A 56,600-nucleotide genomic window follows, 5' to 3' on the forward strand; every position below is an offset into this window, starting at 1 on the left:
GCCCCTTTTTTCAACAAGACCCCGCCCTACACCGTGCGGGGTCCCCCCACTCCTCACCCCGCGGCCCCCCCCCCCGCCTCGCCCGGCCACGGTGCCGACCAGCAAGCCGATGGGCGCGGCGATAATGGCAACCAGAATGACGACGTAGAGTGTCCAGCGCGAGCCGAAGATGATGCGCGAATAGATATCGCGGCCGAGATCGTCGGTGCCGAACCAGTGCGCCGCACTCGGCGCCAGGAGCCGCGAGCCCTTGAGGTCGCCGAATGTCGGCGAATAGGGCGCCAGCACATCGGCGAATGCCGCGACCACCAGCAGGGCGACGATGATGAGCAGGCCGGCAAACGCCAGCCGGTTGGCGGAAAAGCGCCGCCACGCCACATAGGCGCGGCCGAGCCTCGCCTGCACGCGCGACGCCGGCCGCTCGCTGAGCAGCCAGTCGCGGCGGGTTTGAATCGCTTCCGTGCTCATCCTGCCTTGGTCCTCATCCTGCCTTGGTCCTTGGATCGAGCAGCCGGTAGAGCAGGTCGGAGAATAGATTGATGGCGATGAAGACCGAGCCGATGATGATCGTGCCGCCAAGCACGGCATTCATGTCGGCGTTCTGCAGCGAGTTGGTGATGTAGAGGCCGATGCCCGGCCACGAAAACACTGTCTCGGTCAGCACCGAGCCTTCGAGCAGCCCGGCATAGGACAGAGCGATCACCGTGACCATCGGCACCGCGGCGTTGCGCAGCGCGTGACCCCAGATGATGCGCGTTTCCGACAGGCCCTTGGCGCGCGCTGCGACGATGTATTCCTGGGTGAGTTCGTTCAGCATGAACGAGCGCGTCATGCGGCTGATGTAGGCGAGCGAGAAATAGCCGAGTAGCGAGGCCGGCAGGATGATGTGGCGGAAGGCATCGGCAAATACGTCCCACTGCCGCTGCCAAAGCGCATCCAGCAGGTAAAAGCCGGTAATCGGCGTGAAGGTGTATTCGTAGACGACGTCGAGCCGGCCGGGAAAGGCGACCCATTGCAGCTTGGCGTAGAACAGCACCAGCGCCAGCAGCCCCAGCCAGAAGATCGGCACGGAATAGCCGACAAGGCCGATGATGCGCACGATCTGGTCGATGACGCTGCCGCGCCGCACGGCGGCCAGCACGCCAAGCGGCACGCCGATCACCGAACCGATCAATGTTCCCAACGTCGCCAGTTCGAGCGTCGCCGGAAAGGCGCGGCGGATATCGGTCATCACCGGATTGGTGGTCAGCACCGAGGTGCCGAAATCACCGTTCAGGGCATGTTTGACATAGATGTAGAACTGCTCGACCAGCGGCAGGTCGAGGCCCATCTCGCGGCGCGTTCGTTCGACGACGTTGGCCGGCGCCCGGTCGCCGAGCACCGCCAGCACCGGGTCGATCGGGATCACGCGGCCGATGAAGAAGGTCACCGCGAGCAGACCGAGATAGGTCGTTATCGCGATGACCAGGAACCGGGCGATAGATGAGGCCACGGCAACGGCGCGGGCGCCGCCGCGCCCTGCCGTCACCTCGCTTTCAGCCACACTCATACGGCGCGTCCGCCGGCGTCACTCCCCGGCATCACTCTTTCGAGACGGGGCCGACGAAGTTGGTGTCGAAGCTCGGGCCGAGCGCAAAACCCTTGAGGTTCTTGCGCAGGCCGGCCACTTCCAGCTGCTGGTGGATGATGACGAAGGGGCTGGTATCGAGGATCTTCTTCTCGAGATCCTGGTACATTGCGGCGCGCTTGGCCGCGTCCTTCTCGAGCAGGGCGGCTTCGGTCTGCTTGGTCAAGTCCGGGATGTCCCAGGCGTTGCGCCAGGCCAGCGTCTTGGTCTTGCCTTCATCCGAATTGTCGGGGTTGCTGGCGAAGGTCTGGGCGTTGGAGTTCGGATCGAAATAATCCTGGCCCCACTGGCCGATATAGATGTCGTGGTTGCGGGCGCGGTATTTGGTCAGCGTCTGCTTGCCGTCGCCGGGGATGATCTCCAGCTTGATGCCGGCCTGTCCCAGCGTCTGCTGGATCGATTCCGCCATGCCCGTCGTCGGCTGGCCGGTGCGCACGTCCATGGTGACGCTGAAGCCGTCGGCGAGGCCGGCCTTGGCGAGCAGCTCCTTGGCCTTTGCGACGTCGAGCTTGAACGGATTCTCGTCCAGCTCGCCAAGCACGCCTTTCGGCAGGAAGGTCTGATGGATCTCGCCGATGCCCTTGAGGATGGTCGAGCTCAAGGCGTCGTAGTCGACCAGATATTTGAAAGCCTGGCGAACCTCGGGCTTGGCGAGGTTCGGGTTCTTCTGGTTGAGGCTGATGTAATAGACCGTGCCCTTCGGCGCGCTGGTGGTGGTGAGGTCGGCATTCTTGGCAATGGCATCAAGGTCGTTCGGCTCGAGATTGCGGGCGACGTCGATGTCGCCGGCCTCCAGTGCCAGGCGCTGGCCCGAACTTTCCTTCATGTTGCGATAGATGACGCGGGCAAGCTTGGCCTTGTCGCCGTAGTAATTGTCGTTGCGCTCCAGCACGACGGCCTCGTTGGCGCGCCATTCGCGCAGCTTGAAGGCACCGGAGCCGGCATAGCCGGTCTTCAGCCAGGCATTGCCGAAATCATTGTCCCATTTGTAGTCAGCGCTCGGCGTGACCGCGGCGACATGCTCCTTGACCAGCTTGGCGTCGACGACCGAGGCGACCGTCGCCGACAGGCAGTTCAGCACGAAGCTCGGCGCATAGGCCTTGTCGACGGTGAACTGGAACGTCGTGTCATCAACGGCCTTGGCCTTCTCGGTGATGTTGCCGCCATCGATACCGAACTGGCCGATAATAAAGGCCGGGCTCTTGTCGAGCTTGATGGCGCGCTCGAACGAATAGGCGACGTCCGCCGCTGTGATCGGATTGCCGGAGGCGAATTTGAGGCCGGGCTTGAGCTTGAACGTGTAGGTCAGGCCGTCGTCGGAGACGCTCCAGCTTTCGGCGAGATCGCCTTTGACCTTGGATGTGTCGCTGAGGTCGAGGCGTACCAGAAGATCATAGGTGTTGCCGGTGACCTCTGCGGTCGACAATTCGAATGCTTCGCCCGGATCCATGGTGATGATGTCGTCGATGGCGAAACCCTCGACCAGCGTGTCGGCGGGCGTGACCGCGAAGGCAGGCGCACCGGCCAGAAGCAGCGCGGACATGGCCGCGCCCGCGAGCAAGAAGCGGGAGCGTAGAGCAAACTTTTCCATCATCATTTTAACTGTTCCCTGTTTTTGTTGACCTGAGTTCCCGGCTCAGGGTTGTGGCATTTCTTGCCGCGTCGAACGGTGATCCCCGGACCGTTGTCTTGGCAATTTTTTGTGCGGTTCCGGTTCACCATATCCGGCGGTTTCGAGCGCGGCAACGAGCATTTGCAGAACGGTCGATTGGGCCAGACCGGCGGTGCGAAAATCCGGCTATTTCAGCGCGGTAACCAGGTCGGCGTCGGGAAAGCAGGTAGCGGAACGGCCGTTGCTGGCCTGCCATTTGCCGATCGAGCGGCGCGTCTTGAAGCCAGGCAGGCCGTCGGCGCTGCCGACATCGTAGCCCTTAGCTTCCAGCGCCCGCTGCAGGGCGGCGATGTCGGAGCGGTAGAGCCCGCCGACCGCGCCCCAATTGCCCGAGAAATTGCTGTCGCCATGGGCGATGCGATCGGCGCCATGGCCGATGAACAGGGCATAGAGATCGCTGGTGTTATACTGCTTCAGCACATAGAAATTGGGGGTGACGATGAAGGCCGGGCCGCTACGCCCGGCCGGCATCAAAAGAAAGCCCTCGGCTTTCAGTTCGCTCGCCGGGAACGGTTTACCCGACACACGCCTGATGCCCATATCAGCCCATTGGGAAATCTTCTTGCCCTGGTCCGGACCTTCGAGCGAGCACGAGACGCTGTCCGGCACAGTCACCTCGAAGCCCCAGCCGCGGCCCCTGACCCAGCCATAATGGACGAGATAATTGGCGATCGATGCCAGTATATCGGGCGTCGAATTCCAGATGTCGGTGCGGCCGTCGCCGTCGAAATCGACGGCATGCTTGAGGAACGATGTCGGCATGAACTGCGGCTGGCCAAGCGCGCCTGCCGAAGACGATTTCATCGCGCCGACCGGGGCAAGCCCGCGCTCGACGATCTCGAGCGCAGCCAAGAGCTCGGTGCGGAAGAATTCCTTCTTGGTCGACATGAACGCCTTGGTGCCCAGCACCTCGAAGGCGTCATAAGGCATCTTCGCCGCGCCGAAGCCGCTCTCGCGGCCCCAGATCGCCAGCAGCACTTCGCCAGGCACGCCGTAGCGTTTCTCGATCGCGGCAAGAGTCCTAGCATTGGTCGCCTCGCGGGTGCGGCCGCCGGCGGTCACCGCTCGGACTATCTTTTCAGCGAAATAGGCGCCCGGCGAACCGAACTCGGCCTGATGCTGCTTCTGCGGCGTCGTCGCCTTCTCGCCCGGCTTCACCAGGTCGGGCAGCTTCAGGTTCGGCTTGACGCCTTCGAAGGCGGCATCGAAGGTTTTCCTGGAGATGCCTTTGGCATTGGCTTCGGGCCAGAGGTCGTTGCCAAGCCAGGCGCGGAACTGGTCGTCGATCTTTGCCGCGGAGACCGGGGTGGCGAGGATCAACCCAAGTAGGGCTGCTAGAAACGAGAGGCAGGCTAGTGTGCGAGCTCGGCGTCCTGTCGCGCCCCCCTCTGTCCTGCCGGACATCTCCCCCTCCAGGAGGGAGATTGGCTGTCGCGTCTGTGTTCGCCAATCTTCAACGTCGCAAGTTTGGCGGGCATGTCGAGGCTGCCGATCTCCCCCCTGGAGGGGGAGATGTCCGGCAGGACAGAGGGGGGCGCGACGGAACGCAATCATCTCGGAAGCACTCTCCCCGCAACTCGCCTCAAAACACTGTCCGCGACTTCAGTGCGGCGGCCAGCGTGCCTTCGTCGAGATAATCGAGTTCGCCGCCGACCGGAACACCGTGCGCCAGGCGCGTCACCTTGATGTCGAAGCCGGAAAGCTGGTCGGTGAGGTAGTGCGCGGTGGTCTGGCCCTCGACCGTGGCGTTGACGGCGAGGATCACTTCCTTGACTTCGCCGCCGGCGACGCGATCGACCAGCGAACGGATGTTTAGCTCATCAGGACCAATGCCGTCGAGCGGCGACAGCGTACCGCCGAGCACATGGTAGCGCACGTTCATGGCTGTCGCCCGCTCCAGCGCCCAAAGGTCGGCCACGTCCTCGACGACGATGAGCGTAGTGGGGTCGCGGCGGGGGTCGGTGCAGATCATGCATGGATCTGAGGTATCGACATTGCCGCAGGTCGAGCAGATGCGCACCTTGTCGACCGCCTCGCCCATGGCGGCGGCGAGCGGCGCCAGCAGCTGTTCCTTCTTCTTGATGAGGTGGAGCGCGGCGCGGCGTGCCGAACGCGGACCGAGCCCCGGCACCTTGGCCAGCAGCTGGATCAGGCGTTCGATCTCGGGACCGGCGATTCGCTTCGACATCGCACCGGTTTAGGATTTTTCCGCACGCTTTGGAACAGTTGAGCGGCCAGGGGCTCCGCTCTTCCCTTCTCCCCTTGTGGGAGAAGGGAAGGCCGACGTCGCGGCCAGTGCTGCCGTCCTCAGTTTTCTTCCAGTGGCCGGGTCTGGCCGGCGATCATCGCGCCGATGGCGTCAGTGTTCTCGGGCGTCGCCTCGAACGACATTGTCGGCTCTGCCGGCGCAGCCTGGAAGGAGGTGACAGGCCGCTCGCTCACGGTTCCGCCAAAACGGGCCGCATCCGGCTCCTGCATTGGTTCCTGCAGCGCCACAAGCATCGGCTTCTCCGCCGTCGCCTTCTCCGGGGTCGCCATTCCGGCGGTCACCCTTGTCTGCTTTGCCGGCAGCGATGCAGCGGCGGTCGCATAGGTTGCCTTGGCGAATGTCGGCTTGACCTCGCGAGCCGGCTCCGCTGAGGCGACAAGTATGGCCTGAGCGGCAGGCGCTTGCGGCTTGGCCTGGGCCATGGCGACCACCGGTTCGTCCGGCAGCGGCTGCCAGTTGCGGCCGCGCTTTTCATAAAAGGCATTGCCGCCGGCGACCATGGTGTAGTGCATGTTCGTGTAGGGGAAGCGCAGGCCGGCGGTGTGGAAATACATGGTGTTCTTCAGCTTGGCTTTGCGCTCGCCCTTGAGCACCGCCTCGGCGGCCTCCTCGACGTCGGGCATCGCCTTCGAATTCATCGGCCGTGTCATGACGCCCGGCGCGAACTGGCCGCGCTCGCCAACCACTTCGCAGATGGTGCTGCCGTGCTTGCCGGACCGCAGCCGGTTCATCACCACGGTGCCGACCGCAATCATGCCGTCACGGCTCGAGCGGTTGGACTCGAAGAACATTGCCCGCTCCAGGCATTCCTTCTCCTTCGGCGTGGAATTGTAGGAGCGCGAGCTCAGGAAACTCGGCGTAATGGCATCGGTCAGGCTGGACATGCCGTGCGAGGCGGTCTGACTGCAAGCGGCCAAAAACAGCGGCGAGATAACGACGCCGAGCCGCAACGGCGTCTTCCATCGGGTAGAGATCAACAGGTGTCCCCTCAATTCTGCTGCCAGCCCGCCCCTGGTTGCGGCAAGAATGAGACACTTTCAGGCAAAAAGATGGCTAAAGCGTTATTAAGTGTGGTGAGTTGCCCAATAGACACAGTTGGCGGGCTTCCGAGAACCGGAGCGGAGCGTACGTTTCGTGAGCACCGGAAGCGCAGGAAGCCGCCGTTTGCAGGCCGGCATCACCTGGATATCAACACACCTTAGAACGGCAGCTTCATTCCCGGCGGGATCGGCAGTCCCGCGGTCAGCGCCCTGGTCTTCTCCTGCATGATCTGCTCGACCTTGGTCCTGGCGTCGTTGTGGGCAGCGAGGAGCAGGTCCTCGAGAATCTCGACCTCGTCTTCCTTGAACAGCGACGGGTCGATCTTCAGCGACTTCATCTCGAATTTGCCGGTCAGCGTGACGCTGACCAGGCCGCCGCCGGCCTGCCCGGTGGCTTCCAGCGTGGCGATCTCATCCTGCATGGCCTGGAACTTGGCCTGCATTTCCTTTGCCTTGCCCATCATGCCGAGAAGGTCTTTCATCGCACGATCCTTTGCAGTTGGTGCTGGTTGTTTCAGGTTTCGTCGTCGTCGGCCGGCGGCTCGACCGGCACTTCGGCCTCGTCGGCTTCCGGCGCGTCGGGAATGCGCACGTCGATGATCTTGGCGCCGGGAAAGCGCGCCAGGATGGCGGCGACCGTCGGGTCGCTCTTGGCATCGAGGAAGGCGTTTTCGCGCTTTGTCGATTCCAGCTCGGCCAAGGTCTGGCCGCCCTCGTCCTTCGACAGCGACACCAGCCAGTTGCGGCCCGTCCAGGCGCGCAGCTTGGCGGTCAAATCATTGAGCAACATCTTCGGCGCATCGTCGGTCAGGCTGACGTCGATACGACCGGGCTCGATGCGCACCAGGCGCACGCAACGCTTCACCAGCACCTTGAAGGCCATGTCGCGCTGGGCGTCGGCAAGGGCGACAATGTCGGCCAGCGATTTCACCGGCACCGGCGGCGCCTCGACCGCCGGCTCCGGCGGAGCAACGAAGTTGGTCGGCACGGGCTCGGCCTCGACCAGGCGCATCGTCTCGACCAGGCGCATTGTCTGGGCGCCGCCATTGGCCGTCGGCATCCGCGCCTGCGCCACGGCGCCGGCACCACCGCTTGCAGGCGCATGGTTTGCGGGGCCGGGGCTTGCCGGCGTGCCATTCACGCGCGGCGCAGTGCCCGGCAGGGTACCGCCGTTCTCCAGCGATTTCAGCGCCTCGTCCAGCGTCGGCAGGTCGGCGGCATGGGCCAGCCGGATCAGCACCATCTCGGCGGCGCTGACCGGGTGGTTGGAGGTCTGCACCTCGGGAATACCTTTCAAGAGCATCTGCCACGTCCGCGACAGCACCTTGACCGACAGCATGCTGGCGAATTCGGCGCCGCGCCGGCGCTCGTCCTCGGACAGCGAGGCGTCGTCGATGGCAGCCGGCACGAAACGCAGACGGGTGACCAGATGGTTGAACTCGGCAAGGTCGGTCAGCACCGCGGCAGGATCGGCGCCGGTATCGTACTGGGCACGGAATTCGGCAAGTGCGGCGGCGACGTCGCCCTTCATGACATGTTCGAACAGGTCGACGATGCGGGCACGGTCGGCAAGGCCGAGCATGGCACGCACCGCTTCGGCGCTGACCGCGCCGCCGCCATGGGCGATCGCCTGGTCGAGGATCGACTGCGCATCGCGCATCGAGCCTTCGGCCGCGCGCGCGATCATCGCCAGCGCATCGTCTTCGACTTCGATGCCCTCCAGACCGGCTATCCTGGCAAGGTCGGCCTTGATCATTGCCGCATCGATGCGCCTGAGGTCGAAACGCTGGCAGCGCGACAGGACGGTGATCGGCACCTTGCGGATTTCGGTGGTGGCGAAGATGAACTTGACGTGCGGCGGCGGCTCTTCCAGCGTCTTCAGCAGGCCGTTGAAGGCCTGGTTGGAAAGCATGTGCACTTCGTCGATGATGTAGACCTTGTAGCGCGCCGATACCGGGGCGTAGCGCACACGCTCGATGATGTCCCTGATGTCGTCGATGCCGGTATGCGAGGCGGCGTCCATCTCGATGACGTCGACATGGCGGCCTTCCATGATCGCCTGGCAATGCTCGCCGAGCACGGCAAGGTCGACGGACGGCTGGTCGACGGTCGATGTTTTGTAGTTCAGGGCCCGCGCGAGTATGCGCGCGGTCGTCGTCTTGCCGACGCCACGCACGCCGGTCAGCATCCAGGCCTGGGCGATGCGGCCGGTGGCAAAGGCATTGGTCAACGTGCGGACCATCGGCTCCTGGCCGATCAGTTCGGAGAAATTCGACGGTCGGTATTTGCGCGCCAGCACGCGGTAGGCGGCAGGCTTGTCCAATTTCCCGGCCTCGTTTCCGGCTTCGCTCATTCGCCCGTTAAGCTCCAAGGGCTGCCACTGGAGGCGGCCGATTCCTGCGCATAGTTTCGCCCGCACGGCTTGGCGCCGTCAATGTCGGGGCAAAAGGCGAAGAGGCGGGAGGCTGGAACAATGACCCGTTCCGGGCTCGTTAGGGCTGCTTCCTTCCGGACCTGACCCGGTTGGCGAGTGGACCGTCCACCACCAACCTCCCAGCCTCCATATCGGCAATCCGGCGATGAAATGCAAGTGCGGATGATAGGGCCTTGAGCGACGGCGAAAGCTGAAACCAAAAACCCGCCTCGGCGGGCGGGTCGTTGGTGCGAAATAATCACCATAGCGAGATTAGTAGCATAGCTGCCGGCACAAAGCAAGAACAAAATGTGGCCGCGATCAAAATCGTCGGCCTCGGCGGGGCAGCGCCAACCTGATGCAATTTGCCCGGGCCCTCACTTCTTCGCGCACAATCAGCGCCGCGACGGCCAATGTTGCTTGCTGCCCCTTGCGGCCCTTCGGAAGCCGCTCTAGCGTCGATGGAGGTCAAAAAACGTCAAAAAATGAGGGAAACGCCAATGCTGCCGGGCCTCAAGGCCGGATTCACGCTTGACGCCCAGCTGGAAGCCGACAGCGAACAGCTGATGTGGCTCGGCCTGTGCGAATTGCGCGTCATGAACGACCGCCGGTGGCCATGGCTGCTGCTGGTGCCGCAGCGGCCGGGCATCGAGGAAATCCACGACATGACGCCGCTGGACCAGGCGATGCTGACCTTCGAGACCAACATGGTGGCGCTGGCGCTGAAGCGGGTGACCGGCTGCACCAAGATCAACACCGGCGCACTCGGCAACATCGTGCGCCAGTTGCATGTACACGTCATTGCGCGCTCGGAAGGCGATCCCGGCTGGCCCGGCCCGGTGTGGGGGCACGGCCTGCGCGAGCCCTATCAGCGCTCCGACCTTCGCAAGTTTGCGGAAAAGATCAAGGCAGCGCTATAAGCCTCTCCCGTGTCCACCTTGAACCTTCCCGAGTCTGCATGAGCTTTCGCCTGTTTGACGCGCCCTTGCGCGAGCCGAGCCAGTTCGTCGGCTTCGCCGGCAACATTATCGACCGGCAGTCCGAAAACCGCGCCGACGATTCCGTCGAAAAGGCACTCGCCGATCCCTCGGCGCGGCTTTTGCTGATGCGTGGCGGCCGGCTCTATTTGAAGCTTGCGCAAGGCGCATTCGACCCTTGGTTCGGCGTGGCCGAATGCAGGCCGCTCGAGGCATTGCTCGAAAACGGCGTCCTGCTCGGTTTTTCCGAAAGCGGCCCGGTGCTGGCGGTGCCGGCCGGGGTCGAGCCCGAGCAGCTTCCCGAGACGATCAAGGCGATCGACTATCGCTCGGTCTATATGCAGGGGCTGATCGACGAAGCGGCGGCCGGCGCGCTGGCGCAAGGGGCGGCGCTGCTCGCCTGGCATGCCAGCCATCGCTTCTGCAGCAAATGCGGCACCGAAGCCGAGATGCGGGCGGGCGGTTACAAGCGGCATTGCCCGGCCTGCGGTACGGAGCACTTTCCGCGCACCGACCCGGTGGCGATCATGCTGACGGCAACACGCGAAAAATGCCTGCTCGGCCGCGGCCGGCATTTCGGGCCCGGCATGTATTCGGCGCTCGCCGGTTTCATCGAGCCGGGCGAGACGATCGAGGCGGCGGTGCGCCGCGAAACGCTGGAGGAAGCCGGCATCCGGCTAGGCCGCGTCGTCTACCACGCCAGCCAGCCCTGGCCGTTTCCCTATTCGCTGATGATCGGCTGCTTCGGCGAACCGCTCAACGACGATATCCAGCCCGATCTCAACGAGCTGGAAGATTGCCGCTGGTTCTTTCGCGACGAGGTGCTCTCGATGCTGGCCCGCGAGCATCCGGGCGGCCTGGTGACACCGCCGAAGGGGGCGATCGCCTATAACCTCATCCGCGCCTGGGCCGACAGCGCGTGACACGAAGACATCGCAGGAGCAAACAATGATCCGTCACACCGTCGTGTTCACGCTGAAACACCCGCCGCATTCGCTCGAGGAAAAACGGTTCCTCGCCGACGCCAAGAGGATTCTCACGGCGATAAAGGGCGTCACGCATTTCGAGCAGTTGCGGCAGGTCAGTCCCAAGAACGACTACCGCTTCGGCTTCTCGATGGAGTTCGCCGATCAGCGGGCCTATTCCGGCTACAACGACCATCCCGACCACGTCGCCTTCGTCCGCGACCGCTGGATCCCGGAAGTCGAGGCGTTTATGGAGATCGACTACGTGCCGCTCGGCTGGGGCTGAGACTGGAAAGCGGCGCTCTAAAAATTAATACCCGGCGTCGCGATCCACCACATTTTCCAGCGGTTCGCCGCTCTCGAAAGCATCCATCTGGCGCAGCATGATCGGCGCCAGGTGGACCGGATCGGAAGTTGCCGCCGCATGCGGCGTCACGAACACTTTGGGGTGGCTCCATAGCGGGCTGGTCTTCGGCAGCGGCTCGACCTCGAAAACGTCGAGGCTGGCTTCCTTCAGCGTGCCGTCGTCCAGCGCGCGCAAAATGTCGGCGTCCTTCTGCAGCCTGCCGCGCCCGGCATTGATCAGCACTGAGCCGCCGAGGCCGTTGCGCTTCCGCAGCTCCTTCAGCACGCCGTGGTTGATGATACCGTGCGTCTGCGGCGTCAGCGGCAGCAGCACCACCAGGATGTCGGTGGCGTTTAGGAACGGGATCAGGCCGGCCTCGCCCGCGTAAGTCGAGACACCTTGCATCGGCCGATCGCTGCGCGACCAGCCATTGACGGGAAAGCCGAGCGACAACAGCACCGATGCCGCCGCGCGGCCAAGCGTGCCGAGCCCCATAATGCCGACCGAGATGTCGCTGGCCGGCCGCTGCTGCGGTTCATGCCAGATCTTCTTCTGCTGCTGGGCGCGGTAGAGCATGCCTTGGCGATGGTGGTCGAGCACCCGCCAGACGACGTATTCGGTCATGTACTGGGTCAGGTTGTCGGCCACCACCTTGACGACCGGTACGTCGGGCAAGGTGGGATCGGCGAAGATGTGGTCGACGCCGGCGCCGATCGAGAAGATGGCGCGCAGATTGGGCAGCGACGACAACAGGTTCGGCCGCTGTTTCCACACCACAGCATAGGTAATCGAGGGATCGCCGGCGCCATTCGGCTCGAGCACCACCTCGCGCTCCGCCGACAGCAGTTCGCGCCAGCGCAGCGGATGAATACCGGTGAGGGCAAGCAGGATGCGGCCTTTTTCCATTGTGGATTGTTTTTCCCTTTTTACCAACAGCGTTCGCGTTCCGACGCGCAAGGCGCGGCAGTGTTTTGATTTTGTGCATGATCTCTGGCGAAAATCTACTCGCTGACGATGCCGACCGGCGCCGTTTCGATCTTGAAGGCGGCCGAGATCAACGCCTTTGTGTAGTCGGTCCGCGGGTTGCCGAAAATCTGTTCGGAAGGACCGGCCTCGACGATCCTGCCGTTACGCATGACGATGACTTCGTTGGCGAGCGCGCGGATGACCCTCAGATCGTGGCTGATGAAGAGGTAGGCGAGGTCGTGCTTGGCTTGCAGGCTGCGTAAGAGGTCGACGACCTGCGCCTGCACGCTCATGTCGAGCGCCGAGGTCGGCTCGTCCAGCATGACGAAACGCGGGTTGAGCACCATGGCGCGCGCGATGGCGACGCGCTGGCGCTGGCCGCCGGAGAATTCGTGCGGATAGCGGTTGCGCGTCGCCGGATCGAGGCCGACTTCCTTCAGCACGTCGACGACACGCTCGTCGCGCCCATCAGGAGACAGCTTCGGCTCGTGGATCTTCAACCCTTCCTCGATGATCTCGGCGACCGACATGCGCGGACTGAGCGAACCGAACGGATCCTGGAAGACGATCTGCAACTCGCGCCGCAGCGGCCGCATTTCGTTGAAGGACAGCTGATTGATGCCGCGTCCGTTGAACTGGATGGTCCCGGTCGACGAGATCATCCTGGCCAGCGCCAGGCCGAGCGTCGTCTTGCCTGAGCCGGATTCGCCGACGACGCCAAGCGTCTGGCCGGCCCGCACGGTGACGTCGATGCCGTCGACCGCCTTCACATTGTCGACGGTGCGCCGGAAGAAGCCCTTCTTGATCGGAAACCAGACCTTGACGTCCTTGCCGACCATCACCGGCTTGGCGGCCTGGTTGGCCGCCGGCGGCTTGCCTTTCGGCTCGGCGGCAAGCAGATGCCGCGTGTAGGCGTGCTGCGGATTGGCGAATATCTCCTTGGTCGGGCCGGTCTCGACGATCTTGCCCTTGGTCATCACGCAGACCCGGTCGGCGATCTTCCTGACGATGCCGAGATCGTGGGTGATGAACAGCATCGACATGTTCTTGCGGCTTTTCAGGCCGGCGAGCAGCTCGAGGATCTGCGCCTGGACGGTGACGTCGAGCGCCGTCGTCGGCTCGTCGGCGATCAAAAGTTCAGGCTCGTTGGCCAGCGACATGGCGATCATGACGCGCTGGCGCTGGCCGCCGGAAAGCTGGTGCGGATAGGCGTCGAGCCGCTTCTCCGGCTCGCGGATGCCGACCTCGTGCAGAAGTTCCAGCGTGCGCGCCTTGGCTTTGCGATCCCCCAGGCCCTGATGCAGCTTCAATACCTCGACGATCTGCTGCTCGATCGTATGCAGCGGGTTGAGCGAGGTCATCGGCTCCTGGAAGATCATGGTGATCTTGTTGCCGCGCACGCGGCGCAGGTCTCTCTCGTCGGCGGCAAGCAGGTCGGCGCCGAGGAACAGGATCTTTCCCGACGGGTGGCTGGCGGTCGGATAGGGCAGCAGCTTCAGAACCGACAGCGCGGTGACCGACTTGCCGGAGCCGGATTCGCCGACCAGCGCCACCGTCTCGCCCCTGGCGAGGTCGAAGGAAATATGGTCGACGGCGATCGACTGGTCGCCGCCTTGCGTGAAGGCGACGCTGAGGTCCTGGACCGAAAGGAGAGGGGCGGTCATAGCTCAACTTCCGCGACAACCCTGTCCAAGGCGGAAATTTCCGGTCGTATGATCGATATTTTGGCTGCCATTTGACGTGGGACGAGACGAGTTGGTGCGATGGAATAGGTCTCTTTCAATCTCGTATCCGCGGTCGGAAATTGTGTGCAGCCGAAGTGCATCGCTGTGGAAAGATGGATCGCGTCTGGTAATCTCAAGGAAAGGAATTCCGAACGTAACTGTGCTGCGTGCCAGAGAACGTCGCGAGTTATCGTCCCAATTGAGATGAAGGCATTGCCGATTGAAATATTGTCGTAGAGCTCGATCAGTCGCTCATTGTTCTTTCTCAAGGGATCGACCATCAACTCCGCGAGCACGATCTCACTCGTCGCCAGGAAAGGCTGCTTTCTGCCCTCGTTCAGTGAAATGAGCTGAAGCAGTTTTTTTGCAAGCGCATCATTGTTTTCAAAGGCATAGATGAAAATGTTGGTGTCGACATAAAGCCGGACTGCAGCCATCAATCCTCCCACTCATCGCGGAGGGCACGAACACGCGCGACAGCCTCGTCGAGGCTTGTTCCCGGCGCGTTGGCCTGAGCATCCCGCATGAGTTCAAGCAATTGTTCGCGGCCAAGGGGCCTGTTGGCCTCCTCCTCCACTGTCACTTTGACCGAGGCGCTCGGAGCTATGCCTTTTCGCAGTTCATCCGGAAGCTTCGATGCCGGGTAGTGTTCAAGGATGATCCTATTCATAACCCTTCCTTCCCCAACGTGCGGATTGACGGACTGCACGGACGCCAACACACCGTCATGGCTCCGGGTTCGCTCATATCGGCCAATTTGCTCTCCAGCGATCGAGCGATGGCTGCCACTGGTGTTTCACCGATCAAAGCCGCCGGTCGCTTGAGGGTACGTCCGCTTTTGTCCGGATTGCCATTTCCGGAATATAACATGCCGAATGCCAGCCTGCATCGCCCTCATCTGAACGTCTTGCGCGGATCGAAGGCGTCGCGCGTGGCCTCGCCGACGAAGACCAGCAGCGACAGCATCAGCGAGATGACGACGAAGCCGGAAATGCCGAGCCATGGCGCGTTGAGATTGCGCTGTGCCTGCTTCAGCAACTCACCCAGCGAGGCGGCGCCGGGCGGCAGACCGAAGCCGAGATAGTCGAGCGAGGTCAGCGTCGAGATCGAGCCGCTGAGCAGGAAGGGCAGGAAGGTCAGCGTCGCCACCATGGCATTGGGCAGCAGATGCCGGAACATGATGGTGATGTTGGAGACGCCGAGCGCGCGCGCCGCATTGACATATTCGAAATTGCGGGCGCGCAGGAACTCGGCCCGCACCACGCCAACCAGTGCCACCCAGGAGAACAGCAGCATCAATCCGAGCAGGATGAAGAAGCCAGGCGGCAGGATGGCGGCGACGATCAAGAGCAGGTACAGCACCGGGATCGCCGACCAGATCTCGATGAAACGCTGGAACAGGAGGTCGGTCCAGCCGCCGAAATAGCCCTGCAGAGCGCCGGCCGCCACGCCGATCAGCGCCGAGCCGGCGGTCAGGATCAGGCCGAACAGCACCGATATCCTGAAGCCGTAGATGACGCGCGCCAGCACGTCGCGGGCCTGGTCGTCGGTGCCCAGCCAGTTCCAGTTGCCGACGTTGCAATTGGGGTCTGCCTCGCCTTTCGGATACTGGTTGCAGCGCGTCTTCTTGTCGTAGAGCCAGGACGGCTTGGTCGGTGCTGCTTCGGGAATAGCGTTGTTGACGGTCTGGTAGGAGTAGCGCACCGGCGGCCAGATCATCCAGCCATTGGCGTTGATCTCGTCCTGGATGACCGGGTCGCGGTAGTCGGTGACGGCATAGAAGCCGCCGAACTTCTCCTCGGGATAAGCGACCAGGACCGGAAACAGGATCTCGCCCTTGTAGGAGGCGATGATCGGCCTGTCGTTGGCGACCAATTCCGAAACCAGCGACAGCACGAACAGGAACAGGAATATCCACAACGACCAGTAGCCGCGCCGGTTGGACTTGAAGTTCTGCAGACGCCGCTGGTTGAGCGGCGACAGAAAGGGCCGCGCGATCCGAGCCGGCGCCGTTTCGGCCATGGTCCGCGCCATCAGACGTCTCTCCGCTCGAAGTCGATGCGCGGATCGACCCAGGTGTAGATCAGGTCGGACAGCAGCCCGACGAACAGGCCAAGCAGCGAGAAGATGTAGAGATTGGCGAACACCACCGGATAGTCGCGCTGCACCACCGAGTTGAAGCCGAGCAGGCCGAGGCCGTCGAGCGAAAATATGTTCTCGATCAGCAGCGAGCCGGTGAAGAAGGCCGAGATGAAAGCACCGGGAAAACCGGCGATGACGATCAGCATGGCGTTGCGGAAGACGTGGCCATAGAGCACCTGCCGCTCCGACAGGCCCTTGGCGCGGGCGGTGACCACATATTGCTTGCGGATTTCCTCGAGGAAGGAATTCTTGGTGAGCAGCGTCGTCGTGGCGAAGGCCGACAGCACCAGCGCGGTCAGCGGCAGGGTCATATGCCAGAAATAGTCGACGATCCGCTGCGGCCAGGACAGCTGGTCCCAATTGTCGGAGGTGATGCCGCGCAGCGGAAACCAGTCCCAGAACGAGCCGCCGGCAAACAGCACCATCAGCAAGATGCCGAACAGGAAGCCCGGAATGGCGTAGCCGACGATGACGACGCCGCTGGTCCAGACGTCGAAAGTGGAGCCGTCCTTGACCGCCTTGCGGATGCCGAGCGGGATCGAGATCAGGTAGGATAAAAGCGTGATCCACAGCCCGATCGAGATCGACACCGGCATCTTTTCCAGGATCAGGTCGAGCACTGAGATGTCGCGGAAGTAGCTGTCGCCGAAATCGAAGCGGAGATAGTTCCACAGCATCATGCCGAAGCGCTCGAGCGGCGGCTTGTCGAAACCGAACTGCTTCTCCAGCTTCTTGATGAATTCCGGATCGAGCCCTTGCGCGCCGCGGTATTTCGAGCCGACGTCACCGGCGACATCGAAATTGGCGCCGCCGGCATCACCCCCGCCGCCGCCGAGGCGATCGCTGCCGCCCTGGTTGGTCAGCCTGGCGATGACCTGCTCGACCGGCCCGCCTGGAGCAAACTGGATGACGGCAAATGACACCGCCATGATGCCGAACAGGGTCGGGATCATCAAAAGGATGCGGCGCAGTATATAGGCGCCCATCAGGTTCCCTGCCTCGCTTGTGCAAAAATCTCAGGCTTTGCCAATCTTTGCCGCCTTGTCTTTGTCGAACCACCACAGCGTCTCGACCGGAAAGTCGTAATCCGGCTTTTGAGCGGGAAAGCCGAACATGTCCCAGAAGGCTGCCCGGTGATTCGCCAGATGATATGTTGGAATCCAGTCTAGCCGCGCGCGCAAGACCCGATCGAGCGCGTTGAGCGCTGTGACGAGTTCGATCCGGCTCTGCGCCTTGCCGGCTGCCTCGATCAGCGCGTCGATGGCTTTGCTTTCCGTGCCCGGATAGTTGCGCATCCCCGGCGTTTTCGCCATCCGGGAATTGTAGAGGATTTCCAGGCCGTCGGCAGTAGGCGTCGCCCCGATCAACCAATGTAGCATGTTGAAATCGAAATCGTAGTTGCTTTGCCGCGCTTCAAATTGCGTCGAATCGACCTGCCGGATCGAAGCGTCGATGCCAATCGCCTTCATATTCTCGGACCACGGCGCGAAAATGCGAACGAGACCCTCGTCCTCGGCCAGCATTTCCACCCGCAGTCGCTCGCCCTTCTCATTGACGACGAAATTGCCCGCTCGCTTCCAGCCGGCTTCGGCAAGCAGTCTCGAAGCTTCGCGCAGCACCTTACGGTCGTGACCGGAACCGTCCGAGACGGGTTGCACCACCGGTTCGCCGAAGGTTTCCGGCGGCAACTCGGCTCGAAACGGCTCCAGCAGTTTCAATTCCTGGGGCGAGGGCAGGCCCTCGGCCTTGTAGTCCGATCGTTCGAAGTTCGATTGCGAGCGCTCGTAGGAGCCGAAAAACAGTACCCGCTTGGTCCATTCGAAATCGAAGCAATAGGCGATCGCCTGTCTCACGCGCACATCGCGGAATTGCGGCCGGCGCTGGTTCAGCGCGACAGCCTGCATGTCGGGCGATTTCTCGCCGGGAAATTCCCGTTTGACGACCCTGCCGTCCTTCAGGGCCGGAAAGTCGTAACCGGTCGCCCATACCCGCGCGGTGAATTCCTCGCGAAAATGCGTATCGCCTTTCTTGAACGCTTCAAACGCTGCCTGGCGATCAAGATAGAAATCGATACGGATACGGTCGAAATTATTAAGCCCGCGGTTCACGGCGAGATCGCGCCCCCAATAGTCGGCGACGCGTTCATATTCGATAGTCTGCCCGGCCACGACCCGTCCCATCTTGTACGGCCCGGAGCTGAGCGGCGGGGTCATCGTCGAGGCGTCGAAATCATTGGCCGTATAGAAGGCTTTGGACACGATCGGCATTACGGCGATCGCGAGGATATTCTGCGCCGACTGTTTGCCGTTGAAGGTAAGGCTGACAGTAAGCGGATCGATTGCGACCGCATCCGTCATATGCCGCAGCGCTTGGGAAAGGTTCGGGTGTCCCCGGTCTTTGTAGAGGTTCAAGGCGAAGGCAACGTCCTCGGCCGTCAGGGGCGAGCCGTCATGGAAGCGTGCTTGTGGCCGCAGGCTGAAGCGGAAGCCGTTGCGGTCCTGCGACAAGGTAACGGATTCGGCAAGCACGCCGTAGACCGCATCCGGCTCATCGAGCGCCCTTGCCATCAGCGAATCGAAACAGAGCTCGGTGCGCGGCGGCGAATCCCCCTTCAACACCAGCGAGTTCAACGTGTTGAAAGTCAGAAAGCTCTGATTGAGGGTGGAGTTCGGCGGGCCGAAATTCATCCGGCCGCCCTTGGGAGCGTCTGGATTGACATAGTCGAAATGCGTGAAATCCGGCCCGTATTTGAGATCGCCAAAAGCTGACAACCCGTGCAGTTTCACGCCGGTCGGAATGGCCGCGAAAGCTCGGCCTGGCAGCAGTGCCGCAGCGGCGGCAGCACCGCCCAGGGCGAGGAAGTCGCGACGAGGCAGCGCTGCCATCAGTTGCCGCTCTTGTATTTGGCCGCCAGCGCCTTTTCCTTGTCCGGGTCGATCCACCAGGAATTCTGGTCGACGCCTAGGTAGCTTGGCTGCTTTGCCGGAATGCCGAACTTGTTCCAGTAGGCGACACGAATTTTTCCCAGGTGCCATTGTGGGATCATGTAATAATTCCAGAGCAACACTCGGTCCAGCGCATGGGTGGCCACCATGAGATCGTCCCGATCGGTGGCAAAGATCACTCGGTCGATAAGCGCGTCGACGACCGGGTTCTTGATGCCCGCCAAATTGCGTGACCCGGAGGTATCGGCTGCAGTGGAGCTGAAAAAATCGCGCTGTTCGTTGCCCGGCGAGTTGGATTGCTGGAAGCCTGCAAGCGCCAGCATATCGAAATCGAAGGCGCGGGTCCGGTTTGTGTACTGGCTGTCGTCAACAATACGCAGCGTCGCGTCGATGCCGAGGCGTTTGAGATTATCGATCAAAGGCGCGGCAACGCGTTCGTCCACGGGATCGTTGCCCAGAAACTCGATCCTGAACGGTTCGCCGGTCTTTTCATTGACCAGCTTGCCGCCTCGGTTGATCCACCCCGCTTGCTTCAAAAGCTCATAGGCTTTCCGAAGATTTTCACGCCCCGACTGCGGCGTGTTGTAGACGGGCAGCTTGAACTCCTGGGTGAATAGTTCGGGCGGCAGCTTGTCGCGATATTGTTGCAGGATTTCCAATTCCTTCCCCTGCGGCAGGCCGCTTGAGGCCAAATCACCACCTTCGAAGTAACTGTCCGTGCGCGTATAGGCGCCGAAGAAGATGGTGCGGTTCATGCTCTCGAAATCGTAGGCGTGGGTCAGAGCCTCGCGCACGCGCACGTCCTGAAAAAGCGGCCGGCGCGTATTCATGACATAGGCCTGCATGGGTTCCGGCGACGTCGTAGGATATTCCGCTTTTATGACGTCCCCCGCCTTGATGGCCGGGAAATTATACTCGACTGCCCATCGCTGGGCACGTGACTCAGGGCGAAGATCCTGGAATCCGCCCTTGGTGAAGGCCTGCCAGGAGGCATTGTCGTCGAGAAAATAGGTAAAACGCTGCCTGTCGAAATTCTCGCGGCCGATCTTCACCGGCAGTTTGGCCGCCCAGTAATCCGGCACGCGCTGCCAGACGATTTCCGAGCCCGGCTTGAAGCTGGCGATCTTGTAAGCTGCGGAGCCGAGCGGCGGCTCCTGCGTCGGCCTTGTGATATCGCGCTTCTTGCCTTTGGCATCGGTGCCTTCCCACCAATGCTTGGGCAGCACGACGAGATCGCCGAGGATCTTCGGCAGTTCGCGGTTGCCCTTCTGGCTGAAATGGAACTCGACCTCGCGATCGGAGATCGCGACCGCGTCGGTGACGTTCTCGAAATAGCGGCTGTACATCGGGCTGTTGGCCTTCAGCACCTGGAACGACCAGATCACGTCCTCGGTGGTGATCGGCTGGCCGTCATGCCATTTGGCCCGCGGATCGAGCCGGTAGGTCGCCGAGGAATAGTCGGCCGGATATTTGTAGGCGTCGGCGATCAGCGTATGGCTGGTGCTGCCCTCGTCGGTCGCCTGCTCCATCAGCGTGTCGTAGAGCAGGCCGCCGCCGAATTGGGCGAAGCCGGCGGCGAACGAACCCTGCACAATATAGGGATTGAAGCTGTCGAACGTGCCGAGCACCACCGAATTCAGCGTGCCGCCCTTCGGCGCATCCGGATTGACGTAGTCGTAGTGCTGGAAATTGTCGCCGTATTTGGATTCGCCGATCAGCGAGGAGGTCGTGCGCCATTCGTCCGCAAAGGCCGCCTGCAGGCCGCCGGCAAAGGCAGCCAGCATCAGCACCGATTTCAGAAGCGTCCGCGCTCGGCCAACCGTCATGCGTTCTCCTCTTCGCGATATAGCGCCGTCACCATAGCGTCTGGGCCCAATCTAGATCATTTGGCGGCGCTGAAAACCGCAACCGAGCGGCTTTGTCGTCGCATATGCATTTTTCCTAACGAAAAAGCCGGGCTGAACCCGGCTTTTTCAAGGATAATGTCATTACAGTTTTGTTATTTTGCGGGTGCCGCCGGGGCGGCTGGCGCCGCGCCTTCTGCCGGCTTGGCAGGGGCCGCACCTTCGGGCGGCTTGGCGGGCTCATTTTCGGCCGAGGCGCCGGGCGCCGGCAGCGGCTTCGGATTGTCCGACAGCGTGCGCAGATAGGCGATGACGTTGGCGCGGTCCTCATCCTTGGGCAGGCCGGCGAAGCCCATCGCGGTGCCCTTCACGAACTTCTTCGGCGAGGTGATGAAGTGGTTGAGATTGTCGTAGGTCCACTTCTCGCTGCCGCCCTTGGAGAACTCCTTCATGCCGGCCGAATAGGCAAAGCCCTCATGCTCGGCGACCGGACGGTCGATGATGTCCCAGAGATCGGGGCCGACCTTGTTGGGGCCACCCTTTTCGCCGGAGTGGCAAGCCTGGCATTTCTTGAAGATGGCGGCGCCCGCTTCGGCGTTGGCAGTGGTCAGCAGCTCGGCAATCGGCTTCACGGCCGCGGCGGGAGCGGCCGGGCCGCCTTCGGCGGGCTCGGTCGCCTCGATGGCGAAGCCGGGCTTTTCCGGCGCCGGCGAGGCAAACAGCGCGTCGGACACGATGCCAACGGAAAAGACGATGAACACGGTGCCGAGGAGACCGGCGAGCAGCTTGTTGACTTCGTTGGAATCCATACGCCCCAGGCTCCCTTTTCCGGCGGACCGATCCGTCCACTCCGTCCGTCGGTATCGTGAACCACCCTGCGAGGCGGTCAAATCGCGCGGAAACTAGGTCTTTTGCTCCGGCGTTGCAACACCTATAAGGGCGCTGCCAGTGAGACCTTTTGCCACTTTTGTCCTCCTCTTTTTCGAGCCCCTGCCCGCCTCATGTCCACCCTCATCCTGATCCCGGCCCGCATGGCCTCGACCCGCCTGCCGGGCAAGCCGCTCGCCGACATTGCCGGCACTCCAATGATCGTCCACGTCGCCCGCCGCGCTGCCGAGGCCGGGCTCGGCCGGGTCGTCGTCGCCACCGATACGCAAGGCGTTGCGGAGGCGGTGCGCGCGCATGGTTTCGAGGCGGTGATGACGCGGGCGGACCACGAAACCGGTTCCGACCGCATCTTCGAAGCGCTGACCATTCTCGACCCTGGCAACAGCGTCGAGACCATCGTCAATGTGCAGGGCGATCTGCCGACCATCGACCCCCTTGTTATCGGCGCCGCGCTGAAGCCTTTCGAGAACGCAGCGGTCGACATCGCCACGCTCTGCGTCGAGATCGTACGCGACGAGGAAAAGACCAATCCGAACGTCGTCAAGCTGGTCGGCTCGCCACTCTCGACGACGCGGCTCAGGGCGCTCTATTTCACCCGCGCCACCGCCCCTTGGGGCGAAGGCCCGCTCTACCATCATATCGGCCTCTATGCCTATCGCCGCGCCGCACTCGAACGCTTCGTTGCGCTAAGGCCGTCGCCGCTGGAGCGCCGCGAGCGGCTGGAGCAGTTGCGGGCGCTGGAGGCCGGCATGCGCATCGATGCGGAGATCGTCCAGTCGGTGCCGCTTGGCGTCGATACGCCGGACGATCTCGAACGCGCCAGGGCGCTCCTTTCCAACTAAGAAATTCTTCCCCCAATTCCCGAGACTCTGCGCATGCCTGAAAAGACCAACAAAATATCCTTCCAGGGCGAGCCGGGCGCCAATTCCGACACCGCCTGCCGCAACATGTTCCCGTCGATGGAGCCGTTGCCGTGCCCGACCTTCGAGGACGCCTTCAACGCCGTCGAGACCGGCAAGGCCGATCTGGCGATGATCCCGATCGAGAACACCATTGCCGGCCGCGTCGCCGACATTCATCACCTCTTGCCGGAATCGAAGCTGCACATCATCGGCGAATACTTTCTGCCGATCCACTTCCAGCTGATGGTGCTGCGCGGCGTCAGGCGCGACGAGATCAGGACCGTGCACAGCCACATCCACGCGCTCGGCCAATGCCGCAAATACATCCGCAAGAACGGCTGGAAGGCGACGGTTGCCGGCGACACCGCGGGCGCCGCCAAGATGGTCGCCGCGATGAAGGACCGCACCATGGCCGCGCTGGCGCCGGCGCTGGCCTCGACCCTCTACGGACTCGACATCATCGAGGAGAATGTCGAGGACACCGACAGCAACGTCACCCGCTTCGTCGTGCTGACCAAGAACAAGCAATGGGCCGAGCGCCCCTCGGCCGACGCCAGGATGATGACGACCTTCATCTTCCGCGTCCGCAACGTGCCGGCGGCGCTCTACAAGGCGATGGGCGGGTTTGCCACCAACGGCATCAACATGACCAAGCTGGAAAGCTACCAGCTCGGCGCGTTTACGGCGACGCTGTTCTACGCCGACATAGAGGGCCATCCCGACGATCCGCTGGTGAAGCTGGCACTCGACGAGTTGCGCTTTTTCTCGCGCGAAATGCGCATTCTCGGCGTCTATCCCGCCAGCGCCTCGCGCGAGCAGTGGAAGGTGGCGGATTAGGATCCGGTCAGGTCAGGCCGAGCTTGTTCTGCTTGGCCGGCTTGCCGCATTCGCGGCGGGCAATCGACCGGTTCATGGCGTCGATCTTGCCGCTTGCCTGGTCGGCATCGCGCTTGGCTTTCGAGCGCATATCCGGCGTGAACGGGCCAAAGCCCGTCGCCGGGTTGGAGAAGGACGGCTTGGCGTCCACCGGCAGATGATATTGCTGCGCCAGGCCGTTTCGTTGCGCCAGCAATTGATCGCAAGGCACCTTGTCATATTGCAGCGAGGACTGGACGTTTTCGTCCTGCCGTTCGGACATCGAATTGCCGACGCAGCCGGCCATCGCCAGGCAAGATGCCAAGACCGTCATGTTCCAGCGCATGAACGTGCTCCTTGTCGTTCGCAGCTGCGGCTTCTCATGCGCAGCGGCAGAAGTCTTAGCCAGATTTTACGCTGCCGGAAAGCAAGCTTGCCACTACGGCCAGCCCTTCGACCGGTTGGCGGCGATCCTGCCGGATGATCGTTGCCTGCAGCGACAGGACTGAAAAGCCGTCGGCGTCCAGAACCCGCTCTACATAGCTTTGGGAATGCGCGTAGCGGCGGGACGGCAGCAGGGCGAAGCCGGCGCTGTCAGACGATTCTCCGCCCGGGAGCGTCTCGACGGAGAACGCAAACAGACCGCCGCCGGCAAGCATTCCGGCAATCTTGTTCACCACCTTTTCGAGTGCGCCGACATAGATGAACACATCGGCCGCCGTCACCAGATCGGCTTTCGGGCCAGAATAGCAAAAATCCTGCAGGTCCGTCTTGACGAGCAGATCGTAGACGCCTTTGGCGCGCGCCTGCCTCAGCATGGCGGCCGAGATGTCGTAACCCTCCAGCCGGTCGGCGATCGGCCGCAGCTTCTGGCCCATGAGGCCGGTGCCGCAGCCGAGATCGAGCGCCAGCGAAAACCGGCCCGGCCGTGCTGCCTGGATGGCGCGGTCGAGGCATTCGGGCAGACGATAGCCGAGCCTGTCGACCAGTTCAGCCTCGAAACTCCCGGCATAGTGGTCGTACAGCGTCTCGACAAAGGCGCTGGGCGGCGCCTGGGCCGCCGCTGCCCTGCCGATCAATTGCAGCTTGAGCACCGCGCCGAGCCTGTCCGCCGGGTCGAGCCGCAGTGCCGTCGTCCAGGCCTGCGCGGCACGATCGCGCGCGCCCGCCGCTTCCTGCATCTCGCCGAGGCGGAACCAGCCGGCTGGCCATTGCGGCGCCAGTTCGAGCGCGCCGAGCAGCAATTCCGCCGCTGCCGCATGATCGCCGGATGCATAGAGCATTTCGGCATAGTCGGCGCGGCGGTCGGCGGTCAAATCGCCGGACGAGGTCTGGAGCGATTTCATGCGATCGGGTTCCGCCGGGTGTTTGCAGCCGGCTTGCGCTCTATGCTGGAGTCAGCAGTGACATACAACAGGCTTCCCGCGCCGGAATTAGCGCCTATCTTGGGGCCATGCGCGCCAGCGACCTGCTTCATCCCCGGCCGGAAGGGCTGTATTGCCCGCCCGGCGATTTCTTCATCGACCCGGTGCGGCCGGTCAACCGGGCGCTGATCACACATGGCCATTCCGACCATGCCCGCTCCGGCCACCGCTCGGTGATGGCGACGCAGCAGACGCTCGACATCATGGGGCTGCGCTACGGCGACAGTTTTGCCGGAACGACGCAAGCCGCCGTGCTCGGCGAGACGATTGCGCTTGGCGGTGTGGCCGTCAGCTTTCACCCGGCTGGTCATGTGCTTGGCTCGGCCCAGATCAAGGTCGCGCATCAGGGTACGTGCATCGTCGCGTCCGGCGACTATAAACGCCAGAAGGACGCGACCTGCGAGCCGTTCGAGCCGCTCAAGTGTGACGTCTTCATCACCGAGGCGACGTTCGGTCTGCCGGTGTTTCGGCATCCGCCCGATACCGAAGAGATCGCCCGGCTGCTGAAATCGACCGAGCAGTTTCCCGAGCGAACGCATCTGGTCGGCGCCTATGCGCTGGGCAAGGCGCAGCGCGTCATGCGGCTGCTGCGCGATGCCGGCTACGAAAAGCCGATCTACATCCACGGCGCGCTGGCCAAGCTCAGCGAGTATTACCAGAGCCAGAATATCGATCTCGGCACATTGGAACCGGCGACCGTCGAGACCGGCCAAAAAAGCGACTTTGCCGGCGCCATCGTCGTCGGCCCGCCATCCGCCTTCGCCGATCGCTGGGCGCGGCGTTTTCCCGATCCGATGTCGTGCTTCGCCTCAGGCTGGATGCGCATCCGCCAGCGCGCCAAGCAGGGCGGCGTCGAGCTGCCGCTGATCATTTCCGACCACTCCGACTGGGGCGAGTTGACCGCCACGATCAAGGAGACCGGCGCCGAAGAAATCTGGGTAACGCATGGCCGCGAGGAGGCGCTGGTGCGCTGGTGCGAGCTCGAAGGCATTGCGGCTCGGCCGCTGCATCTCGTTGGTTATGAGGACGAGGGCGATTGAGAATGCGAGGTTCGATGGTCACCTGCGCAGAGCTCTACGGCGCCCCTCTCTGTCCTACCGGACATCTCCCCCACGAGGGGGGAGATTGGATGTCGCGCCGGCTTTCGCCAACCACCAACGTTGCTGGACGGGTGGCAAGGACGAAACTGCCAATCTCCCCCCTCGTGGGGGAGATGTCCGGCAGGACAGAGAGGGGCGCGAAGGATCGCAAGCTTCCCCCCTTGGCGCGCCACTCATGAACCGCTTCGCCGAGCTTCTCGACCGGCTGGTGCTGACGCCGTCGCGCAACGGCAAGCTGACGCTTTTGACCGATTATTTCCGCAGCGTCGAGGATCCGGACCGCGGGCTGGCGCTGGCGGCCATCACCGGCGATCTGTCCATCGCCGCGGTCAAGCCGGCGATGCTGCGCACACTGGTGATCGAGCGCATGGATCCGGTGCTGTTCGGCTATTCCTACGACTATGTCGGCGACCTGGCCGAGACCGTATCGCTGGTCTGGCCGCAGGCGCCGGTCGACATTGCGAACCACGAGCCGACGCTGGCCGAGGTGGTGGCCAAGCTGCAGGCGGCGAGCCGTTCCGACGGGCCGCAAGTGCTGGCCCGGCTGCTCGACAGCGCCAGCACTTCGGCGCGCTTTGCCATCATAAAGCTGGTCACCGGCGGCCTGCGCATCGGCGTCTCGGCGCGGCTTGCCAAGCAGGCGCTGGCCGATTTCGGCAAGGTCGAAATCGCCGAGATCGAGGAACTCTGGCACGGGCTGACGCCGCCCTATCTCGCGCTGTTCGCCTGGCTGGAGGGTAAAGCGGAAAAACCCAGGAAGACGGCGCTGGCGCTGTTCAGGCCAGTGATGCTGTCGAATGCCGTCGGCGACGGCGACCTCGAAAAGCTCGACCCGGCCGACTACGCGGCCGAATGGAAATGGGACGGCATCCGCGTCCAGGCGGTTTGCGAAGGCGGCATTCGCCGGCTCTATTCGCGCACCGGTGACGATGTCTCGGGTGCCTTTCCGGACCTTGCGGAGGCGATGGATTTTTCCGGCGCCCTCGACGGCGAGCTTCTGGTCGGAGACCCCAGGCAGGCGACAGGCACGTTCTCGGACCTGCAGCAGCGGCTGAACCGCAAGAGCGTGTCACCCAAGATCCAGCAGCAATACCCGGCCTTCATGCGCTGCTACGATGCGCTGCAGATTGGTGACGAGGATGTGCGCGGACTTCCCTTCCGCGAACGGCGCGGCCGGCTCGAGGCCTTCGTCAGGACACTCGATCCGAGCCGCTTCGATCTGTCGCCGCTGGTCGAATTCACCAACTGGCAGGCACTCGAGGAATTGCGCCGCAAGCCGCTGCATCCGGTCATCGAAGGCGTCATGCTGAAGCGCTGGGATTCGCCCTATGTGGCCGGGCGGCCGAAGGGTCCGTGGTTCAAATGGAAGCGCGATCCGCACACGGTCGACGCCGTGCTGATGTATGCCCAGCGTGGCCATGGCAAGCGCTCGAGCTTCTATTCCGACTACACATTCGGCGTCTGGTCCGGGCCGGAAGGATCGGAGGAGCTGGTGCCGGTGGGAAAAGCCTATTTCGGCTTCACCGACGAGGAACTGAGGCAGATCGACAAATATGTCCGCGACAATACGATCGAGCGCTTTGGCCCGGTGCGCTCGGTGCGTGCCGACCGCAGGAACGGGCTGGTGCTTGAGGTAGCCTTCGAAGGGATCAACCGCTCGACGCGGCACAAATCCGGCGTTGCCATGCGCTTTCCGCGCATTTCGCGGCTGCGCTGGGACAAGCCGGCGGCCGAAGCCGACCGCATCGAGACGCTGCAGGCGCTGCTCGATAGTTAATGCATGTCGAGCAAAAAGTGTGCAGCGGTTTTGCGGTAACGACATGCATCAAAACAAGAACCTAAAGTGCGTCGCATAAGACCGGTCCGAACGCGACGTGCTTTAGGGAACGACTGAAACGCGGATCTCGTAGATGTCGACCGACTTGCCCTGCTTATCGAAGTCGGAATTGATGGCGATGGTGCCGGCAGCACCCGGACGCTTGTCGGGAAAGCGCACGTCGAACAGATATTCATTGCGCTCGCGACCGACCGCATAGCGCTTGCGGCCGCAGTCGCCGAGTTCGCCGAAATTGCAATCGACGGAAATCTGCGTCTCCTGCCCCTCCTCGGAGCGCGCGATGATGTCGAATGTGGCATGCTTGCCGGCTAGTTTTTCCAACACGCCTTGTCCGACGTCGAAGCTGATGGCCGAGCCGGATGCCCCCGAGCGGATGCGCAGGAAGGAACCGCTTTCGTCCTGGATGACGTCGGCCTTGGCGTCCGACGGTGCATTGACCTGCGTCGGGTCACCCGGCGAAAAAACGTTGATCCAGTCGCGCGCCTCGTCCTGCTCGCCCTGCTTCGGCGGCGAAGCGGTGTCGTCCGGCGTGAAATCTTCGCCGTCGACCGTTGGCGGCGCTTCCGGTGGCGCTGTGTCGAGCTCGGTCGCCGATTTGAAGACGCCGGTCTGGTTGGCGAAATAAAGGCCGATGCCGGCGGCTGCGAGCAGCGTCACACCGAAGAAGATCGCGGTCAAGGGCAGGCGCCGCCGCCTCGCCCGCCGGTCGTCGCGGTCGGGCGTCACTTCCGCATCGTCGGTTTCGACGTCGGCTTCGGTCGGAACCGAGGCCCCCATGTCGATCACCGGCGCCTCGGGAACAGGCGCATCGGGCATGATGTCGGGAACGACCGGCAGGACGCGCGACCGCGGCGCATCGGATTCGGGCGGCTGCGCTGGACCGTCAACGACGACATCGGGCGACGGCGCGGGCTCGGCTTCGGTTTCAGTTTCAGCCGGAGGCTCCACCGCCGGTGCTGCCTGCAAACTGTCGGTCGGCGCGGCGACGTCGGCAACCGCCGGCAGGAATTCCGATTCGATTTCGGTGATCTTCGCCTGGACCGCCTTGCGGCGCTTGATGGCGACCTCCACCGTGACGTTTGGATTGGCCTGCAGGGCACGGTCGAGTGCCGCGAAAGCCGATCGATAGACCCGCTCGCGAAACGCCCGGTCGTCGGCATTGCCTTTCTCGAAGGCATTGCGGATCGCTTTTTCGATCGCGTCCAAGCGAATTCCCTCTGCAATTTCACTCACATTGCCATGATCGTTAGCCGCAGGCGACCAATCAATCAACAAGCGAGCGGCCGCATTCTGCCTTGCCGAGGGGCACAAAGCTCATTTCGGCGGTTTTCGGTAAAGGAATCAACATTTTTCGCTGATTTTCCCGGTCACGGCCAACGTGGCGGTCGCGCGGCGTGCCGATGCGGCATCACGCGGCCAATGGTAGATCCGCGCGGCGGCTGCCCTTGCGCCCGGCCGGAGGCGGCACGAATTGCCTCGTCCTGAAATCGCGACTGCCATCTTGAATTCGCGGCCGGTTGCGTCTATCACGCAGCCCATCCTGGAAGCTCGGCTTCCCGGGCCGCTTTAGCTCAGTTGGTAGAGCACATCATTCGTAATGATGGGGTCAGGTGTTCGAGTCACCTAAGCGGCACCAAAATTCTCGATGAATTAAACGGGACCATTTCACAGATCAACTTGATGGAACGTCGCCGTCGCCCAGCGACGCCACCGTCTTCAGCGCGCCGTCGAGCATGTCGCCCTTTTCGTCCTTCAGCGCGGCTTCGCGCAGGCGCCGGGTCCAGTCTGCGGCGTCCGGGCGGCCCTTGACCAGGTCGAGTACCGACAGCACCCGGTCGAATTTCGACTGCGCGCGGGCGTGGGTGTCGCTGTAGCCCTTGATCAGCCGGCGGCAGTTGAGGATCTCCGTGCCAAGCGCGTAGTCCTCGCCGACTTGGCCCAGCGCCAGCGCATACCAGCGCTCGATATGCGCGGTCTCGACCTTGTGGCGCAGCAGCCGGCGGCGCCAGCGGCGCAGGCCGCCGATGAACCACAATGCGGCAAAGCCGGCAAAACTGTCGGTGCGGATATGGCGGCCGCGGTTGATGCGGCGGTCGAGGAAGGCGGCGAGCATCGGCCGGCTTTCGATGTAGCTGCCGAGCCCGGCCGGCAGCGTGCCGCAGAATTCCTCGATGCGCGGATGGAAATATTCGGTCACCTGCAGGACCGAGCCGTCCTTGACGCCGACCTCACGGCGTACGCGTCGGTCGCGGCTAGAGCGCGTCTTCAGGTCGGCGACGCGGATCATGTCGTCGTAGCACATCGCGTTGGCCAGATGCTTGGCGGCGGCGATCGACAGCGCGTAGGCGTGTTCGGCATCGTCCAGGACGACCGCGCGGTCGAGCCGGTCGAGATACTCGCCGCCATAGGCGATGTCCTGGTAGTCGACGACTTTTTTCAGGCCGCGAAGCGCCATGTCGTGCACAGGTGCCGGCAACGCGGCGACGCGCGCCGCCAGTTGTTGCCAGCCCTTCAACAGGCTTTCCGGGCCGCTGACTTTTGTCGCGGCGCCCGAGCGGGTTTCAGCGGCCGCCGGCTGTGCAGTCTTGTCGCCCGAAGGCGCACTCGCGATGCCGCGCGCCCGATCGTAGGCGGCGCCGAAGGCGGCGAGGCTGGCCTTCACACCGCGGCCGCCGGCACTGACCGCCTGCTCATAGCTTTCGCGACTGAACGGCAAGGCGTCGGAGCCGGCCAGCGCGCCGAGCAGGCTGGCCGAGATCATCGAGCCATTGTCGGCGGCGATCTTCTCCATGTCGAAGGCAATGAAGCGCTTGGCCGCGGCTTCCGCCGTGGCATGCACCTTGGCGGACGAGGCGCGACCGTCGCCGGGCTCGATCTTCTCCGAGACCGCGGCGATGCGGTGCGACGAGGCGATCAGCGTCGTGCGCTCGGGCGTGACGAAGCCGCGGATGATGGCGCGGCCGGCTTCCATCAGTTCGGCGGCGATCAATATATCGACGTCGCCCTGCGACGGCGACAGCGCGAAGACCGGCAGGCGGCCGGTGTCGCGGCACATTTCGACATAATAGATGGTGGCGCCGGTGCGCTGGGCGACGCCGGCGACCGAGGTCGATTGCGCGACGTAGCCGTTGCGCTCGGCGACGTCGGTGATCCAGTCGGCCAGCACGCCACCGCCCTGGCCGCCGACCGCGAGCACGGCAAGCTTTATGACGCGCTCGTCGTCCGGCGCGCCGGCCTTGGAACGGGTTGATGGGCTAGCGTCAAGCATCGGCGAATATCAGGCGCCGGCTTTCACGGCGCCGCTGCAAGAGACTGATCGTGGCGCGCCGCGCGGCTTCAAGGAAACGGTCCCAGCGGCTCGGATTGTGCACGACATCGGCGCGGTAGAAGGACGGGCAGAGCACCGCCGCATCGGCGACCTCGCCGCAATTGCCGCAACCGACGCAGCTTTGGTCGATATGCGCCACCGGATCGTCGCGCAACGGATCGTCGAGCGACTTCACCGAAAGCGACGGACAGCCGGAGAGCCGCATGCAGGCATGGTCGCCGGTGCAGATATCTTCGTCGACACCGAATTTCGGCTTGACTATGCGCGTCCCGCCCTTGATCGCCTTGTCGACCAGCGGCTTTTCGCGGCGCTGCCGGTTGAGCATGCATTCGGACGAGGCGACAATGACTTTCGGGCCCTTCTCGTCCGTCGTCAGCGCCTCGCGCAGCGTGTCTTGCATCTTGGTTACGTCGTAGGTGCGGTCGATGTGGCGCAGCCATTTGACGCCCATGCCCTTCACCGCCTCGGTGATCGGGTGCTTGGTCGACTTGGTCTTGTTGCCGGCGCGGGACGACAGGATGTCCTGCCCTCCGGTCGCGGCCGAATAGAAATTGTCGACGATGACGATGACGCCGTCGTTCTTGTTGAACACCGCGTTGCCGATCGACGAGGTCAGACCGTTGTGCCAGAAGCCGCCGTCGCCGACGAAGGAGATCGAGCGGCGCTTGGCATCGGGCGAATTGAACGCCGAAGCCGAGGCCGGCCCCAGCCCGTAGCCCATGGTAGTGGCACCTAGCTCGAAAGGCGGCATGATCGAGAACAGATGGCAGCCAATGTCGGAGGCGATGTGGTGCTTGCCCAGCTCCTGCTCGACCAGCTTGGTGGCGGCGAAGATCGGCCGCTCCGGGCAGCCGACGCAGAAGCCGGGCGGCCGGCCCGGGACGACGTTGATCAGGTCGGCGGTGTCGAGCCCGTCGCCGATCTTGTTCGGCGCGCGGACCTCGCTTGGCAGCAGATGCGGGATGGTGGCACGCAGGAACGATCCGATGCCGTCGAGCATCACCTGGCCGGTATATTCGCCGGCCATAGGCAGATGTTCCTTGCCGACGAGCCTGGTGCCGCGGCCGGCCTTGTGCAGCATCGCGGCAAAGGCCTGTTCGATGTAGTTGGGCTGGCCTTCCTCGACGACGAGGACGGCGTCCTTGCCTTCGCAGAAGGACAGGAACTCGTCGTCGACTAAGGGATAGACGGCGTTGAGCACATAGAGCGGCACGTCGGTGTCGCCATAAGTGTCGGCGAGGCCGAGCCGCTGCAGCGCCCGGACGACCGAATTGTACATGCCGCCCTGCATGACGATGCCGACCGAGCCGTGCTCCGGGCCGAAAAACTCGTTGATCTTGTTGGTGCGGATGAAATCCACCGCCGCCGGCCAGCGTTTCTGCACCTTTTCCTTCTCGTGCAGGAAGGACGCGGGCGGCAGCACGATGCGGCCGGTGTCGCGGCGCGGCGCCTCGAGCGCATCGGCCACAGTCATTGCCGGGCGCTTGTTGTCCTTGGCGATGAAATGGCCGTGGACATGGCAGCAGCGAATACGGACCTGCAGCATGACCGGCGTGTTGGAAACCTCGGACAGCTCGAAGCCGTCCTGCACCGCCTTGACGATCGACGGCAGGTTCGGTCGCGGGTCGAGCAGCCAGACCTGGCTCTTCATGGCAAAGGCGTGGCTGCGCTCCTGCATGATCGAGGAGCCTTCGCCGTAATCCTCGCCGACGATGATCAATGCACCGCCGGTGACGCCGCCGGAAGCGAGATTGGCGAGCGCGTCGGAGGCGACATTGGTGCCGACCGTCGACTTGAAGGTCGCCGCGCCGCGGATAGGATAATGCACCGATGCCGCAAGCATGGCGGTGGCGGTCGCTTCCGAGGCGCTCGCCTCGAAATGCACGCCGAGCTCGCCCAGGATATCCTGCGCGTCGGCCAGCACGTCCATCAAATGGCTGATCGGCGCGCCCTGATAGCCGCCGACATAGCCGACGCCGCATTGCAGCAGCGCCTTGGTGATGGCGAGAATGCCTTCGCCGGAAAACTCCTCGCCGGCGCCGAGCCTGAGCTTTTCGACTTCCTTGGCAAAAGACCGTTCGGCCATTTTGGGCTCCTTCCGTTACCGCCCCGATGGCGGCGCGTAAGATCAGATGTCGTGCTTGCGAATGTTCTTCAGCATCTTCTGCAATGTCGCGATCAGCGCCGCGTATTCGGCATCGTCGACATCGTCGAACATTGCCTCGAAAGCGTCGTGCATGGCCGGCCAGGCGCGCGCGAACTCGGCGCGGCCATCGTCGGTCAGGAACACATGGCGGATACGGCTGTCGGTGACCCCCTGCTCGCGCCGCACAAACCCTTGCCCCTCCAGCGTGTCGAGCGTCCGGCTCAAGGTCGACTGCTCGATGACGGTATAGACCGAGAGATCGTTGACAGTGACGCCATCGGTGACCGACAGCACGGCCAGCGTGCGCACCTGCGGAATGGTCAGGCCCTGCCTGCGGAAATTGTCACGCAAAGTGGCGTTGTAGCGGCCCATGATGCGGTTCATCAGATAGGGCGCGAATTGCTGCAGGCCGATCTGGCCCAAAGTCGAGATGCGCTGGCGCTTTTCAACCTTCTGTTCCATCACAGCCTCCCCGCCAGGAGAAAGCCGGAGCCGCCGCCCAAGCCAGCACCCGGATGGGTCGAGGCACCGATGTGGTAGAGACCCCTGACCCCGGTGGCGTGATTGCGGCTCGTCTTGAACGGCCGCCACAGAAACGACTGGTCGATGGCCGAGGAACCGCCATAGGGGTCGCCGCCGACCAGATTGATGTTCATCGCTTCCAGGTCGGCCGGCGAACAGGCGCGGCGTGCGATGACGCTGTCCTTGAACCCATCGATATGGCTGGCGAGGATCGCTTCGGCACGGTCGGCATAGGCTTCGCGCAGCGCCTCGGTCCAGCGACCGTCTGCCGGTGTTTGCAGTTTGCCGGCGGCATCGCCCTTGATATGCCGTGGCGCCTCGGGCAGTTGCAGCCACAGGACCGCCTTGCCGTCCGGGCAGCGCGATGGGTCGAGCGCGTGCGGCTGGCCGACGCACATGGTCGGCACCTCCGGCAGCATGCCGCGCACGGCTTCGTTGCAGGCCTTCGAGACGCCGTCGAGCCCCGGCGTCAGATGCAGCAGCGCGACCTTGTCCAGGCCCTCGCCGCGCCATGCTGGCGGCTTGTCCAAGGCATAGTGGATCTGGAAATTGCCCTTGCCGTAGCGGTATTTTTGCGCTGCCTCGACGTCGGCTTTCGGCGCCGCGTCGCCGAGGAGCCGCTCGTAGAGCTGCGTCGGCGTGACCGAGCAGATGACGCTCTTGTTCACGTTGATCGTTTCGCCCGAAGCCAGCCGCACGCCGGCGGCGCGGCCTCCGCTTTGGACAATAGCCGCGACGTCGGCGCCGGTGCGGATTTCGCCGCCACGTTCCCTGATCAGGGCCTCGAAGGCGGCCAGCAGATTCCTGGCACCGCCCTTGACGATCGGCGCGCCGGCCGCCTCAAGCGCGAAGGCAATGACCTTGGCGATCTGGCCGGAGAACGCGTCCTCAGGCCCGAGGCCGGCATGCAGCACCCAGGGCGCCCACAGCGCGCGCATGGTTTCCGACTGGTAGGTGCTTTCCAGCCAACCGCGCGCCGGCACCAGCGCGCTGCCGAGAAAGGCGGCAAGGCCACGCGGGCCGCGCCGCCAGGCCTCACCCGCCAGCAGCCTGGCCGTCGGGTAGGACCACAGGCTGCCACCGAGCAGTCCGAACAGCAGACCGGCGTTGCGCTCGATCTCGCCGACATCGTTTGCGTGCCGGTCGCCGTCGCCCGCGGCAAGCGCATTGATCGCCGCTACATTGGCGATACGATCGGTGCGCAGGACGGCATGGCTGCCGTCCGGGCGCAGCACGCCGGTCGGCGTGGAGGTGTTGCAAAACTCCAGGCCGTGCCGCGCCAGATCCTTGCCCAGCGCCGCATAGGCCGGCGAGGTGATGAACAGGACAAAGGTCGTCGCCATCACGTCGTGGATGAAGCCGGGCGCGGTGATTTCTTCGGTGCGCATGCAGCCGCCGATGCGGTCGTTGCGCTCGAGCACCAGCACCTTCGCCCCCTTGCTGCCAAGCATCGCCGAGCAGACCAGCGCGTTGATGCCGCTGCCGACGACGATGTGATCGGGAGCGCTCATCGATGCGTGCTCCTAGCCGGCAGGAGTTCAATTGCAGAAATTGGCGCTCTACGGCGCCGTAGAGCCGCAGCTTTGCAAGGCTGCCGCTCCCACTCCGTCATCACAGTGCCACTTCCGCACATGATCTTCTCCCGAAGACCGCAGCTACCCTATTGCCTTGGCACCAACGCCAACGCGCGGATCGGGCTGCCGGTGCCGTGCTCGATCTTGAGCGGCGCCGCGATCAGGATCGCGCCTTTCGGCGGCAGCCGGTCGAGGTTGCAAAGGCTGGCGAGGCCGTAGCGGTTAGCCTTGTGCATCAGGCTATGCGCCGGGAACGGCGGCTCCATTCCCCCTGCTTTTCCAGCATCCGTGCCGATCGTCTCGCTGCCCCAGCCCTTGATGTCCTTGCTAATCAGATACTGGATGGCTTCGGCGGTCGGGCCAGGCGTGTGCGGTCCGGTCTCATTGGCGTTGAGGAACTCGGCTTCCGAGCCGTTGCGCTTATACCAGTCGGTGCGCATCACCACCCACTCGCCGGGATTGATAGCGCCATGTTCGGCTTCCCATGCCTTGATGTGATCGACGGTGAGCAGGAAATCGTGATCGGCTGCCGCTTGCTTCGAACAGTCGATGACGTTGACCGGGCCGACGAAGTTCTGCGCCGGAATGGTGTCGGTGGCGCCGTCCGGATAATCCTTGCCGGTGATCCAGTGGTTGGGTGCGTCGAAATGGGTGCCCGAATGCTCGCCGAGCTTGAGCCAGTTCCACGCCCACCACGGGCCATTCTTGTCATAGGCGGAGATGGCGTGGATCTCGATCTTCGGCGTGTCGACCGCCAGTTCCGGCGGCAGCTTGATCAGTGGCGTGTTGGGCCCGAGCGGCGCCGTCAGGTCGACCACCTGGATGGCGCCTGAAAGCAGCTGGCCGGCGACTTCGCCTAGAAGTTGTTGTGTGTCCATGGTCTCTGTTCCCTCTTTCTCGATGGTGCTGAAGGCTCTCGTGGCCCTTAATATCCTACTAGACGAAAACATATGCATCTGCAATTATCTTTAAGCATAAAGCAAATGGGACGGGGCGTGAGCGAGTTCGACGCCATATTTGTCGGGGCAGGCCACAACAGTCTGGCATGCGCCGCGCATCTGGCGCTCAAAGGCTGGAAAACGGCAGTTTTCGAGCGTAATGCAACGATCGGCGGCGCCGTCCAGACGCGCGAATTGACGCTTCCGGGCTTCCGGCACGATTTCGGCGCGATGAATCTCAGCCTGTTCGCCGGCTCGGCCTTTCACAAGAAATATGCAAATGAATTGAAAACCCACGGGCTGGAATTCGTGCCGGTGGCCGACTGTTTTGCCAGCGCCTTCCCCGACGGTCGCTGGTTCGGCGTCAGCAGCGACCTGGAAAAGACCGCCTCGCGCATGGCCGCTTTTTCCGACGCCGACGCACAGACATGGCGCCGTCTGGTTGCGGCATTCCCGGCGGAGGCCGAGCATCTGTTCCGGCTGCTGGGCTCGCCGATGAGCGGCCGTGCGCTCGCCGGCACCGCCTGGAACCTCTGGCGCAAGAAGGGTTTTGCCGGCGCGCTCGATACTGGTCGGTTGCTGCTTTCGTCACCCCGCGCCTGGCTCGAGGAGACTTTCCAGTCACCGCATGTCAGGGCGACGCTCGCCACCTGGGGCATGCATCTCGACTTCGCCCCCGATATCGCCGGCGGCGCGGTGTTCCCTTACCTCGAATCCATGGCCAACCAGCGCTTCGGCATGGTGCTCGGCAGAGGCGGCGCCGACACCATTATCCGCGCTCTGTCGGGCATGCTCACGGCCGCCGACGGCAAGATCGTCACCGGGGCTGATGTCGCCGAGATCACGGTTTCGGCCGGCAAAGCGACCGGCGTGCGGCTCGCTTCCGGCGAGACCCACACAGCCACCAAGGCCGTCATCGCCGGTGTCGCGCCCAAGGCGCTGACCGGGAAACTGTTGCCTAACGGATCGGGCGACACCGGCTTCGACACGGCCGTGAAAAAATTCCGCCACGCGCCGGGGACGTTGATGATCCATCTGGCGCTCGACGATCTGCCGGACTGGCGCGCCGGCGCCGAGCTTCGGCAGTTCGCCTATGTGCACCTTTCGCCGTCGCTCGACGCCATGTCGCTGACCTACCAGCAGGTGATGGCAGGCATGCTGCCGGATGAACCGGTGCTGGTCGTCGGCCAGCCGACGGCCGTCGATCCCTCGCGCGCGCCGGACGGCAAGCACGTACTTTGGGTGCAGGTGCGCATGCTGCCAGCCGAGATTGCAGGCGATGCAGCGGGCACGATCGCGGCGGCTCACTGGGACGAGGCTAGGGAGCACTACGCCGAGCGCGTCCTCGACATTATCGAGCGCTATGCGCCCGGCCTTCGTCGGAAGATCCTCGGCCGCGCCGTGTTCTCGCCCATCGACCTCGAACGCGAGAACCCGAACCTTGTCGGCGGCGACCAGATCTGCGGCAGCCATCATCTGGCGCAGAATTTCCTGTTCCGGCCGGCGCGCGGTTACGCCGGCTGGAACACGCCGGTCGGCAATCTGCACCTGACCGGGGCGGCAACATGGCCCGGCGCCGGCACCGGGGCGGCGTCGGGCTACATGCTCGCGCAACAACTTGGCGGGAGGTAGGCTCCATTTTTCATCTAGGGTGAAGGAGGACAAGGCGCGGTTGCCCAAGGAGCCTGAACCCACCGATTGACAACGACACCGCGCATAAAAGCAACAGGGGAACGACCATGACAATCAACAGACGAGAATTGCTCGGATATGGCGCGGCCGCACTTGGCGCCACGGCGCTCGGCCTGCCGCAAATCGCCAAGGCTGCCGGCGAACTGACCATCGCCTACAATGTCAATTTGCCGTCCTGGGACCCGACCACCGGGCCTTCGGCGGTCAACCCGACCATCCAGGGTCTCTACCAGTCGGTGTTCGACCAGTTCATCCCGCAGAAGCCGGATCTTTCTTTCGCGCCCGGCCTGCTCACCGAATGGGGCTGGAACGAGGATCGCAGCAAGATCATGATGACGGTGCGCGAGGGCGTCACCTGGCATGACGGCTCGCCATTCACGGCCGAAGACGTGGTCTGGTCGCTGCAGCGGGCGGGCGATGAAAAGACCGGCAACCCGATCCAGTTCGTCTGGAAGAACGTCAACAACTTCAAGATCGACGGCAACAAGATCACCGGCGACGTCGTGCAATTCGACCCGGTGTATTTCAAGTGGATGTCGTTCCTGACCGGCTACATCATGCCGAAGGCCTATTACGAAAAGGTCGGCGCCGAGGGTTTTGAGAAAGCCCCGATCGGCACCGGGCCCTATATGGTCGACAAATTCGAGCGCAACGCCTTCCTGCGGCTCAAGGCCAACCCGAACTACTGGGGCGGCAAGCCGGCCTTCGAAAACGTAACCATCAAGTTCGTCACCGATGCGGCGAGCCGCGTCGCCGAGATCGAGTCCGGTTCCTCGCAGGTGACGCTGGAAATCCCCTATGAGGAATATGACCGCCTGATCGCCAAGGATGGACTTGCCGGCTCATGCAAGAACGTCTCCGACATCGGCATGATCTTCTTCAACGACATCGACGTGATGCTGGACAAGAACGTGCGCCAGGCGGCGGTGATGGCGGTCGACAAAAAGCTTTTGGTCGACCGGCTGCTGCGCGGTTACGGCCAGCCCATCGATACGCTGGAGACGCCGGAATACGAGGCCTACGATGCGTCGATCAAGGTGGAGCACAATCCGGACAAGGCCAAGGAACTGCTGGCCGCCTCCGGCTATTCGCCGGAAAAGCCGGTCAAGTTCACGATACAGACGACCAAGGGCTTCAAGCCCAAGGACTACGAGATGATCCAGGCGATCGTCGGCATGTGGCGCAAGGTCGGCATCGAGGCAACGATCGAGGTCTACGAGATCGCCAAGCACTACGAGCTGCGCGCCGCCGACAAGCTGGCGCCGGCGGCCTTCTACAATTGGGGCAATGCCATCGGCGATCCCACCACGTCGACCGGCTTTGCCATGTATGGCCCAAGCCCGCATTCGGTATGGGACAGCCAGGACCTGATCGACATGATCAATCCACTATGGGGCGAGAAGGACGAGGCCAAGCGCATTGCCGGCTGGAAGGCCGTCGACAAATACATCGCCGAACAGGCCTATGTGCTGCCGCTGATCCAGTATGCGCAGCCGATCGTGCATGCCAAGGGCGTCAATGTGGTGCAGCATGTGTCGGGCGCACTTCTGCCGGCGCTGATGAGCCCGGCCTGAGACAGTCTTCGGCTTGCCGCGCGCCGTCCGGAATGACGGCGCGCATTTTCCGCCACGGGCGACCATGCTGCTGCAAAGATTCCTGATCCGTCTTCTGACGATGGCGATCACGCTGTTCGGCGTGGCCGTCGTCGTCTTTATCGTCATCCGTGTCGCGCCGGGCGACCCGATCGCGATGATGCTGCCGCCCGGCGCGACCGATGCCGACATCGCTCGGCTGCGCGCGCTTTACGGGCTGGACAAGACCATCGTCCAGCAATTCTTCATCTGGCTGGCCGGTGTCGTCAGGGGCGATTTCGGCACGTCGATCTCACTGCGGCAGGACGTGCTTGGGCTGGTCTTCAATCGCCTCCCGGCCACGCTGGAACTCGCCATCGTCGCGCTTGTGATGGCGCTGGCGATCGGCGGCACGACGGCGATCCTCGGCGCGCGCGAACGCGGCACCGCGGTCGAAGCCGGCATCGACATTGCCAGCGGTGCGGCACTCTCGATTCCCGATTTCCTGTGGGGCCTGGTGCTGATCCTTCTGTTCGGCGTGCTGGTGCCTATCTTCGACATTTCTGGCCGGGTGTCGCCGCAGCTCGACCTGCCCTTCGCCACGCAATTCTATCTGTTCGAAAGCATCGTACGGCTGCGCTTCGACCTGACCAGGGACCTGCTGGCACACATGCTGATGCCGGCGATTGCGCTGGCGCTGCCACTGGCCGCGATCATCTCGCAGCTGCTGAAACAGTCGCTGAAGGAAGTGCTCGACCTCGACTACGTCGTGCTGGCGCGGGTAAAGGGCTTTTCGGAAACGCAGGTCATCCTGCGCGAGGCGCTGAAGAACGCGGCCCTGCCGACGCTGACGCTGGTCGGCGTGCAGTTCACCTTCCTGATCGGCGGCACGGTCATCGTCGAACGACTGTTTTCCTATGAAGGTCTCGGCAACATGGCGATCGATGCCGTCATCAACCGCGACCTGCCGCTGATCCAGGGCATCGTGCTGGTCTTCGCGCTGCTGTTTGTGCTGATCAACCTTGCCGTCGACATGATGTACGCCCTGCTCAATCCGAGGCTGCGCCATGGATGAGGCCCGCATTTCGAGACATGGCTCGCGGGCACGCCTGTGGCTGGCCGGCGGCTGGCTGCTGATTGCGCTGCTGGCCGCAATTTTTGCGCCGCTGGTCGCACCGCAGGACCCGCTGGCGCAGGATTTGATGCTGGAGCGCCTGCCGCCGTTCTGGCTCGATGGAGCCGAGCCCGGCTACTGGCTCGGCACCGATAGTCTCGGCCGCGATCTCCTGTCACGGCTGATCTTCGGTGCCCGCATCGCCTTCATCGTCGCCTTCGCGGCAGCCCTTGCCGCCTGCCTGGTCGGCTCGACGCTGGGGCTGATCGCCGGCTATTTCGGCGGCTGGGCCGACCGCATCATCTCGCGTATCGTCGATGTCTGGATGGCGTTTCCGCCGGTGCTGTTTGCCATCCTTCTGGTCGCCGTGCTCGGCACCGGCTTGAGCTCGGTTATCATTGCCATTGCCGTCATCGACTGGACGCGCTTCTGCCGGGTGATCCGCGCCGAGACGATGGGCCAGTCGCGCATGGACTATGTCGAGAATGCCCGCATCGCCGGCTACGGCCGCATCGGCATCATGCTGCGCGAAGTGCTGCCCAATGTGGTGCCGTCGATCGTCGCGCTGCTGTCGCTGGAGATGGGCATTGCCGTCATCGTCGAGGCGATCCTGTCCTTCGTCAATCTGTCGATCTCGACCGACGACCCAACCTGGGGCGGCATCATCGCCGAGGGCCGCCTGTCGATCCATCAGGCTTGGTGGGTGCTGGTGTTCCCGCTGGTCACGCTGATCCTGACGGTGCTGTCGTTCAGCCAGTTTGGCGAGGGCCTCAGGGCACGTTTCGATCCGGTGCTGCGATGAACGCGCTGGCGAAACCCTGCCTCGACATACGCAGCCTTAGCGCGGTGCTGCCTAATGGCTTGCGCGTGCTGCGCTCGGTGTCGCTCGCCGTCGAGCCCGGCGAGGTGCGCGCGCTGGTCGGCGAGAGCGGCGCCGGCAAGACGATGATCGGCAAGGCGGTGCTTGGCGTGCTGCCTTCGAGCGTGCGCATCGTCGAAGGCGACATGCTGCTTGAGGGCGAGGACCTCGGCAAACTGCAGGCCAAGGCAAGGCGCACGCTGATCGGCGCGCGCACGGCGCTGATCCCGCAAGACCCGCTGACCGCGCTCAACCCGTCACGCCGCATCGGCCCGCAGATGACCGACCGGCTGGTGCGCATCCTCGGCTGGAGCGGCGAGAAGGCCGATGCACGCATCCGCCAATTGCTGGACGAGGTGCAAATCCGCGAACCCGAGCGTGTCCTCAAATGCTATCCGCACGAGCTGTCCGGCGGCATGCGCCAGCGCGTGCTGATCGCCGCGGCGTTCGCAGCCGAACCAAGGCTGATCGTCGCCGACGAGCCAACCACGGCGCTCGACGTGACTGTGCAGAAGCAGATCCTGCGGCTGATCGCGCAACTGCAGCGCGAGCACGGCACGGCGATCCTGTTCGTTACCCATGATCTCGGCGTCGTCGCCAAGATCAGCCAGAAGGTCTCGGTGCTCTATGCTGGCAAGGTGGTCGAGGAGGCCGAAACGGCCGCTCTCTTCGCCGCTCCGCAGCACCCCTACACGCGAGCTCTGATGGCCGCGACGCCACGCTACACCGATCCCTTCGCCTCGCTGAAGCCGGTGGACGAGGCGGTGCTGGCCGGGCTTGCTTCGGAGATCGCCGCCGCCGATCAGGCCTGGAGGCGCCCGCATGGCTGAGCCGCTGTTTTCCGTGCGTGGGCTGAAGGTCGCGCTGCCCGACATGACGCGCAAGCCGCTGATCGGCCGCGCGCCCTTGGCCGAGATCCTGAAAGGGCTGGATTTCGACCTGCCAAAGGGATCGGTGACCGGCATCGTCGGCGAATCCGGCTCCGGCAAATCGACGCTTGGCCGCGCCTTAGTGCGGCTTCTGGAGCCGAGCGCCGGCAAGGTCATCTTCGACGGCCGCGACATCACGCATCTGGCTGAGGCCGAACTCCGGCCGCTGCGCCGCAATCTGCAGATGATCTTCCAGGACCCGATGTCGTCGCTTAACCCACGCCGCACCATCGCCAGCATCATCGCCGCACCACTCAAACAGAATGGCCTCGGCGACAATCTGAAAGCCCGAGTTGCTGAAGCGCTTCAGCGCGTCGGCCTGCCGCAAGGCTTCGCCAGCCGCTATCGTCATGAATTGTCGGGCGGCCAGCGCCAGCGCGTCGGCATTGCCCGAGCGCTGGCGCTGTCGCCGAAATTCGTGCTGGCCGACGAAATCGTCTCAGGCCTCGACGTGTCGACGCAGGCACAGATCCTGACGCTGCTGGAAAAGCTTGCAGCGGAGATGGGCCTGACCGTCGCCTTCATCAGCCATGACCTGTCGGTGATCCGGCGGCTCTGCCGGCAAGTGATCGTCATGCGCGAAGGCGCGATCGTCGAAGCCAGTGCGACGGATACTTTGTTCGAGAAGCCGCAGCAGGCTTACACGCGCGACCTCCTCGCCGCCATTCCGCTGCCCGAGATCGATGATGCCTGGCTGCTTCCCGCCGCAAAGGCGCCGGCATGAAACACAATCCTATTCGCACGCTAAAGAGCGGGCCTCAGGCGTGCACCCGGCAAAATGTCCCGCGATGGAGGATGACTGACATGAAGAATGCAATCCGCTACGCAGTGCTCACCGCCACCGTGCTGGGAGGCATCGGCACGGCTTACGCCAGTTCCATTCCCGGCATGCGTGGCCACGACCACACCGGCGTCACCGTCCCCGACATGGAGCAGGCGGTCGATTTCTTCACCGAGGTGGTTGGCTGCAAGAAGGCGATGTCGTTCGGCCCGTTCGCCGACGACAAGGGCACATTCATGCAGGATCTGCTGGGCGTCGATCCCAAGGCGGTGATTGAGGAGATCACCCTGGTCCGCTGCGGACACGGGTCGAACATCGAGCTGTTCAAATACACCGCGCCGGACCAGAAGGACCTGACGCCTCGCAACAGCGACATAGGCGGCTTCCATATCGCCTTCTATGTCGACGACATCGCCGCCGCAAAAGCCTATCTTGACGGCAAGGGCGTCAAGACGCGGATGGGACCGCTGCCGGTTACCGAAGGCCCGGCGGCCGGCCAGACCATCCTCTACTTCCAGGCGCCCTGGGGCTTGCAGTTGGAAGCGATCAGCTATCCCAATGGCATGGCCTATGAAAAAGATGCGGAGACGGTGCTGTGGAGCCCGAAGAACCCGGAAAAATAGCCCGGGGCGTCCCTGGCCTGCGCAACTGCCGGCAAGCTGGGTTTCTGGGGCGGATTGTTTCAATCCTGAAACTTCAAGCTTGAATTAATCCGTCTCAGGCGTAAACTCGACAAACAGAAGCGAAGAGGAGATCGCACGATGAAAGTTGCGGTTCTCGGCGGCGGACCAGCCGGGCTCTACTTTGCAATCTCGCTGAAGCTCAGGGATGCCGCGCATGAGGTCACGGTGTTCGAGCGCAACCGTGCCGATGATACGTTTGGCTGGGGCGTCGTGCTGTCGGCGGAAACGCTGGAGAACCTGACCAAAAACGACCCGGTCAGCGCCGTCTGGATCCGCAAGCATTTCGCCTATTGGGACGATATCGCCGTCATCCATGACGGCGTGCGCACGGTCTCGACCGGTCACGGCTTTTGCGGCATTGGCCGCAAGCGGCTGCTCACGTTGCTGCAGCGGCGGGCGCGCGAACTCGGCGTCAAGCTGGTCTTCGAAACCGACATCGCCGATCCCAAGCCATATATGGAGAGGCACGACCTGGTTGTCGCCGCCGACGGGTTGAACTCGAAAGCGCGGAGCGCCTTCGTCGACGTGTTCAAGCCCGATATCGACATTCGTAGATGCAAGTTCGTCTGGCTCGGCACCCACCAGAAATTCGACGACGCCTTCACCTTCGTCTTCGAAAAGACCGAGCATGGCTGGGTGTGGGCGCATGCCTACCAGTTCGACAGCGATACCGCGACCTTCATCGTCGAATGCAGCGAGCAGACCTGGCAGCGCTTCGGCTTCGGCGCGATGTCGCAGCAGGAATCGATTGCCGTCTGCGAGCGCATCTTTGCCCGTCATCTCGGCGGCCACGCGCTGATGACCAACGCCAATCATATCCGCGGCTCGGCGTGGATCAATTTCCCGCGCGTCTTGTGCGAACGCTGGTCCTACAAGAACCTGGCGCTGATGGGCGACGCGGCGGCGAGCGCGCATTTCTCGATCGGTTCCGGCACCAAGCTGGCGCTGGAAAGCGCGGTGGCGCTGGCCGACTATCTCGAGTCCGAGCCAGACCTCGAGGCCGCCTTTAGCAAATATGAGGACGCCCGCCGCACCGAAGTGCTGAAGCTGCAGTCGGCGGCGCGCAATTCGCTCGAATGGTTCGAGGAGGTCGAGCGCTATCTCGGCCTCGATCCGGTGCAGTTCAACTATTCGCTGCTGACGCGTTCGCAACGCATCAGTCACGAGAATTTGCGGCTGCGCGATGCCGAATGGCTGGCCGGCGCCGAGGAGTGGTTCCAGCGCCAGGCCGGCGCCGGGGGCAACAATCTGCGTCGCGCGCCGATGTTCGCGCCGTTCCGGCTGCGCGGCATGGCGCTGCAGAACCGCGTCGTCGTCTCGCCGATGGCGCAGTACAAAGCGGTCGACGGCTGTCCGACCGATTGGCATTTCGCCCATTACGCCGAACGGGCCAAGGGCGGCGCCGGTCTCCTCTACATCGAGATGACGTGCGTCAGCGCGGAGGGCCGCATCACGCCTGGCTGCCCTGGTTTCTATGCGCCCGAGCATGAGGTCGCCTGGAAGCGGCTGGTCGAGTTCGTCCATGCCGAAACCGAGGCCAAGATCTGCGCCCAGATCGGCCATTCCGGTGCCAAGGGGTCGACCAGGCTCGGCTGGCAGGGAACCGACGTGCCGCTGCCCTCAGGCAATTGGCCCGTCATGGCAGCGTCTTCCGTGCCGTGGTCGCGGGAAAACCAGGTGCCGAAGGCGATGGACCGCGCCGACATGGATATGGTGCGCGACCAGTTTGTCGCTTCGGCCGAGATGGCGGCGCGCTGCGGCTTCGACATGCTCGAAATCCACGCCGCGCACGGCTATCTCCTGTCCTCCTTCATCACGCCCTTGACCAACCGGCGCACCGACTCCTATGGCGGCTCGCTGGAAAACCGCATGCGCTACCCCTTGGAAATCTTTCATGCGGTGCGCGCCGCGTGGCCGGCCGAGAAGCCGATCTCGATGCGCATCTCCGCCAATGACTGGCTGGGCATCGAAGGCGTGACGCCGGCCGATGCCGTAGAGATCGCGCGGCTGCTGCATGAGGCCGGCGTAGACATCTGCGACGTATCGGCCGGCCAGACTTCGGCCGTGGCAAGACCGGTCTATGGCCGCATGTTCCAGACGCCGTTTTCCGATCGCATCCGCAACGAGGTCGGCATGGCGACGATGGCGGTCGGCAATATCTATGAGCCGGACCACGTCAACTCGATCCTGATGGCGGGCCGCGCCGATCTCGTCGCACTGGCTAGGCCGCATCTTGCCGATCCGTATTGGACGCTGCACGCGGCCGTCATGCTTGGCGATCGCGGCGTCAAATGGCCGGATCCCTATCTGCCCGGCCGCGACCAGCTCTACCGGCTGGCCGAACGCGAAGCGGCAGCGGGGTTGAAAGTATGAGTGCCGCGGCGACGATTTCGGGGCGTCATGCGCTGGTCACCGGCGGCGGCTCCGGCGTCGGCCGCGCGATCGCGCTGGCGCTGGCCGGCGCGGGCGTTGACGTGACCATCTGCGGCCGGCGCGTGGAGCCGCTTGCCGAGGTCGCCGCGGAGAACAAGTCCATCTTCGCCATTGCCGCCGACGTCACCGACGAGACGTCGATGGCGTCGCTCTACGAGGCCGCGGAAGCGGCACGCGGAGCGTTCGACATCGTCGTTGCCAATGCCGGCATGTCCGGCAGTGCCCCGGCGCAGCGGACCTCGCTGGCAGACTGGCAGCGCACGCTCGACGTCAACTTGACCGGTACGTTCCTGACGGTGAAGCCGGCGTTGGCCGGCATGGCAGTGCGCAAGACTGGCCGTATCATCTTCGTCGCTTCCACCGCCGGACTGAAAGGCTATCCCTATGTCGCAGCTTACGTTGCCGCCAAGCATGGCGTCGTCGGCCTGATGCGGGCACTCGCCGTCGAGACCGCCAAGTCCGGCATAACAGTGAATGCCGTGTGCCCAGGGTTTGTCGAAACCGAGATGCTGGAGAGCACCGTCCAGCGCATCGTCCAAACGACCGGCCGCTCGTCCGAGCAGGCACGGACAAGCCTAGCCGCGACCAACCCGCAAGGCCGCTTCATCCAGCCGGAAGAAATTGCGGCCGCGGTACTTTATCTGTGTGGCGACGCCGCCCGGTCGATTACCGGGCAGACGATTTCGATCTCCGGAGGTGAGACATGGTAGCCGGTCCCCTGCCCGCCCCGTCCGGACCCGGCAAGGACCGCCTGCGGCTGTGGATACGCCTGCTGCGCGCCTCGCGCACCATCGAGGCCGAGCTGCGCGAACGACTGCGGCAAGAGTTCAACACAACGCTGCCACGCTTCGACGTGATGGCCGCGCTCTACCGCGCGCCGGAGGGCATGCTGATGAGCGATCTTTCGCGCTTCCTGCTGGTGTCCAACGGTAATGTCACCGGCATCATCGACCGGCTGGTCTCGGAAGGGTTGGTGATGCGGGCCCGACGCAATGGCGACCGCCGTACCTCGATGGTACGGCTGACGGAAGAGGGATCGAAGATTTTCGCCGTGATCGCCGCCGCGCATGAGAAATGGGTCGGCGAGTTGCTGGGCAATGTGAGCGAGGATGAGGCGCGCCGGCTGACCGGCATGCTGACCTCCTTCCGCAGCAATTGGGAGGGACGGGAATGACGAAGCTGGCCGGCCGCAAGCCGAAGCATTTCCTCTGGCAGGTCGAAGGCAAGATCGCAAAGATCCGGCTCGATCGACCGGAGCGCAAGAACCCGCTGACCTTCGACAGCTATGCCGAATTGCGCGACATATTTCGCGACCTTGTCTACGCCGATGATGTCGATGCTGTGGTGGTCCTGCCCAATGGCGGCAATTTCTGCTCGGGCGGCGATGTCCACGAAATCATCGGCCCACTGGTCAAGATGGACATGAAGGCGCTGCTCGCCTTCACCCGCATGACGGGCGATTTCGTCAAGGCGATGCTGAATTGCGGCAAGCCGATTATTGCGGCGGTCGATGGCGTGGCGGTCGGCGCCGGCGCGATTATCGCCATGGCCTCCGATATCCGCATCGCCACGCCCCAGGCCAAGACAGCATTCCTGTTCACCCGCGTCGGCCTTGCCGGCTGCGACATGGGGGCCTGCGCGATCCTGCCGCGCATCATTGGCCAGGGCCGCGCCGCCGAGCTGCTCTATACCGGCCGCACGATGAGTGCCGAGGAAGGCGAGCGCTGGGGCTTCTACAACCGGCTGGTCGATACCGCAACGCTTGAGGCCGACGCGCTCGACATGGCCGCGCGCATCGTTTCCGGCCCGACCTTCGCCCATGGCATGACCAAGACGCAGCTGAACCAGGAATGGTCGATGGGTCTCGACCAGGCGATCGAAGCGGAAGCGCAGGCGCAGGCGATCTGCATGCAGACCCGCGATTTCGAGCGGGCGTACACGGCTTTCGTGGCTAAGGAGAAGCCGGTGTTCGAGGGAAATTGAGATGATCGCTTCCACGCTGGCGGGACAGCACCCCCCTCTGGCCTGCCGGCCATCTCCCCCTCAAGGGGGGAGATTGGATATCAGGCCCGCTTTCGCCAATCTCCAACATCGCAGGGAGAGCCGTGGCAGCGAAGCCGCCAATCTCCCCCCTAGAGGGGGAGATGTCCGGCAGGACAGAGGGGGGCGCCGTGGAGCGCCAGGGCCGGAGAATTGTGGAGGCAGCAATGCCTGACCGTTCCTTCCTCTCCTGGCCGTTCTTCGAGGATCGCCACCGCGATCTGGCGGAGCGGCTGGAGGCATGGTGCGCCAAGAACCTGCCGGTTGCGCATGACGATGTCGACGCAGCCTGCCGCGAGCTGGTGGCCAAGCTCGGTAAGGACGGCTGGCTGAAGCCGACGGCGCTCGATACCGACAACCCCTCACCGCTCGACGTGCGCACGCTCTGCCTCACGCGCGAGACGCTGGCCCGGCATGACGGGCTGGCCGATTTCGCCTTCGCGATGCAAGGACTCGGCACCGGTGCGCTCGGCCTGTTCGGCTCGCCCGAGCAGCAGCATTGGCTGGCTAAGACACGGGCCGGTAAGGCGATTTCGGCGTTCGCGCTGTCGGAGCCGCGCTCGGGCTCGGACGTCGCCAATATGGAAATGACGGCCACGCGTGACGGCGACAGCTATCTCTTGTCCGGCGAAAAGACCTGGATCTCCAACGGCGGTATCGCTGACTTTTATGCTGTCTTTGCCCGCACCGGCGAAGCGCCCGGCGCCAAGGGGCTATCCGCCTTTGTCGTGCCTTCCGAAACCGAGGGGCTGATCGTTGCCGAGCGGCTGGAGGTGATCGCGCCGCACCCGCTCGCCCGGCTGTCCTTCGACAATGCACGCATTCCAGCCTCGGCGCTGATCGGCAAACCCGGTGACGGTTTTCGCATCGCCATGTCCGTGCTCGACGTGTTCCGTTCGACCGTCGGCGCAGCGGCGCTCGGCTTTGCCCGGCGCGCGCTGGACGAAAGCATCACAAGAGTGGCCGAGCGCAGGCTGTTCGGTGCGCCGATGGCCGAGCTGCAGATGGTGCAGGGCCACATCGCCGACATGGCGCTGGATGTCGATGCCGCCGCGTTGCTGGTCTATCGTGCCGCCTGGACCAAGGACATGGGCGCGGCTCGGGTTACCCGCGAAGCCGCCATGGCCAAGCTGTTCGCTACCGACAAAGCGCAGGAGGTGATCGACAAGGCTGTGCAGCTGCATGGCGGCGACGGCGTCCGCAAGGGCCATATCGTCGAAAGCCTGTATCGCGAGATCCGGGCGCTGCGCATCTACGAGGGAGCGTCCGACGTGCAGAAGGTGGTGATTGCACGACAAGTGATGGGAGCGGCCTGAGACAGGAGTTTGCGTGAAAATTATTGTCTTCGAGTTTTGAGCGACCGGATTTGAGCATTGGGAGGTTTTGACATGCACACCATCCTGCAGCCGGAAGGCTGGGCGAAACCCGTCGGCTACGCCAATGGCGTCGCCGCGCGTGGGCAGCTTGTCTTCGTCGGCGGGCAGGTCGGCTGGAACGGACAGGGCCGCTTCGAGACCGATGATCTTGTCGGCCAGGTGCGGCAGACGCTGGCCAATATTGTTGCTGTGCTCGCCGAGGCCGACGCCAAGCCGGAACATATCACCTCGATGACCTGGTACTTTACCGACAAGGCGGAATATTTGGCCAATCTCAAGGGGATCGGAGAGGTCTATCGCGAGGTGATCGGCCGGCATTTTCCGGCGATGGCCGCCATGCAGGTGATGGCGCTGGTCGAGGATCGCGCCAAGGTTGAGATCCAGGCCACGGCGGTTATTCCGGAGTGACGGCAACACGTGGCAATTTTTTAAGCTTAAAACTTTCGCCTTGAAAAGCGCGGTACTTTGGATAGCATCCAATGTCTTGCGACTGCCGTGCCGGGAGGGCTTTCCGGCAGTCCCGTCACTTGGCGCATCAAAACCGTGCGGGGCCAAACCCGTCCATCACAACCAGAGGGAACGAAAATGAACTTCACCCGTCGCAACCTGCTGCTTCTTGCTGCTGCCATCGGTATCGCCGGCGGCCCGGCCTACGCCGAAGGCACGCTGAATGTCGGCGCCTATCCGACCAATCCGCCTTTTGAATACAAGAACGAGAGCGGCACGTTCGAGGGTTTCGAAGTCGACATCATCAATGAGGCGGCAAAGCGTATCGGCATGACCACTGATATCGCCGATCTCGGTTTCCAGGCGCTGTTCGCCGCCACCACCTCGAAGCGCATCGACGTCGCCATCTCGTCGATCACCATCACGCCGGAGCGGCTGAAGTCTCAGTCGTTCACGCAGCCCTACTATGATTCCGACATGGGCATCGCCGCGAAGGCCGACAGCCCGATCAAGGCCGAGGCCGACCTCAAGGGCAAGATTGTCGGCGTGCTGTCCGGCTCGACCGGCGAAGCCTGGGTCAAGGCCCACCAGGAAGCGGACGGGTTCAGTGACGTCAAGGGCTACGACACGCAGCAGAATTTGCTGCTCGATCTCAGCTCCGGCCGCGTCGATGCGGCGGTCAGCGATATTCCGGGCCTGGAATATTCTTTCACCAGGATGAAGGATCTCGCCGTAAAAGAGCGCATCAAGACCGGCGAGCAGTACGGTCTGATGATGACCAAGGACCACCCGCTGCTCGGCAAGCTGAACGACGCGGTGACCGCGATGAAGAAGGACGGCACGCTGGCCGCGATCCACAAGAAGTGGTTCGGCAGCGACGCACCTGCCGATTCCTCGACCGTCAAGGAAATGCCTATGCCGAAGGCCTGAGCGGCAGTTCGCGCTTAAATGTCGTGCCGGCTTTCGATGCCGGCACGATTTCGGATTTCGGGCTCGGGCTCGAGCGTCGCGGGACGCCAAACGTTTCGGAAATGCTGCGATGTCGCTGCTGGACACCTTCTTCAACGCCGACGTCATGGTCTCCAGCCTGCCGGCGCTGCTGCGCGGTTTCCTGAACACCCTGCTGCTCGGAATCATGAGCATCGGCATCGGTATTCCCGTCGGCCTCGCGATCAGCCTGGTGCGGCTCTATGCGCCAAAGCCGCTTCGGCTGCTGGCTGTCGGCTACATTGACGTTTTCCGGGCGATGCCGGTGCTGGTCGTGCTGATCCTGATCTACTATGCGCTGCCGTTCCTCGGCATTCGCCTGTCATCGTGGACGTCCGCGGTGATGGCCTTCGCCATCATCATGGCGGCCTATTCGGCCGAGGTGTTCCGCTCCGGTATAGAGAGCATTCCGCGCGGCCAGTTCGAGGCGGCGCAGGCGCTCGGCCTGCCGTTCTTGCTGACCTTGCGCAAGGTAGTGCTGCCGCAGGCGATCCGCGTCGTCATTCCGCCAATGACCAGCAATTGCGTTTCGATGTTCAAGGATACTTCGCTCGCTTCCACCGTGGCGCTGCCCGAACTGCTGAAGGAAGCGACCAACGCGCAATCGCTCTATGCCAATCCTTCACCGCTGATCGGCGCGGCGCTGGTCTATCTGATCTTTCTCTGGCCGATGGTCCGTCTCGTCAGCCTCCTTGAACGCCGCTTTCAAACCGAAAAGACCCGCTGAATCTGTCAGCGCACTTCGCAGGAGACGACCTTGAACCAGCATCAGATTTCGAAAACCGGCGATGCCGCAGCTTTCCCGGTCGAGACGATCCGCGCCATGTTTCCCGCCTTGCAGCAAGCCGGGGACTTCGTCTTCATGGACAATGCCGCCGGCGCGCAGATCCCGCAAAGCGTGCTCGATGCGGTCACCAACCATTTGGTCGCGCATAATGTGCAGCGCGGCGGCCGCTATGGCCGCAGCGTCACCGTCGACCAAGCCGTCGCCGGCGCTCGCGAAAGCGTGGCCTTGCTGATCAACGCCACCGACCCGGCGGAGATCTGTTTCGGCATGAACGCCACTTCGTTCATCCGCCTGGTCAGCCTCGGCATCGGCCAGATGCTTTCCGAGCGCCCAAACGGGGAGCGTGACGAGATCGTCATCACCGACATGGATCACGATGCCAATATCGCGACGTGGCTGGCGCTGGCGCCCGCCGGCGCCAAGTTCAAATGGTGGCGGATGCGCGAGGACGGCAATCTGCATGTCGACGATTTGCGCCCGCTGGTCTCAGAGCACACCCGGCTCGTCGCCTGCACGGTAACGGCGCATTCGATCGGCTCGATTGTCGACGTTGCCTCCGTGGCTGGGATTGCGCATGCGGCAGGCGCCGAAGTGTTCCTCGACTGCGTGCATTTTGGGCCGCACGGGTTGATCGATGTGCAGGCCTGGGATTGCGACTATCTGGTCTGCTCCGGCTACAAGAATTTCTCGCCGCATATGGGCTTCCTGTGGGGCCGCTTCGAAACTCTGAAGCGCCTGCCGACCTTCCGCGAAGATTTCATCCCCGACGAGCCGCCCTACAAGATCGAGGCCGGTACCTTCATTTACGAGAACGTCTCCGGCATGGATGCCGCGGTGCGCTACCTCGAATCGATCGGCCGCAATTTCTTGTCAGAGAATAACCGGTCGCGCCGCGACAACATCGTCGCCGGCATGAATGCCATCCGCGACTACGAACAGGTGCTGGCGCGCGAAATGCTGGCGGTGCTCAAAGATTGCGGCGCGACGATCTACGGCGTGGCCGAAGAGGCACGCCTCAGCGAGCGCGTGCCGACCTTCTGCTTCAATGTCGGCACGCTGTCGCCGCAGAGGATCGTCGAGGAAATGGCCGAGATGCAGATCGGCATTCGCGACGGCCACATGTATGCGCCGCGTCTGATGAAGCGGCTCAACCTCAGCATGGACAGCGGCGCCGTGCGCGCCTCGCTGGTGCATTACAATACGATCGAGGAAGTCCGGCGCTTCGGCGAGGCGCTGCGCACCATCATCGCCCGGCTGTCCTGATCGGACTGGGCGGCGGCGCCGGCGCGATCCTCGTGAAGCGCAAAGGCGGTCGCACCCGGGTTCTCCAAGCCGGGGCGCAATTGCATGCTTGGGATCAAGTAATCGCCGCCATTCTGCTGCCGATAACGAATGGGCCGGATTGTCTCGAGCGTTCGCATCCTTTCGCGCAGTCGCTCCGCGACAGGCTCGAAATCCACCTCCCCGAAACGGTCCACCCTGTAAACCACGAACGGCGGAAGCACGTCGTAGCCCGGATAGTATAGAATCCCGTGATTGATCGGGAACAGCAGGTCGTCGATCGGGCCGTTGACGCCGCGGGCGGAATAATGCTCCTCCCAGCCGCCGTTGGTCACGATCAGCATTGCGCGCTTGCCGGCGAGCGTTCCCTCACCAAAGCGGTCACCCCACCGCTTGTCGCTGTGCTCGCCAACGCCATAGGCGAAGCCGTAGGCGTACACGCGATCGACCCAGCCCTTGAGGATCGCCGGCATGGCGTACCACCACAGCGGGAACTGGAGGATCAGGGTATCGGCCCATAGCAGCTTGTCGATCTCCACTTTGACGTCTTCGGTCAGAGTGCCGCTCGCAAAAGCTTTTTTGGAGGCGCCGGCCGGCAGGAAGCGTGCTTCAGGCGGCCACGACGGAAAGTCGGCACGGTCTACCTCGGCTTTCCAGCCATCGGCGTAGAGGTCAGACACCCGCACCTCATGGCCTTGGGCCTCAAGTTCCCCGATGGCGACGTCACGCAGTGCGCCGTTGAGCGAACGCGGTTCAGGATGAGCAAAAACAAGCAGGACTTTCATGGGTCTACTCCGAAGAAGGACGATAGACACCAAAGGTAGCCAGCTGTGGGCTGATCCACTATATGTAGGAAATGTATAAGATAATGCCGAATAATGGATAGATCGGACGCCACCCTTGAGCGCATGCGCACCTTCGTTCGCGTCGCCGAGCGCGGCAGCCTCTCGGCGGTGGCGCGCGAGCTCGGAGTTGGGCAGTCGACGGTCACACGGCATTTGCGAGAACTCGAGGAGGCCGTCGGAGTGCCCTTGCTCAGCAGGACCACCCGGCGCGTCACGATGACCGATGAAGGCAGCCGTTACTATGCCGACAGCGTCCAGATCCTGCGCCTCGTCGAGCAGGCCGGCGATGAGGCGCGGGGCACGCGCGGCGCGTCAGCCGGCACGATCCGGATATCCTGCACGGCGGCGCTCGGGGTCTTACATGTCAGCCGGCTGATCTTCGCCTTTCAGGACCGCTATCCCTACATCGGCATCGATCTCAGCCTTACCGACGAGCGCATCAACCTTGTGCGGGAGGGCGTCGACATCGCGCTTCGCCTCGGCCCGCTCACCGACAGCTCAATGAAACTGCGGGCGCTCGGGCAATCCCGGCGTCTGCTGGTGGCGGCGCCGGCCTATCTGGCGGCGCGGGGCAGACCGGCTGTCCCGCAGGATCTGCCTGGCCATGAAGGCATCCGGATGTCGAACATCGCGGGAAGCGACACGCTCACCTTGCAGGGGCCGGGCGACGAGACCTTTGCGGTGCCCTTTGGCGGCAGATTTCTGGTCGACCATGGGCTTGCTGCGCGCGAAGCCCTTGTCGCCGCACGCGGCATCGCACCCGCCCACCACTGGCTTGTCGATGATCTTCTGGCGGCCGACCGGCTGGAAGTGGTCCTGCCGGGCTATTTTCCGCCTCCCGTCCCGCTGAGCATGCTAATCGTTCCGGAGCGTGCGGGCATTGCCCGGGTGCGGCTGCTGGTCGACTTTCTCGCCGAGCAGATCTCCGGCATTCCGGGGATCGAGAAGCGGTAGCCGGCCGGCAAACCTCGCCGGATCAGGCGGCCTTCTTCTTGGCCAACCGTGCCTTGATGCTGGCAACGTCGGCACGCGGCGTCGCCGCGAACAGCGTCCTGGTGTAGCTGTGCTTGGGGTCGGCGAAGACCTCGTCGCGCGAGCCGTATTCGACCGCTTCGCCGAAGTACATTACCATCACGTCGTCGGCGATGTAGCGCACCACCGACAGGTCGTGGCTGATGAAAACATAGGTTAGCTGAAACTCGTCCTGCAGGTCGGCGAGCAGGTTCAGCACCTGCGCCTGCACCGAAAGATCAAGTGCCGAGACCGGCTCGTCCAGCACCAGAAGGCTGGGGTTGAGCATCAGCGCGCGGGCGATGGCGATCCGCTGGCGCTGGCCGCCCGAAAACATATGCGGGTAGCGATTAAAGTGCTCGGGGCCGAGACCGACCTTCTTTAGCATCTTCATGGCAAGATCGCGCCGCTCGTCGGCCGTGCTGTCGGTATTGATGAGCAGCGGCTCGCCAAGCACGTCGCCGATCTTCTGGCGTGGATTGAGCGAACCATAAGGGTTCTGGAAGACGATCTGGACCTTGCGGCGCATTTCCTTCGACAGGCCGTTCCTGCCGATGTCTACCTTCTTGCCGTCGATGAAAAGCTCGCCGGAGGTCGCCGGGTCGATCAGGGTGATGATGCGGGCGAGTGTTGACTTGCCGCAGCCGCTCTCGCCGACGATGGCCAGCGTCTTGCCCTTGTCGACGCTGAACGAAACACCCTTGACCGCATGAACCGTACGGGAGGGGCGGAAAAGCCCGCCACCGACATGATAGTCGCGCACGATGTTCTTGCCTTCGACTACGGTCACGCTCATGAGGCGGTTCCTCCTGCGGACCGGGCTGCGACTACAGATGGGGCCGGCTCAAACAGCATGTCGGAAACAGTAGGCAACCGGTCGCCGACGGCGTTTTCGGGCAGTGCCGACAGGAGCGCGCGCGTGTAGTTGCTCTTGGGGGACTCGAACAGCGACAGCACGTCGGCCTCTTCCATCTTGCGGCCCTTGTACTGGACGATGACACGGTCGGCGGTCTCGGCAACCACCCCCATATTGTGGGTGATCATGATCAGGCCCATGCCATATTTGGCCTGCAGGCCGACCAGCAGATCGAGGATCTGCTTCTGGATGGTGACGTCGAGCGCCGTGGTTGGCTCGTCGGCGATCAAAAGCTTGGGATTACAGGCGATGGCGATGGCGATCATGACGCGCTGACACTGACCACCCGACATCTGGTGCGGGAAGGAGCCCAGCCGTTCCTCGGGGTCGGCGATGCCGACCAACTTCATCAATTCGATGGCACGCGCCCGGCGCTGGGCGCGGTCCATGCCCATATGGAAGCG

At 63.5% G+C, this 56,600-nt stretch carries 52 protein-coding genes, 1 tRNA gene and 1 other RNA gene (1 of these 54 running past the window's edge); 25 read left to right on the top strand and 29 right to left on the bottom strand.

Features of this window, described 5'->3' with window-relative positions; all coding sequences use genetic code 11:
• The 9 genes from NKI67_RS11355 to ffs all read right to left on the bottom strand — a co-directional run.
• A partial coding sequence (locus NKI67_RS11355) for an ABC transporter permease (protein WP_502909335.1) occupies positions 1-468 on the bottom strand: 468 nt, incomplete at its 3' end.
• Positions 469-481: 13 nt separating this feature from the next.
• On the bottom strand, positions 482-1,549 hold the full coding sequence (locus NKI67_RS11360) for an ABC transporter permease (protein ID WP_023676874.1): 1,068 nt from the start codon (positions 1,547-1,549) through the stop codon (positions 482-484).
• 31 nt (positions 1,550-1,580) lie between these two features.
• Complete coding sequence (locus tag NKI67_RS11365; RefSeq protein ID WP_352645329.1) at positions 1,581-3,224, bottom strand: ABC transporter substrate-binding protein; 1,644 nt, start codon at positions 3,222-3,224, stop codon at positions 1,581-1,583.
• Between the two features lie 201 nt (positions 3,225-3,425).
• Positions 3,426-4,703, bottom strand: a complete 1,278-nt coding sequence (locus NKI67_RS11370; RefSeq protein ID WP_023676873.1) for a lytic murein transglycosylase — start codon at positions 4,701-4,703, stop codon at positions 3,426-3,428.
• A gap of 178 nt (positions 4,704-4,881) precedes the next feature.
• Complete coding sequence (recR, locus tag NKI67_RS11375; protein WP_023676872.1) at positions 4,882-5,487, bottom strand: recombination mediator RecR; 606 nt, start codon at positions 5,485-5,487, stop codon at positions 4,882-4,884.
• A gap of 119 nt (positions 5,488-5,606) precedes the next feature.
• Complete coding sequence (locus NKI67_RS11380; protein WP_023676871.1) at positions 5,607-6,545, bottom strand: cell wall hydrolase; 939 nt, start codon at positions 6,543-6,545, stop codon at positions 5,607-5,609.
• A gap of 221 nt (positions 6,546-6,766) precedes the next feature.
• On the bottom strand, positions 6,767-7,090 hold the full coding sequence (locus tag NKI67_RS11385; protein WP_023676870.1) for a YbaB/EbfC family nucleoid-associated protein: 324 nt from the start codon (positions 7,088-7,090) through the stop codon (positions 6,767-6,769).
• 32 nt (positions 7,091-7,122) lie between these two features.
• Positions 7,123-8,961 (bottom strand): DNA polymerase III subunit gamma/tau, encoded by a 1,839-nt coding sequence (locus NKI67_RS11390; RefSeq protein ID WP_023676869.1) that lies wholly within the window; start codon positions 8,959-8,961, stop codon positions 7,123-7,125.
• Between the two features lie 104 nt (positions 8,962-9,065).
• An RNA gene (gene ffs / locus NKI67_RS11395) (signal recognition particle sRNA small type) lies at positions 9,066-9,162 on the bottom strand.
• A 359-nt stretch (positions 9,163-9,521) separates the two neighbouring features.
• Here ffs and NKI67_RS11400 point away from each other — a divergent pair.
• Genes NKI67_RS11400 through NKI67_RS11410 form a run of 3 tightly spaced genes read left to right on the top strand, consistent with a single transcriptional unit; the run spans position 9,522 to position 11,249 of the window.
• Positions 9,522-9,941 carry an HIT family protein gene (locus NKI67_RS11400; RefSeq protein ID WP_023676868.1) on the top strand — a complete coding sequence of 140 codons (420 nt, stop codon included), beginning with the start codon at positions 9,522-9,524 and terminating at the stop codon, positions 9,939-9,941.
• Between the two features lie 38 nt (positions 9,942-9,979).
• The gene (gene nudC / locus NKI67_RS11405; protein ID WP_352645332.1) at positions 9,980-10,921 is read left to right on the top strand and encodes an NAD(+) diphosphatase; all 942 of its coding nucleotides are present in this window, start codon (positions 9,980-9,982) and stop codon (positions 10,919-10,921) included.
• 25 nt (positions 10,922-10,946) lie between these two features.
• Positions 10,947-11,249 (top strand): Dabb family protein, encoded by a 303-nt coding sequence (locus tag NKI67_RS11410; RefSeq protein ID WP_023676866.1) that lies wholly within the window; start codon positions 10,947-10,949, stop codon positions 11,247-11,249.
• Between the two features lie 24 nt (positions 11,250-11,273).
• On the opposite strand, the gene NKI67_RS11415 is transcribed toward NKI67_RS11410, so the two are convergent.
• The 9 genes from NKI67_RS11415 to NKI67_RS11455 form a co-directional block, all read right to left on the bottom strand.
• Positions 11,274-12,215: a 2-hydroxyacid dehydrogenase gene (locus NKI67_RS11415; RefSeq protein ID WP_023676865.1), complete on the bottom strand. Its 942-nt coding sequence runs from the start codon at positions 12,213-12,215 to the stop codon at positions 11,274-11,276.
• Between the two features lie 95 nt (positions 12,216-12,310).
• Positions 12,311-13,939 carry an ABC transporter ATP-binding protein gene (locus NKI67_RS11420; protein ID WP_023676864.1) on the bottom strand — a complete coding sequence of 543 codons (1,629 nt, stop codon included), beginning with the start codon at positions 13,937-13,939 and terminating at the stop codon, positions 12,311-12,313.
• Positions 13,936-14,436, bottom strand: coding sequence for a type II toxin-antitoxin system VapC family toxin (locus tag NKI67_RS11425; RefSeq protein ID WP_023676863.1), 501 nt, complete (start codon positions 14,434-14,436; stop codon positions 13,936-13,938). The genes NKI67_RS11420 and NKI67_RS11425 overlap by 4 nt, the downstream gene beginning before the upstream one ends.
• Positions 14,436-14,669, bottom strand: a complete 234-nt coding sequence (locus NKI67_RS11430; RefSeq protein ID WP_031211801.1) for a hypothetical protein — start codon at positions 14,667-14,669, stop codon at positions 14,436-14,438. The genes NKI67_RS11425 and NKI67_RS11430 overlap by 1 nt, the downstream gene beginning before the upstream one ends.
• A gap of 224 nt (positions 14,670-14,893) precedes the next feature.
• Positions 14,894-16,033, bottom strand: a complete 1,140-nt coding sequence (locus tag NKI67_RS11435) for an ABC transporter permease (RefSeq protein ID WP_036238521.1) — start codon at positions 16,031-16,033, stop codon at positions 14,894-14,896.
• Positions 16,033-17,127 carry a microcin C ABC transporter permease YejB gene (locus NKI67_RS11440; protein WP_023676860.1) on the bottom strand — a complete coding sequence of 365 codons (1,095 nt, stop codon included), beginning with the start codon at positions 17,125-17,127 and terminating at the stop codon, positions 16,033-16,035. The genes NKI67_RS11435 and NKI67_RS11440 overlap by 1 nt, the downstream gene beginning before the upstream one ends.
• Before the next feature lie 30 nt (positions 17,128-17,157).
• Positions 17,158-19,026, bottom strand: a complete 1,869-nt coding sequence (locus NKI67_RS11445) for an extracellular solute-binding protein (RefSeq protein WP_352635802.1) — start codon at positions 19,024-19,026, stop codon at positions 17,158-17,160.
• A complete protein-coding gene (locus tag NKI67_RS11450; RefSeq protein WP_023676858.1) occupies positions 19,026-20,912 on the bottom strand; it encodes an extracellular solute-binding protein in 1,887 nt (628 codons plus the stop codon). The genes NKI67_RS11445 and NKI67_RS11450 overlap by 1 nt, the downstream gene beginning before the upstream one ends.
• A gap of 173 nt (positions 20,913-21,085) precedes the next feature.
• Positions 21,086-21,739 carry a c-type cytochrome gene (locus tag NKI67_RS11455; protein ID WP_023676857.1) on the bottom strand — a complete coding sequence of 218 codons (654 nt, stop codon included), beginning with the start codon at positions 21,737-21,739 and terminating at the stop codon, positions 21,086-21,088.
• A 192-nt stretch (positions 21,740-21,931) separates the two neighbouring features.
• On the opposite strand from NKI67_RS11455, the gene NKI67_RS11460 reads away from it, so the two are divergent.
• Positions 21,932-22,660 (top strand): 3-deoxy-manno-octulosonate cytidylyltransferase, encoded by a 729-nt coding sequence (locus NKI67_RS11460; protein WP_023676856.1) that lies wholly within the window; start codon positions 21,932-21,934, stop codon positions 22,658-22,660.
• Between the two features lie 33 nt (positions 22,661-22,693).
• On the top strand, positions 22,694-23,557 hold the full coding sequence (locus NKI67_RS11465) for a prephenate dehydratase (protein ID WP_023676855.1): 864 nt from the start codon (positions 22,694-22,696) through the stop codon (positions 23,555-23,557).
• Between the two features lie 7 nt (positions 23,558-23,564).
• Here NKI67_RS11465 and NKI67_RS11470 read toward each other — a convergent pair whose 3' ends face one another.
• Complete coding sequence (locus NKI67_RS11470) at positions 23,565-23,921, bottom strand: hypothetical protein (protein ID WP_023676854.1); 357 nt, start codon at positions 23,919-23,921, stop codon at positions 23,565-23,567.
• A gap of 55 nt (positions 23,922-23,976) precedes the next feature.
• Entirely contained in the window at positions 23,977-24,921 is a 945-nt protein-coding gene (locus NKI67_RS11475; protein ID WP_352645337.1) for a methyltransferase domain-containing protein, read from the bottom strand.
• A 107-nt stretch (positions 24,922-25,028) separates the two neighbouring features.
• Between NKI67_RS11475 and NKI67_RS11480 the strand changes: the two genes are divergently transcribed.
• Positions 25,029-26,039: a ligase-associated DNA damage response exonuclease gene (locus NKI67_RS11480; protein WP_023676852.1), complete on the top strand. Its 1,011-nt coding sequence runs from the start codon at positions 25,029-25,031 to the stop codon at positions 26,037-26,039.
• Positions 26,040-26,274: 235 nt separating this feature from the next.
• Positions 26,275-27,876 (top strand): cisplatin damage response ATP-dependent DNA ligase, encoded by a 1,602-nt coding sequence (locus tag NKI67_RS11485; protein ID WP_023676851.1) that lies wholly within the window; start codon positions 26,275-26,277, stop codon positions 27,874-27,876.
• 102 nt (positions 27,877-27,978) lie between these two features.
• Here NKI67_RS11485 and NKI67_RS11490 read toward each other — a convergent pair whose 3' ends face one another.
• Positions 27,979-29,142, bottom strand: a complete 1,164-nt coding sequence (locus NKI67_RS11490; protein WP_023676850.1) for a hypothetical protein — start codon at positions 29,140-29,142, stop codon at positions 27,979-27,981.
• A 354-nt stretch (positions 29,143-29,496) separates the two neighbouring features.
• Here NKI67_RS11490 and NKI67_RS11495 point away from each other — a divergent pair.
• Positions 29,497-29,572: transfer RNA gene (locus NKI67_RS11495), tRNA-Thr, on the top strand.
• Positions 29,573-29,608: 36 nt separating this feature from the next.
• Here NKI67_RS11495 and NKI67_RS11500 read toward each other — a convergent pair.
• The 5 genes from NKI67_RS11500 to NKI67_RS11520 all read right to left on the bottom strand — a co-directional run bounded on the left by NKI67_RS11500 (position 29,609) and on the right by NKI67_RS11520 (position 36,384).
• Positions 29,609-31,204, bottom strand: coding sequence for an indolepyruvate oxidoreductase subunit beta family protein (locus tag NKI67_RS11500; RefSeq protein WP_023676848.1), 1,596 nt, complete (start codon positions 31,202-31,204; stop codon positions 29,609-29,611).
• On the bottom strand, positions 31,197-33,350 hold the full coding sequence (locus NKI67_RS11505) for a thiamine pyrophosphate-dependent enzyme (RefSeq protein ID WP_023676847.1): 2,154 nt from the start codon (positions 33,348-33,350) through the stop codon (positions 31,197-31,199). Before NKI67_RS11505 ends, NKI67_RS11500 begins: the two co-directional genes overlap by 8 nt.
• Positions 33,351-33,392: 42 nt before the next feature.
• Positions 33,393-33,872: a MarR family winged helix-turn-helix transcriptional regulator gene (locus NKI67_RS11510; RefSeq protein WP_023676846.1), complete on the bottom strand. Its 480-nt coding sequence runs from the start codon at positions 33,870-33,872 to the stop codon at positions 33,393-33,395.
• The gene (locus tag NKI67_RS11515; RefSeq protein ID WP_352645341.1) at positions 33,872-35,443 is read right to left on the bottom strand and encodes a phytoene desaturase family protein; all 1,572 of its coding nucleotides are present in this window, start codon (positions 35,441-35,443) and stop codon (positions 33,872-33,874) included. The genes NKI67_RS11510 and NKI67_RS11515 overlap by 1 nt, the downstream gene beginning before the upstream one ends.
• A 149-nt stretch (positions 35,444-35,592) precedes the next feature.
• Positions 35,593-36,384, bottom strand: coding sequence for a cyclase family protein (locus NKI67_RS11520; RefSeq protein ID WP_023676844.1), 792 nt, complete (start codon positions 36,382-36,384; stop codon positions 35,593-35,595).
• Positions 36,385-36,501: 117 nt separating this feature from the next.
• Here NKI67_RS11520 and NKI67_RS11525 point away from each other — a divergent pair, with 117 nt between their 5' ends.
• The 16 genes from NKI67_RS11525 to NKI67_RS11600 all read left to right on the top strand — a co-directional run bounded on the left by NKI67_RS11525 (position 36,502) and on the right by NKI67_RS11600 (position 53,406).
• Entirely contained in the window at positions 36,502-38,076 is a 1,575-nt protein-coding gene (locus NKI67_RS11525; protein WP_023676843.1) for a phytoene desaturase family protein, read from the top strand.
• 107 nt (positions 38,077-38,183) lie between these two features.
• Positions 38,184-39,710, top strand: coding sequence for an ABC transporter substrate-binding protein (locus tag NKI67_RS11530; protein WP_023676842.1), 1,527 nt, complete (start codon positions 38,184-38,186; stop codon positions 39,708-39,710).
• A gap of 64 nt (positions 39,711-39,774) precedes the next feature.
• Positions 39,775-40,782 carry an ABC transporter permease gene (locus tag NKI67_RS11535; RefSeq protein ID WP_023676841.1) on the top strand — a complete coding sequence of 336 codons (1,008 nt, stop codon included), beginning with the start codon at positions 39,775-39,777 and terminating at the stop codon, positions 40,780-40,782.
• Complete coding sequence (locus NKI67_RS11540) at positions 40,775-41,623, top strand: ABC transporter permease (RefSeq protein ID WP_023676840.1); 849 nt, start codon at positions 40,775-40,777, stop codon at positions 41,621-41,623. The genes NKI67_RS11535 and NKI67_RS11540 overlap by 8 nt, the downstream gene beginning before the upstream one ends.
• Positions 41,620-42,510 (top strand): ABC transporter ATP-binding protein, encoded by an 891-nt coding sequence (locus tag NKI67_RS11545; protein WP_031211797.1) that lies wholly within the window; start codon positions 41,620-41,622, stop codon positions 42,508-42,510. Before NKI67_RS11540 ends, NKI67_RS11545 begins: the two co-directional genes overlap by 4 nt.
• Positions 42,503-43,333 (top strand): ATP-binding cassette domain-containing protein, encoded by an 831-nt coding sequence (locus NKI67_RS11550; protein ID WP_023676838.1) that lies wholly within the window; start codon positions 42,503-42,505, stop codon positions 43,331-43,333. The genes NKI67_RS11545 and NKI67_RS11550 overlap by 8 nt, the downstream gene beginning before the upstream one ends.
• Positions 43,334-43,413: 80 nt before the next feature.
• Positions 43,414-44,013, top strand: coding sequence for a VOC family protein (locus NKI67_RS11555; protein WP_023676837.1), 600 nt, complete (start codon positions 43,414-43,416; stop codon positions 44,011-44,013).
• Between the two features lie 138 nt (positions 44,014-44,151).
• A complete protein-coding gene (locus NKI67_RS11560) occupies positions 44,152-46,446 on the top strand; it encodes a bifunctional salicylyl-CoA 5-hydroxylase/oxidoreductase (RefSeq protein WP_023676836.1) in 2,295 nt (764 codons plus the stop codon).
• Positions 46,443-47,216, top strand: a complete 774-nt coding sequence (locus NKI67_RS11565; RefSeq protein ID WP_023676835.1) for an SDR family NAD(P)-dependent oxidoreductase — start codon at positions 46,443-46,445, stop codon at positions 47,214-47,216. The genes NKI67_RS11560 and NKI67_RS11565 overlap by 4 nt, the downstream gene beginning before the upstream one ends.
• Positions 47,210-47,680: a MarR family winged helix-turn-helix transcriptional regulator gene (locus NKI67_RS11570; protein WP_023676834.1), complete on the top strand. Its 471-nt coding sequence runs from the start codon at positions 47,210-47,212 to the stop codon at positions 47,678-47,680. The genes NKI67_RS11565 and NKI67_RS11570 overlap by 7 nt, the downstream gene beginning before the upstream one ends.
• A complete protein-coding gene (locus NKI67_RS11575; RefSeq protein WP_023676833.1) occupies positions 47,677-48,489 on the top strand; it encodes an enoyl-CoA hydratase family protein in 813 nt (270 codons plus the stop codon). The genes NKI67_RS11570 and NKI67_RS11575 overlap by 4 nt, the downstream gene beginning before the upstream one ends.
• Before the next feature lie 224 nt (positions 48,490-48,713).
• Positions 48,714-49,862 carry an acyl-CoA dehydrogenase family protein gene (locus NKI67_RS11580; protein WP_023676832.1) on the top strand — a complete coding sequence of 383 codons (1,149 nt, stop codon included), beginning with the start codon at positions 48,714-48,716 and terminating at the stop codon, positions 49,860-49,862.
• A 72-nt stretch (positions 49,863-49,934) separates the two neighbouring features.
• Complete coding sequence (locus NKI67_RS11585) at positions 49,935-50,330, top strand: RidA family protein (RefSeq protein ID WP_023676831.1); 396 nt, start codon at positions 49,935-49,937, stop codon at positions 50,328-50,330.
• Between the two features lie 177 nt (positions 50,331-50,507).
• A complete protein-coding gene (locus tag NKI67_RS11590; RefSeq protein WP_023676830.1) occupies positions 50,508-51,299 on the top strand; it encodes an ABC transporter substrate-binding protein in 792 nt (263 codons plus the stop codon).
• 109 nt (positions 51,300-51,408) lie between these two features.
• Positions 51,409-52,083 carry an amino acid ABC transporter permease gene (locus NKI67_RS11595; RefSeq protein ID WP_023676829.1) on the top strand — a complete coding sequence of 225 codons (675 nt, stop codon included), beginning with the start codon at positions 51,409-51,411 and terminating at the stop codon, positions 52,081-52,083.
• Positions 52,084-52,113: 30 nt separating this feature from the next.
• Entirely contained in the window at positions 52,114-53,406 is a 1,293-nt protein-coding gene (locus NKI67_RS11600) for a cysteine desulfurase-like protein (protein WP_023676828.1), read from the top strand.
• On the opposite strand, the gene NKI67_RS11605 is transcribed toward NKI67_RS11600, so the two are convergent.
• Complete coding sequence (locus NKI67_RS11605) at positions 53,337-54,209, bottom strand: NAD(P)H-dependent oxidoreductase (RefSeq protein ID WP_352645346.1); 873 nt, start codon at positions 54,207-54,209, stop codon at positions 53,337-53,339. The two genes, NKI67_RS11600 and NKI67_RS11605, sit on opposite strands and share 70 nt — an antisense overlap.
• A gap of 93 nt (positions 54,210-54,302) precedes the next feature.
• Here NKI67_RS11605 and NKI67_RS11610 point away from each other — a divergent pair, with 93 nt between their 5' ends.
• Positions 54,303-55,223 carry a LysR family transcriptional regulator gene (locus NKI67_RS11610; protein WP_023676826.1) on the top strand — a complete coding sequence of 307 codons (921 nt, stop codon included), beginning with the start codon at positions 54,303-54,305 and terminating at the stop codon, positions 55,221-55,223.
• 22 nt (positions 55,224-55,245) lie between these two features.
• On the opposite strand, the gene NKI67_RS11615 is transcribed toward NKI67_RS11610, so the two are convergent.
• Together NKI67_RS11615 and NKI67_RS11620 are read right to left on the bottom strand one after the other, a co-directional pair.
• On the bottom strand, positions 55,246-56,076 hold the full coding sequence (locus NKI67_RS11615) for a dipeptide ABC transporter ATP-binding protein (RefSeq protein ID WP_023676825.1): 831 nt from the start codon (positions 56,074-56,076) through the stop codon (positions 55,246-55,248).
• Positions 56,073-56,600, bottom strand: the 3' portion of a protein-coding gene (locus NKI67_RS11620) for an ABC transporter ATP-binding protein (protein WP_023676824.1). Its footprint extends 348 nt past the window's final position; 528 of the gene's 876 nt are visible here — the last part of the coding sequence; its start codon lies beyond the right edge, outside the window; the stop codon is at positions 56,073-56,075. Before NKI67_RS11620 ends, NKI67_RS11615 begins: the two co-directional genes overlap by 4 nt.

The organism is Mesorhizobium sp. M0408, assembly GCF_040321495.1.
Classification (GTDB): Bacteria; Pseudomonadota; Alphaproteobacteria; order Rhizobiales; family Rhizobiaceae; genus Mesorhizobium.

Bases quoted from the DNA above. Each gene is read 5' to 3' on its own strand.
- NKI67_RS11475 (WP_352645337.1), bottom strand. From the start codon at position 24,921: ATGAAATCGCTCCAGACCTCGTCCGGCGATTTGACCGCCGACCGCCGC.
- NKI67_RS11510 (WP_023676846.1), bottom strand. From the start codon at position 33,872: ATGGAACAGAAGGTTGAAAAGCGCCAGCGCATCTCGACTTTGGGCCAG.
- NKI67_RS11530 (WP_023676842.1), top strand. From the start codon at position 38,184: ATGACAATCAACAGACGAGAATTGCTCGGATATGGCGCGGCCGCACTT.
- NKI67_RS11610 (WP_023676826.1), top strand. From the start codon at position 54,303: ATGGATAGATCGGACGCCACCCTTGAGCGCATGCGCACCTTCGTTCGC.
- NKI67_RS11585 (WP_023676831.1), top strand. From the start codon at position 49,935: ATGCACACCATCCTGCAGCCGGAAGGCTGGGCGAAACCCGTCGGCTAC.
- NKI67_RS11390 (WP_023676869.1), bottom strand. From the start codon at position 8,961: ATGAGCGAAGCCGGAAACGAGGCCGGGAAATTGGACAAGCCTGCCGCC.
- NKI67_RS11560 (WP_023676836.1), top strand. From the start codon at position 44,152: ATGAAAGTTGCGGTTCTCGGCGGCGGACCAGCCGGGCTCTACTTTGCA.
- NKI67_RS11570 (WP_023676834.1), top strand. From the start codon at position 47,210: ATGGTAGCCGGTCCCCTGCCCGCCCCGTCCGGACCCGGCAAGGACCGC.
- NKI67_RS11445 (WP_352635802.1), bottom strand. From the start codon at position 19,026: ATGGCAGCGCTGCCTCGTCGCGACTTCCTCGCCCTGGGCGGTGCTGCC.
- nudC (WP_352645332.1), top strand. From the start codon at position 9,980: ATGAGCTTTCGCCTGTTTGACGCGCCCTTGCGCGAGCCGAGCCAGTTC.
- NKI67_RS11415 (WP_023676865.1), bottom strand. From the start codon at position 12,215: ATGGAAAAAGGCCGCATCCTGCTTGCCCTCACCGGTATTCATCCGCTG.
- NKI67_RS11535 (WP_023676841.1), top strand. From the start codon at position 39,775: ATGCTGCTGCAAAGATTCCTGATCCGTCTTCTGACGATGGCGATCACG.
- NKI67_RS11565 (WP_023676835.1), top strand. From the start codon at position 46,443: ATGAGTGCCGCGGCGACGATTTCGGGGCGTCATGCGCTGGTCACCGGC.
- NKI67_RS11575 (WP_023676833.1), top strand. From the start codon at position 47,677: ATGACGAAGCTGGCCGGCCGCAAGCCGAAGCATTTCCTCTGGCAGGTC.
- NKI67_RS11360 (WP_023676874.1), bottom strand. From the start codon at position 1,549: ATGAGTGTGGCTGAAAGCGAGGTGACGGCAGGGCGCGGCGGCGCCCGC.
- recR (WP_023676872.1), bottom strand. From the start codon at position 5,487: ATGTCGAAGCGAATCGCCGGTCCCGAGATCGAACGCCTGATCCAGCTG.
- NKI67_RS11505 (WP_023676847.1), bottom strand. From the start codon at position 33,350: ATGGCCGAACGGTCTTTTGCCAAGGAAGTCGAAAAGCTCAGGCTCGGC.
- NKI67_RS11455 (WP_023676857.1), bottom strand. From the start codon at position 21,739: ATGGATTCCAACGAAGTCAACAAGCTGCTCGCCGGTCTCCTCGGCACC.
- NKI67_RS11580 (WP_023676832.1), top strand. From the start codon at position 48,714: ATGCCTGACCGTTCCTTCCTCTCCTGGCCGTTCTTCGAGGATCGCCAC.
- NKI67_RS11450 (WP_023676858.1), bottom strand. From the start codon at position 20,912: ATGACGGTTGGCCGAGCGCGGACGCTTCTGAAATCGGTGCTGATGCTG.
- NKI67_RS11385 (WP_023676870.1), bottom strand. From the start codon at position 7,090: ATGAAAGACCTTCTCGGCATGATGGGCAAGGCAAAGGAAATGCAGGCC.
- NKI67_RS11435 (WP_036238521.1), bottom strand. From the start codon at position 16,033: ATGGCGCGGACCATGGCCGAAACGGCGCCGGCTCGGATCGCGCGGCCC.
- NKI67_RS11410 (WP_023676866.1), top strand. From the start codon at position 10,947: ATGATCCGTCACACCGTCGTGTTCACGCTGAAACACCCGCCGCATTCG.
- NKI67_RS11470 (WP_023676854.1), bottom strand. From the start codon at position 23,921: ATGCGCTGGAACATGACGGTCTTGGCATCTTGCCTGGCGATGGCCGGC.
- NKI67_RS11365 (WP_352645329.1), bottom strand. From the start codon at position 3,224: ATGATGATGGAAAAGTTTGCTCTACGCTCCCGCTTCTTGCTCGCGGGC.
- NKI67_RS11465 (WP_023676855.1), top strand. From the start codon at position 22,694: ATGCCTGAAAAGACCAACAAAATATCCTTCCAGGGCGAGCCGGGCGCC.
- NKI67_RS11485 (WP_023676851.1), top strand. From the start codon at position 26,275: ATGAACCGCTTCGCCGAGCTTCTCGACCGGCTGGTGCTGACGCCGTCG.
- NKI67_RS11550 (WP_023676838.1), top strand. From the start codon at position 42,503: ATGGCTGAGCCGCTGTTTTCCGTGCGTGGGCTGAAGGTCGCGCTGCCC.
- NKI67_RS11480 (WP_023676852.1), top strand. From the start codon at position 25,029: ATGCGCGCCAGCGACCTGCTTCATCCCCGGCCGGAAGGGCTGTATTGC.
- NKI67_RS11590 (WP_023676830.1), top strand. From the start codon at position 50,508: ATGAACTTCACCCGTCGCAACCTGCTGCTTCTTGCTGCTGCCATCGGT.
- NKI67_RS11430 (WP_031211801.1), bottom strand. From the start codon at position 14,669: ATGAATAGGATCATCCTTGAACACTACCCGGCATCGAAGCTTCCGGAT.
- NKI67_RS11440 (WP_023676860.1), bottom strand. From the start codon at position 17,127: ATGGGCGCCTATATACTGCGCCGCATCCTTTTGATGATCCCGACCCTG.
- NKI67_RS11515 (WP_352645341.1), bottom strand. From the start codon at position 35,443: ATGAGCGCTCCCGATCACATCGTCGTCGGCAGCGGCATCAACGCGCTG.
- NKI67_RS11595 (WP_023676829.1), top strand. From the start codon at position 51,409: ATGTCGCTGCTGGACACCTTCTTCAACGCCGACGTCATGGTCTCCAGC.
- NKI67_RS11420 (WP_023676864.1), bottom strand. From the start codon at position 13,939: ATGACCGCCCCTCTCCTTTCGGTCCAGGACCTCAGCGTCGCCTTCACG.
- NKI67_RS11540 (WP_023676840.1), top strand. From the start codon at position 40,775: ATGGATGAGGCCCGCATTTCGAGACATGGCTCGCGGGCACGCCTGTGG.
- NKI67_RS11370 (WP_023676873.1), bottom strand. From the start codon at position 4,703: ATGTCCGGCAGGACAGAGGGGGGCGCGACAGGACGCCGAGCTCGCACA.
- NKI67_RS11545 (WP_031211797.1), top strand. From the start codon at position 41,620: ATGAACGCGCTGGCGAAACCCTGCCTCGACATACGCAGCCTTAGCGCG.
- NKI67_RS11500 (WP_023676848.1), bottom strand. From the start codon at position 31,204: ATGCTTGACGCTAGCCCATCAACCCGTTCCAAGGCCGGCGCGCCGGAC.
- NKI67_RS11520 (WP_023676844.1), bottom strand. From the start codon at position 36,384: ATGGACACACAACAACTTCTAGGCGAAGTCGCCGGCCAGCTGCTTTCA.
- NKI67_RS11615 (WP_023676825.1), bottom strand. From the start codon at position 56,076: ATGAGCGTGACCGTAGTCGAAGGCAAGAACATCGTGCGCGACTATCAT.
- NKI67_RS11425 (WP_023676863.1), bottom strand. From the start codon at position 14,436: ATGGCTGCAGTCCGGCTTTATGTCGACACCAACATTTTCATCTATGCC.
- NKI67_RS11555 (WP_023676837.1), top strand. From the start codon at position 43,414: ATGAAGAATGCAATCCGCTACGCAGTGCTCACCGCCACCGTGCTGGGA.
- NKI67_RS11605 (WP_352645346.1), bottom strand. From the start codon at position 54,209: ATGAAAGTCCTGCTTGTTTTTGCTCATCCTGAACCGCGTTCGCTCAAC.
- NKI67_RS11460 (WP_023676856.1), top strand. From the start codon at position 21,932: ATGTCCACCCTCATCCTGATCCCGGCCCGCATGGCCTCGACCCGCCTG.
- NKI67_RS11400 (WP_023676868.1), top strand. From the start codon at position 9,522: ATGCTGCCGGGCCTCAAGGCCGGATTCACGCTTGACGCCCAGCTGGAA.